The organism is Colwellia sp. BRX8-5, assembly GCF_014077325.1.
In the GTDB taxonomy this organism is placed as follows: domain Bacteria; phylum Pseudomonadota; class Gammaproteobacteria; order Enterobacterales; family Alteromonadaceae; genus Colwellia_A.
Window position 1 is genome coordinate 173,014 of sequence record NZ_JACGVR010000003.1, and the last position, 57,671, is coordinate 230,684.

Sequence of the window (57,671 nt, forward strand, 5' to 3'; positions counted from 1 at the left end):
AGTACGAGTAAATGATAATTAAATAAATATAAAAAGCCAGCTAATAATATAAGCTGGCTTTTTGCTAATCGCTCAAACGTACCGTCAAACTAGAACTGATAACTCACGTTAAAATCCATTGTACGACCTATGATATAACGGCCATTATCCAACAGACCAGAAGTTCCGCGCGGATCTGCTTCTGTTAAACCTTCTTCATCAGTAAGGTTGTTCACCGCTAATTGCATTTTAACTTCGTCAGTAAGGTTTAGAATGACACCAAAATCAATTTTCGTATAACCTTCTAATATTAGCGCATCAGTATTCTCTGGATCACTGAAACGGTCGTCTGCCGAAGAAACTGTACCGTATACTGTGCCGTACATGCCATTGTCAAACTCAAGATCGTAGCTTGGCGTGATACGTACCTGCCAGTTTGGTAATCTTTGTGCTTGATTACCGACATTATCAGGGTTGCTAGACTCTGTAAGCTCAGTTTTTTGAAGCGTCGCACCTACGGCAACAGAGAAGCCATTATCGGTGAAGAAATTAAAATCAATCTCTACTCCATAAGCTTCATTGGTCGTTACTTGTGCTGGTTGGCCTGGAATAGCAACGAAAGAATCACCAGTCACTTCGTTGAAAAAACCTGTAGCATAAAGGCTAAAGTTATCAGCTGAGTGTTTATAACCTAATTCATATTGAGCAACTTCTTGAACTTCAGTTTGACCTTCTCTTAAATTATCAAAGAAAGGCATTTTGCTACCGTCACTGATACGAGCAAAAATTCCTTGTTTCTCTGTAAACATCCAGTTTGCACCAACAGTCCATGAAGTACTTGACTCATCAAAAGAGGCTACCTGATCAATACTACCGTCTAAGCCCGTATCAAGCGTATATTCAATTTCATGATTTTCACGACGTACACCACTATCGATAGTTAAAACATCTGAAATTTCATAAGATGCAGCAGCATAAAATGCGGTAGTTTTGCCATCACCAATGCTATTGATGTCGTAACTCCAACTACAGTGGTCGGCATTGTCATTACAGTCAATACCTGTCAGGTTTTCGCCACCTTGTTCTACCACATGATAAGACTGATTACCTAATGACCACCAATCGGTAGATGAAAATGTAGAATTATAAAAACCACCCGTTACACTGCCTTTATCAAATGTTTTAGTTAAAGCAAAGTCGTTAGTAAATGCTTCTATTTCTTTGAGAACGACCCAACCACCAATCATTTGTACGTCGGTATCACCATTATATTGAGTACCAGTAACCACACCAATGGCCGATTCGCCATTATCAGCAACCGTTGATAACTTAACCGCTCCACCTTGTGGTACTAAGCCATAGGTATCAGCATCACCTTTGGTGTAAGAGAAACGATCAACAAGACCCCAACCATTATCAAGGGTTAAATCAATGCTACCGCCAGATACTGCGCCATTCCAGCCTCGGCCTTTACCAAAATCAAAAACTTTAGATTCTCCATCACCAAACTCAATTTCTTGCAGACGATTATTAGTGCCAATTTGCGTATAGTTATTGTCTACGCCATCAACAGTGATAGGTGCGGGTACATACCAAGTACCATGATCATCAGTTTGACGGGTATAAATATTAATTTTACCGTTGTCTAACTTTTTAGTAATGTTAATAGTAAATTGATTACCTTCTTCAGCATTAAAACCTGCGTCACGAGCGCCAGGTGAGCTTTTAATATAGCCACCAACCATGAAGTATAAATCATCAGCTAAGCGACCACTTATTACGCCATCTACACGTTGTAAGCCGTAATCGGATGTTGAATATTTAATTGAACCTTCAGTATATTCAGAGCCTTCTTTTAATAAAAAGTTAGTGGTTAAGCCTGGCTGACCATTTGATATTACTGGGTTTGTGCCGCCACGAAGTGCTTCCATAAATTCAATAGTATCGTCTAAGCGAAATATGCTTGAATTTTCTAGGAAACTAAGTGTTGGTGGTGGGAAAATAGGAGCGCCTTGCAGCTGAATTGTAAGGTATGGTGCGTCACTTGCACCTGGAAAGCCGCGAACAAATACATTGGCACCGGCAACGCCACCCGAGCTTTCAGCCCAAACACCAGGAATTGCTTTAAAAAGATCAGCGGTACTTTTAGGTGCTATTTTTATCATGTCGTCTTCAGAAAAAGAACTAACAGCAAAGCTTGCTTCTTCCTTAGCAACGCTTTTACCACTGAAAGTACCCGTAACAACAATTTTTTCGATATTAGCATTTTTATTTTTTGTTGATGTTTTCTCTGCCGCAAAGCTTGAACTCACTTGGCAGCTTAATGCGACAACTATCGCAATGGTAGATAGTTTGAAGTTAGTAGTCATGTATTTTTCCCTCTTATACCAATATTAGCAGTGCCATATCAGTTATTAGTTATATTTATTGATATTTCCTTCCCCATAATTAATATAAAGATGAATGCAAACGTTTGCAAGTTGTTTTTGCAAACGTTTGCATTGTTGTGCTTTCAATTGCAATACTAGCTAGATATGTAATACTTCCTCGGCATTTATATTTTATTAATTTTGGAAATAAACGGAATTGGCTAACGCAAACAAACTTACTTTGGCAGGGCTGGCTAAACTAGCAGGTGTATCAACGTCAACGGTATCAAGGGCTTTGAATGATAACCCTTTGATAAAAAAAGAAACACGTGAAAAATTACAAGCATTAGCGAGTGAACATAATTTTAGCTTAAATAGAGCTGCTAGCCGTTTACGCACGCAAAAAACCAATGTTGTCGCGGTAATTTTAAACTTAACTGACAATACCGATCAAAGTATTAGTGACCCTTTTTTACTCAAAGTGGTGGGCGATTTAAACCAAGCACTTAATCAAAGTGGCTATGAATTACTGTTGTCGAATTCTTTTATGGCAACACAAGATTGGGCTAATTACTTCATAGGAAGTAGTCGCGCTGATGGCATTATTGTTATTGGGCAAGGTAAAAGCACGGAAAAAATTGAAAAGGTGGCTGAATCTAATGCACCACTTGTTGTGTGGGGCGATCCAAAAGGGCACGCGAACTATGCCGTTGTCGGCAGTAATAATGAGCTAGGCGGATATTTAGCGACGGAACATTTAATAAATACCGGTTGCAAACGTATTTTGTTTCTTGGAGATCCTGAACATGCAGAAATGAGTGAACGCTATAAGGGCTATGGGCGTGCACTAAAAGAGTATGATATTAATATTAGTGATGAATTAACATTAGCGTGTGATATAACCAGTAAAGTGGCTTACGAAAGAATCGGCGATCTTGTTCTTGAAAAGGGGCTGTTTTTTGATGGCATTGTTGCATCAAGCGATATGGTGGCACTTGGAGCGTTGAAAGCGTTGAAAGAGCGTTATGTCAGTATTCCAAATGATGTTGGTATTGTAGGATTTGATGATATAGCGATGGCTGAGCTTTTTCACCCGTCACTTACCACGATTAAACAAAATACTAAATCGGCGGCTAAAATTATGGTGGAACAGTTATTAGTTCAGTTTAGTGGCGGAAAAGCAAAATCGGTTGTTATGGATATTGAGTTAATTGCACGAAACTCTACCCGCTCTATCTAATAATCGTTAAATCCTCTTATTATTAGCGCACGAATGCAAACGTTTGCATTCGTGCGCTTTTGATTATAGACTAAACTTAATTATCAAATAATGAGTTTATTTATGTCGCGTTTTATTACCATAAGTGCAATTGCTGCAAGCTATTTCGTTTTTGCTATTCTGCTTAATAGCGTAGGTACTGTCATTCTTCAGTCAATAAATAGCTTTGATATAAGCAAACCGCAAGCGAGTACATTAGAAGGTTTTAAAGATTTATCTATCGCGTTTGTTTCTTTTTTTGTGGCATCAGTTATTCCACGAATTGGATATAAAATTGCGCTGGCTGTAGGTTTAGCCATAGTTACCATCGCTTGTTTCTTAACGCCAGTTATTGGTAACTTTCTAGTGATCAAACTCCTATTCGCCTGTATAGGTGTTTCGTTTGCTTTAGTCAAAATATCAGTTTATTCCATTATTGGTCAGTTAACACATTCAGTAAAATCTCACTCTTCACTGCTTAACACCATAGAAGGTATTTTTATGCTCGGCAGTTTATCGGGCTATTGGTTATTCAGTTTTTATATTGATGGCAATTCGGCAGAGTCTACGCAATGGATGAATGTTTATTATGTGCTAGCCGTTATGTCTTTATTAACCTTAGTGTTAGTGAGCTTTTCTTCGATTAGCAAAGCTGAGCAGTCTTCGACATCGACAAGTATATTTAGTGACTTTGTTGAAATGATAAAAATGAGTTATCAGCCTTTGGTGCTTATCTTTGTCATCTCTATATTTCTTTATGTATTAATTGAACAAGGGATCGGCACTTGGCTACCTACGTTCAATAGTGAAGTCTTAGGTTTACCCACCAATATTAGTGTACAGATGACGAGTATCTTTGCCGCTGCATTAGCATTAGGTCGATTATTAGCTGGGCAAATTCTACGTTACCTAAATTGGTATACCTTTTTGAATATTTGTTTAGCAGGGATGGCATTAATTATTCTATTACTACTGCCATTAACACAAGACCCGACAACGGGTTTAGTCACCAGTGTTTTTGATGCTCCAGCCGTCGCTTATCTTCTCCCGTTAATTGGTTTAATGATGGCGCCTATTTATCCTGTACTCAATTCAGTGATGCTAAGTAGTTTAGCGCGTGCAAAGCACTCATCAATGACTGGACTCATTGTGGTATTTTCTGCACTCGGTGGTACTACAGGTTCTATTATTACCGGTTATTCTTTTGAAGCACTCGGTGGTCAACAAGCCTTTTATCTCTCGTTAATACCTATGGGACTTCTCGTCGCTAGTTTGTATTTTTTTAAAGTCGCAACTGCGAAGCATTCTGTTTAAAGAAATAACAACAAGGTTACCCCATGATGAATACCGAATTATTAAATCAACAAACTAAAGAAAGTTTACATTTTTTTGAAAGTGAATTATTCAAAGATGTGCAAATGAGTGGTTTGTTTGCCGACAGCAAAACTTTTACTGATGCTATTCCTAAAACTGCTTTTATGGAAATTTTACAGAAGTATAAAATTGAAAAAAAACATAAGTCTTCATTCAATTTAGAAGCTTTTATCACAGAGTGTTTTGATATTGTTGAGCATAAAGAAATACGTTCAGAAAACGTAAAAACGACTATCGCCGAACACATTGATTCACTATGGACCGCTTTAAAAAAGGAAGCTGATCCCAATGCTGTAGGCTCTTTGTTACCTCTGAAAAATCCTTATATAGTGCCAGGAGGTAGATTTAGAGAGATATATTACTGGGACAGCTACTTTACTGCATTAGGTTTGATTGAGTCAGGAAATATTGCTTTAGCTGAATCTATGTTGAGTAACTTCTTAGAATTACAATCAAACTATGGTTGTATTCCTAATGGTAATAGAAGTTATTATCTATCTCGCTCGCAGCCTCCTATTTTAGGCTTGTTAGTTGAGTTACTTTTGCCTTTTCAACAAAATAAACAGCAATTTATAACAACTCATATTAAAGCCATTGAAACAGAATATAAGTTCTGGATGCAAGGTAAGGCATTGGAGACAGATGAACAATTTGAGTCTAGACGAATCATTAAAATGCCCGACGGAAGTTTCTTGAATCGATATTGGGATGATAATGCTGCTCCTCGTGCCGAATCATATCGTGAAGACATTGAATTATGTCAGGAATTAATGCCTGAAGACCCTGAATCTTTCTATCGTAATATTCGTGCAGCATGCGAATCAGGATGGGATTTTAGCTCACGCTGGTTAGGTGATGAAAATTCATTAGCGTCTATTAGAACCACGCGCATTCTACCAGTTGACTTGAATTGCTTATTGTACAAGCAGGAAGAATTACTCGCTAAGTTCTATGAAATACTGGGGAATGAAGCGTCCAGCCTTGTTTATAAAGATTATGCGGCAACAAGAAAAGCAGCAATACAGCGTTATATGTGGTCAGAAAATGATGGTTTTTACATGGACTATGATCTAGATAAAAAATCTTATAGCTCAGTAAAATCATTAGCCGGAGTATTACCTTTGTTTGTTGAGTTAGCTGATGCGAAACAAGTTGACCAAGTTAGTAAGGTGATTGAAAATGAATTTTTACAGCGAGGCGGTTTAATCACGACTGCTATTGAAACAGGCCAGCAATGGGATTCACCAAATGGTTGGGCGCCATTACATTGGTTTGCTGTTCAAGGCCTAATTAAATATGAAAAACAATGCTTAGCACTAACCATTAAGAACCGTTGGCTTAATACGGTAGAGTCGTATTTTCAGCAAACAGGAAAAATAATGGAAAAATATAATGTATGTCAGCAAAGCCATAAAGCCGAAGGCGGAGAGTATGATGTACAAGAAGGTTTCGGTTGGACAAATGGTGTGCATGTCGCCTTTAGCGCTTTATTTTTAGTGAAAGAGACTAAGCTGTAGCCTAAAAATAGCTAATTATAGTAATTGGTAATAATAAAAGGTTACTTACATCAGTGCTCACAATCATTTTTTTTAGTCGTATTAATAAGCCTTGGCGTTTTTTTGTAATTAAGGTAAAATGCGCGCCGAGTTGACCAGACAATCGCTGCTTTATTCTTGTATCAGATGTGTAAACTGAAGATATAGGTATGAGGGGGAGGAAAGTCCGGGCTCCAATGAGCAGGGTGCCAGGTAACGCCTGGGCGGCGTGAGCCGACGACAAGTGCAGCAGAGAGAAGACCGCCGATGGTTGTTTCTAGGAACTTCACAGGTAAGGCTGAAAGGGTGCGGTAAGAGCGCACCGGATTGCTGGTAACAGTAATTGCAGGGTAAACTCCACCCGGAGCAAGACCAAATAGGGTTTCATATGGCGTGGCTCGCGTTGAAACCGGGTAGGTTGCTTGAGCCTTAGAGCGATTTAAGGCCTAGACGAATGATTGTCACTCTTTTTCGAAAGAGATACAAAACCCGGCTTATGTGGTCAACTCAACTATTCTAGTGACCGCTTGATTATTTTAATAATAATCAAGCGGTTTTCTAAAATCCTTTCATATCAATCTATACAATCCCAAATAATGTTATAGCGTTAGCTATAGGAGACTGAACGGCTTTCTATGCTGTTTAATTGACGCATTATCTTAGTCTTCGAAATACATAAATACCTAAAAATAAGCTAGTAATTGAACGTGTTGAAGTAACCTGTCTTTTTTGATTGTAATGTCATTGGTTGCCGGCTTAATTTTTGTTAATCTTATTCTTGCCTCTCACCGCTTGCTATAAATAGTATGGAGGCTAGAGTAAACAACATTAAGGTAATAGTTAACATGCCCAACCAAGCCATTTTGCGATGACCGACAAACGTAAAGAGCGGAAAGTACCTTCCGGAAGAATTGCTCGTCTCGCTAAGTTGGGCGGTTTGGCCTCAGCGGTTGCCGGTAATATTGTTAAAGGTGCGACAAAACAAATGCTCAGTGGACAACGTCCATCATTAACTGAGTCCTTACGTAATATTGACAACGCTATATCTATCACCAAGCGTTTAGCACATATGCGCGGCGCGGCGATGAAACTTGGTCAACTACTCTCCATGGATGCCGGTGAATTACTGCCTATCGAATGGGAACCTATTCTTTCAAGATTGCGCCAAGAAGCTGACCCTATGCCTAAGGCGCAACTACTGAAAACCTTGGCTGCGTCTTGGTCAAAAGACTGGCATCAACAATTTAGTTATTTTTCATTTACCCCCATCGCATCGGCAAGTATTGGTCAGGTTCATCGGGCAACACTAAAGGATGGTCGTCAGTTGGCGATTAAGGTCCAGTACCCGGGTGTTAGAGAAAGCATTGACAGTGATATTGATAACGTCATGAATTTATTAAAACTCAGTGGCGTTTTACCTAAACATATTGATTTGACTAGCGTGCTCGCTGAAGCAAAAGCACAGCTTAAAGCTGAAGCTAATTATTTGCAGGAGGCGGAATTTCTTAACACTTATCGTGAAAATCTGGGTAACGATCCTCGCTTTATTGTGCCCTTTGTTGTTGACGAGCTAACGGACAAAAATATACTGACGATGGAATATATCGAAGGTTCTCCCATCACTGATATTAGTAACATGAGTGCTGGTATTGTTGATTTAGTCTGTAGCCAATTAATGGATTTAACTTACCAAGAGCTATTTACGCATAAACTTATGCAAAGTGATCCCAACTTTGCTAATTTCTTGTATCAGAGCGATACACAAAAAATAGTGTTACTTGATTTTGGCGCTTGCCGGCAGCTCTCTCAACATACCTCAGTACATTATCTTGCTATGGCTGATGCAATGCAGCGTCAAGATAATAATGACATGCGTTCAGCCTTGTATTCGCTTGGTTTAGTTGACAATAACATGAGTGATACCGCGATAGATATTGTGCTAAAGACGTGTTTTGAAGCTAGTTATTGTTTACAAAGTAATACGGGCTACAACTTAAAAAAACAACAACTGATTAAGCGAATTAGAGAGGTTAGTATGCCATTAATTACCGATAAAACAGCGATAGCATCTCCGATATTTGAAGTTGCATTAGTCAATCGTAAAATTACCGGTATGATACTGCTAGCCAATAAGTTGGGGGCAACACTCGATTTTAAAAGCACACTTGCTCCTTATTTACTGGAAAGCGCAAAGCAATTAAACGATGAAACCTAACACAATCGATTTTCAAAACAGCAACTGCTGTTTTAGTCTTTTAAAAGTAAACTTTAGTAACCGCCTGAGCTATTTTTAAATCACTCAGCGGCTTTCTAAAGTTCTCTATTATTCAATGTTATTGATGATTTTATGGTTTACGACATACCTGCTGTTTGATTTGCCTTTTTGGTTAATAACTCGATCACTTTATTTCGTTCAGATAAAACGATTAACAGTGCTAAATCATTAGCTGACAGTTGATTAACAATCTGTTGCGCACCTTGATAAGGACCCTCTGAAAAATAGATGTTATCGGCAGACATACCACTTTCAATCGCTACTTTAGCTATTAAATTTGATATTTCGCCAAGCTCTCTTCCTCTTAAGTACTCGACAGTTTCGGCCGCAACCAATATATCAGGTTTCATTTTTAAGGCTGATTTTGTCATTTTAATAATATCGTCATTGCTGCGATCACCTGCATGACTAAGCATCAAAAACTTTCGTGATGCTGGTATATTGGCCATGGTCAGTGCCATGGCATTCATACCATGAACATTGTGGGCAAAATCCATAATAACCGAAGCGCCATTGAGTTTAAATTGGTTACCGCGGCCCGGATTATCGTCAACATTACTTGAAAAATTTTGCAAGGCAAGACCAATCACTGCGCTATCTATGTGTAAGCTCTTAGCTAAAGCGGTCGCCCCTAAGGCATTTTGAACATTATGTCGGGCAGCGCCGTTTAATGTCATAGGTATATCGTTAACGGCAACGATCATCGATTCAAGGCGCTCGCCAGTGCTGGTATTTTGCGTACAATAAAAAATTGCGCCGTCACGGATGAAACAAATAGCACCACCAATGGCTTTATGCTGTTGAAGTACTGGATTATTTTCATTTAATGAAAACCAACATTTATTAACGGTTAATGTTGGTGCAAGTGCTGTTAAATACGGATCATCAGCGTTGAGCACTAATACACCGCTAGTTAGCGCTTTTGCTACAACCGCTTTGGTTTGTGCAAGCCCTGCTACGGTATTGATACCATATTGCCCTAAATGGTCTTCAGCTATGTTGGTAATTAATGCAGCATCAACGTGATCTATGGGTAGGCCACGGCGCAATATTCCGCCGCGCGCGACTTCTAGAATGGCTGTTTCGGTTTCTGGATGTCGAAGTAACATTCGTGCACCACCGGGTCCTGAATAATCACCATAATCTATTATTTTTTCGCCAACACGAATAAAGTCAGTCGAGGTGACACCGCAACATTTATTAGACTGCTTAATAATTTCAGACATGATACGCACGGTGGTTGATTTTCCGTTAGTGCCAGTGACCAATGCAATAGGAATTGATTGGTATTGATGCCAATTGAGCTGCGTTGGATCTGGTAATGATGTCACTGGCCAGCGTTGACAGCTTTTACCGTAACCTAACGAAAATTCATCATCATCAACTAAATAATCGACATGATTATTTATGGCTAAATCTATTAAGTTAAGTAGAGCAGGGTTAGCCTCTTCGGCAATCATTTGTTTAAGACGAGTGACGGTTTTATCCATTTCTTGTTGATGAGTGTCACTTATACTGCCGGTTAAAATTTTGCTACACGCAAAATCCCATGCGGCTTCGTTGACATCGCAAGATGCATACAAGGCATCCATTGGCGCACTTATCGCAAGGCTTATGCCGTCTTCAAAAATACGATAACACGTAGATTCATCTTGCCAATCGACTGCTGCCAATAACTGATTAACGTAAATTAACCACTGATCAACGACTGTTTGCTTATCGATGCCTGAGACAAAAGCATCAATAATCGCGCCGGGTTTATTCCATAATAAGCTTTTGCCAGTAAGCCGTCGCTGGTCATCTAATGTTAAGGTTATAAGGTTATTCATGGCATACCAATTTGATTAAATTTATTCCCAACGCAGCGCTGTTAGGAAAGTGAGAAGAAGGTAAAGCTGTATCAATATAATTGTTCACTTTGAGACAGTTTTGTTAGGTCATTATTTGTATGACAAGCTCGATGATGATTTCAAAAACTAATACGCAGCTTTATTGGTTTAACAATAGGCTGCGTTAGTTTATGCCGCTAATTTATGCCGCTAGGTTAAGCTTATTCATCTTAAGTTAATGGCAAATAACTGCATTAACTTGGTTTTAATCACTTTCTTCTTCTATGGTTGAAACAATGCGAACGCCTCGATCATCCTTAACTAACTTCATGCCTGACTCTAGTATAAAGGGATCAGGTTCATCGGTGTTTAACATCGAAACAACGGTATGCACGGGTTTTGTTAATGTTTCTGCTGGATTATCTTCACTACCGTTAAAATTAATGATTTGCTTCCAACAACGGGTAATCGCATCACCAAAGACAATCACTAAATCATCTTTATTTGCCATCGACAAGGCTTTTTCAGTAGCTGTGACCTCGTCAGGTATCATCAAGATATTGTCTTCGCTGATACCTTGTGCTTTTAACGTTGCAGCTAACATTTGCGGCACTTCATCACTACCACGTCCACGAAGATTGTCATCGGCGCGACAGATATATAAATCAAAATGTCCAGCGGCTGCTTTGGCGATGTTTTCAATATCTTCATCACGGCGATCTCCCGGTGCGGCTAATACCGCAATACGCTTACCATTAACGTCTAATTTAGTCGCTAATTCGCTCATATGGCGAACACCATCGGCGTTGTGAGCATAATCTAAAATAACTCTAAAAGGATGTTCATCAAAGACGTTCATTCGCCCCGGTGCTTGATAGAAGGTGGTGTTGAACGTTCTTAATCCTTGTTGAATCGCATCAAGTGGTTTATCTAGAGAATAGGCGAGGGCAGCGGCAAACATCGCATTTTGTACGTTATGAGTGGCTTTACCTTCCAGTGTAGCAGGAATTAAATGTGTCCAAAGTAATGGGATATGCGCACCGTTATCAAAGATGGTGATCATTTCACCATTGATGCCCTTTTCAAGCACCACGGCACGTCCACCCGCGCGAATATGCTCCCTAACTAAACCATGTCCTGAATTCATAGTCACATAACATAAATGTTTTGCTTGAGTATGGTCGGCCATTTTTAAACAAAGTGGGTCGTCGGCATTAAGTATGACCGCGTCTTTGGCTACTTCAACGACAATACGTTTAATTTCAGCAAGTTGTTCTAGGGTATCAACACCTTTTAAGCCTAAATGATCGGGTTGAACATTAATGCAGGCGGCAACATTACTTTCTCTATAACCTAAACCTGAGCGAACGATGCCACCACGGGCAGTTTCAAGAACAGCAATATCAACCGAAGGATCTCTTAAGACAATTTGTGATGCAACGGGTCCGGTCATATCGCCTTTTACTGATAACAGACCATCAACGTACACACCATCAGTTGATGTCATACCTACAACATGTCCTGCTGTTTTTAAAATGTGCGAAAGCATTCGTGAAGTTGTTGTTTTACCGTTGGTACCTGTAATGCCGGCAATAGGGATACAAGTGGGTGTATTAGGTGGAAAGAGCATATCAATAACTTTGCCAGCAACATCACGAGGTTTGCCATGGCTTGGTGCAACATGCATACGAAAACCTGGCGCAGCATTGACTTCAACGATACCGCCGCCGATATCTTTATATGATTGAGTAATGTCAGAGGTCAGAAAATCAACACCGCCAACGTCAAGACCAACGGCTTTTATCGCTCGTTCAGCCATCACTTTATTGTCAGGGTGAACTACATCAGTCATGTCTATCGCGGTGCCGCCCGTTGATAAATTAGCGGTTGAACGTAAATAGAAAATTTCGCCTTCAGGTAATATGGTATCAACGCTATAGCCAGCTTCTTCAACTAAACGGGTTGCTTGTGAGTCCATTTCGAGTTGAGTGAGTACTTTTTCATGGCCAACACCCCGACGTGGGTCTTCATTTACAATATCGATTAATTGCATAATGGTGTGTTTATTGTCACCAACAACATGACCCGGTACGCGTTTTGCGACAGCAACAAGTTCGCCATTAACAACAAGCATTCGATGATCTAAACCGGTTAAAAATGACTCAACTAAAACAGCTCTACTGGTGCCTTGTTCGCGGGCAAAATCAAATGCTGTATTAATTTGCTCATCAGTGGTTAAATCGATAGAGACGCCACGGCCATGGTTAGCATTTAATGGTTTAAGTACAACCGGTAAGCCAATACGTTTTGCTGCTTTTATGGCATCTTTGGCAGAATAAACCATTTGTTGTCTAGGCACAGGTAAACCGAGATCATTTAATAAATTGTGGGTGTCTTCTTTATCACAAGATATTTCAACAGCAATATGATTCGTTTGGCTAGTAATGGTGGCTTGAATGCGCTGTTGGTATTTACCATGGCCAAATTGTACTAAGCTGTACTGATTTAACCGTAGCCATGGGATATGACGTTCTTCGGCTGCCGTTATTAAAGATTGAGTACTTGGACCAAATTCTTTGCGCTGTGCATAACGAATAAAGTTTGATAGCTCTTCTGCAAAATCGAAATCGGCTTCTAATTTTGTTTGTAGTTGTGCTTGAATATTTACTGGCATCACTGAGATAAGCAGGTTTCTGGCAAGTTCAGCAGCAGCTAATCCAACATCTCGTTGTTTGTACTGAAAGACCATGTCATATTGACCAACTTCGCCATTGCCTCTGGTTTTGCCAAAAGTAACTTCAGTACCGGCCATGCATTGCAGTTCTAAGGTTGCATGTTCCCATATGTGAGCTATCCAGGTACCTTCATCTTCTTGCAAGCGCCTAATAAAACCGCCAGATTCGCCGTATGAACAGCCATGCTCTTTTAAACCGGGTAAGGCTTCAATTAAGCCATCAATGAATTCTTTACCTAATTTTACCGAAGGGTATTGCTCTAATATGCCAACATCAACAGCGTGTCGAATAACAGGAAAATGGGCGTAAACATTAGGGCCAACATAAACATTACTTGTTAATATTTTCATTATATGTCCAAAAATCAGGTGATTAGAATTATTATTATGTGTACCTACAAGTTGAACCTTTTGTCGAAAACAGGGTGCAACAAAATATAATATGACAATTATTGGGAGGAATAAATCACGGTGATACTGAACTGACTATGTGCACAGGTTCTATTGATGTGCATATGTTGAGTTACAAACCGAGAAGTTTCAACGCATTACACTTAAGATCTTTATAAGATCGAATAGAAGTAAAAAATTGCCATAAAAAAATAATGGTATAACAAAAAGATACCATGGTTTTACTAATAGACAAGACAATTTTTTTCTAAACTTGCTAATGATAAAATGCGCAAGGAAAGTCAGCCAAAAAGTTATGGTGAATAGCGTCGTAGAAAGGTGTTTTTTAATTCGGGTTCAATGAAAAAGAAGCGGCGTTTGTGAGCCTTTTAAAGAGATTTGCCCATAAATAATGCGTTTATTTATGGGCAAATTTTAGCTTAGCTTATTGGTATCTAAAGAGACTAAACGGCTTTAGGTGATGCGACTCGAGTATTTAAACAATAAGTATCACCGTGACTAAGCATATGAAGTTTTAACCCTATCAAGGTAATGGAATCTCCTGTACGAGCTTCAGCCATTGAACTGTGCTGCAAATCAGAAGGGTCAACTACCGTAATACTTCCGTGTCCAACTACTTCTAGTAACCCGTCTGGCGCAATAAAGGCAGCGGTATTTTCACAAATTCCGAGTCCTGAAGCAAAAGGATTATATGAAACAGCAGAAAGTAGACGTCCTAAACGATTACGTTGACTAAAGTGTTGATCTAAAAGTACTTTACTTATTAAACCTAAGCCAGGAGCAAAAGTTACACCTTGCTCATTAGGTAATGCACCGGTAGAGCCACCTGCAATCATATGCTCAGGCATAATAGCGGCACCTGCAGATGTTCCTGCAACATGCACACCTTCAGAGTTTAATTTTCTTATACTCTGTGCAATCGAAGTACCGCCTAATATAGTCGACAAGCGTAATTGATTACCACCGGTAATAAAAATACCTGTTGCGTTTTCAAGTGCGGCTAAATAATCTTCGCGCTCAGCATCTTCTCTGCTATTTATCGGTAAAGATATCGCATTTTTGACATTAAGATTACGAAAAATAACTTCATAATTTGGCCCAGTCTCAGCAAGCTGTGACGCGGTTGGAATAATCACTATATTGGCATTTTCATCGCCACATAATTCTACAAAACGTTGTAGAATTATTGGGTCATCAACACGCTCTTCTGCCCCCCCGATTGGAATTATAAATCCCCTTTGCTGACCTTCAGCAATTTTTGCTGGACACATACCTACCTCTACTCAAAAGTTCCACTTACTACTGTTGTGTTGTCACGTTTATGCCAACGACCTTTTATCATCACGTCAGTAATTTCAAATTTGTTGTTAAGTACGAGCATATCGGCATCGTTATTACGTACTATTTTTCCTTTACTGTGTAAACGTAGCAACGTAGCCACGTTGCTAGTAAACATCGGTAAAATACTTTCAAGCGCAATATTCTTTCTTAATGTTGCTTGTAATGTTTCCAGTAATGTACTGGCTCGGCCAAAGTCCATGTGTTGTAATTCGCCTTGTTGATCGAAACAAGGTAAACAACCACCACCGTCTGAACTGACGGTTATTTTGTCCAAGGGTAAACCTCTTTGTACGGCAATTTCTATCGCATCGCATGCCTCTAAACCAGGCTCTGCTGTGCCTTCAGGAAAAGCGGTAATATCGATATAACAGCCGTGCGCTAATAATTTGCAACTGTCTTCAAATAATGGCTTATTTCGATTAACGTGCGTCGGATTAAAGACACGGGCAGGAATTTCTGTTTCATTAATCGCTCGCTCAATTAATTCAAGACGCCGTTCACCATCACCGAGATGAAAATGAATAATACCGGCTTTGCCTGTCAATAACCCCGCAACATGTGCTTCACTAGCTAGTTTTATTACTTCTTCAAAAGTTGGTTGGCTTGAACGATGATCGCTAATAGCAAACTCACCAATACCAATAACCGGCTCTAAAAAAGTAATATCTGCTTTTGCGCTACCAATTAACGTTGTTAACGGATAATGATAACCACCGGTCCAACAATATGCCGACATGCCTTCTTCACGGAGTCCGTAAACTTTGCTTATTAGGTTGGCAATACTTCGAGTGGTGTCATCTGTACCTAAAAGTCCAACTACAGTTGTCACACCCACTTGGGTAAATTCTGAAAGAGAAACTGGGGGAACTTGTGTTGAAAAACCTGCTTCACCACCACCACCGGTAATATGAGCATGACTGTCGATAAAACCTGGCACTAGGTATGCGCCATTAAAATCGATAACTTCAACCGGCCAGTTATCAGGGATATTATGGTGGGCATGATCAGATACATCAAAAATATCAGCGATTTTTCCACCAGCAATCAGCACATCTTTAATACCCATAGGAGCAGGGTTATAAAGGTTCACGTTTTTTAATAATGAAATCATAGGTTTACGGTAAGGCTTTATAAATGACGGGCAAGTATAGACTATTCTATACCTAGTCCTAAGGGTTGCAACTATAACATAGCTATAATTTCTCAGCCAACTACATTTGTAAACGAAAGGTTTAAATACTGTTTTACTAAGTATTTAAATCTATAGTGCATTGATAAGGTTCACGAAAGTGATAGTAATTCCGCGCCTAAACTAACGGTAGCTTTAACGTTTTAATCGTTTAATAAATGTATGGGGGATTTACGTGAAAAAGGTCTGAACTTAATATAAATAGCTAGCCCCTAACACTCGGTTAGAGGCACTATTATTGCTAACAAAAAAGTGTTAACTAGGTATAGCTTTAGCTAAAAGTTTGGTACTTTTATGCGTGGTAGTGTTTAACGCAAAAGCGTTTAAGGACGAGTTTGCCCTTGACCGGCAACACGGTATTTAAAAATGGTTAGCTGCTCTAAACCAACGGGTCCACGTGCATGTACTTTACCGGTCGCAATACCAATTTCAGCGCCCATACCAAACTCACCACCATCAGCAAACTGAGTTGAGGCGTTATGCATCACCACGGCAGAATCGACAGAGCGCATAAACGTTTCCGCGATTTCCGCATTTTCAGTGATAATAGCATCGGTATGTTTAGAGGAATGCTCTTCAATAAAATCAAGTGCTTCATCTAATCCAGATACTACTTTAACCGATAAAATCGCATCAAGGTATTCAGTATCCCAATCGGCTTCAGTTGCAACATTAATACGGGGATCGCAGGCTTGAGCCGCAACATCGCCACGAATTTCACAACCCGCTAAGGTGTCTACGAGTTGTGGTAAAAATTCTTTTGCTATTGCTTGGTCTAACACTAAACTTTCAGTTGCACCACAAACACCAGTTCTGCGTAATTTTGCATTTTTAATGATACTGAGTGCTTTGGTCAAGTCAGCGTCTTTATCAACATAAATATGGTTATTGCCATCTAAGTGTAACAAGGTTGGTACTTGAGCTTCGTTTCTGACTAGCTCAACTAAACCTCGGCCACCACGAGGAATAACTAAATCAACATAATCGGCACAGCGCAGTAAAGCGGCAACGGCAGATCGGTCATCGGTGTCAACCAGTTGTATACAGTTAGCCGGTAAGCCAGCCGCACGTAAACCCGTTGCCATACACTCAACAATAATACGTGTGGAATTTAAGCTTTCAGAGCCGCCACGTAAAATTACCGTATTACCTGACTTAAGACATAACGCGCCAGCATCTGCGCCAACATTAGGACGTGATTCATAAATCATCCCAATAACACCAATAGGTGTTGCTACACGGGTTATTTTAAGACCATTGGGACGGTCAAATTCAGCTAATACTCGACCGACAGGATCGGCTAGCTTGGCAATGTCTTCTAGCGCGACAGCCATACCTTCAACTCTTTCAGGGTTAAGCTCTAATCGGTCTACAAAAGAATCGGCTTTACCGGCTTTTTTAACGCTTAAAACATCGAGTGCGTTTGCTTTTAGCAGTGCGTCCATATTTTCACGAAGCGCATTTGCGGCAATAGTTAATGCTTTGTTTTTTTGTTCTGTCGTTGCACAGGCAAGTACTTTGGCCGCGGCTTTTGCTTGCTTACCAAGCGTGGTGATCATTGTTTCTATATCAGTATTCTTAGAGGTATTTGACATTAATTTTTATCCTTTTACTTGTTCATTTAACGCTAAACTGTTTGATCAACTTTTTTACTTGAATGATATTAACTTTTATTTTTATCGCTGATATTAATATCAAAAGCAATAATAAAAGTTCAGTTTAAAGAATTTAGGGTTTTCATCAAAAATGTTTGAGTGCGTCATTGCTGACTAGACTAAAGTTAGCGCAAGGCTACTGCACGTTGATAAGCCGATAAAACAGTTGAGTCAAATAGAGACGCTAACTGTTCATCTTGCATAAGCGCACTTAATCCTGCCGCTGTCGTACCATTTTTACTGGTTACTGAGTTTCGCAAAGTCTCGGCATCTTCTTTACTCGTTAAGGCCAACTCCATCGAACCACTGAGTGTATTCAATACCAACTCTCTTGCAGTTTGCGGTGAAAAGCCGAGTTTAATTGCCGACTCTATCCAACAACGTGCTATTTCAAAGGCATAACCAGGACCACTTCCAGCGACTGCCGTTACTCGGTCTAGCTCGTCTTCGCTGGTTGTTATGTGTGTAAAACCAACGGCATTGGTTAATGCTACAGCGTTTTCAATTTGAGCCGCACTACAACGAGAGTTTGCGAAAAGTCCGCTAACGCCTCTACCAATTTTTGCGGGTAGATTTGGCATAACGCGAACAATAGCTTGTTCGCCAATCAGTTGCTCTATTGAAGAAACCGAGTAGCCAGCAGCGATAGAAATAATGCAACCCGAATCAGCAAGATGACGACGATAGCTTGGTAATATTTTTTCAATAAGCTGTGGTTTAATCGCAATAACAATGATGTCGAAACGTTGATCAGCTAGCTCTTCAATGGCTTGTCTGACGATAACATTCTGCGGTGCTTTAACTAATGAGGGATTAATAATAGTGATGGTGTGATTTGTAGAGGTTGCCCAACGAGTCAATAAAGAACCGCCCATTTTACCACAACCAATCATAAGTAATGACATGAAACTCCTGTTGTTTTTTAGCTTACATTGAATGAAATGCAGATCGTTTTGCAGGTGTTCAGTACGAACTTTTTAAAATCCGATAATATATTTTTCAAAACGTTGAGTTTGAGTTCAATTGAAAAATTATCTTTTTTAGTATATGATATCTGCACTCATTTGTCGATTGCCGTCAAATTCTAACGTTTTTACCAACGTTTCAGCAATTTTTTATCTATTACTTTTAACGCGGTCAACCGCAGATAAATTTATGTTATCAGTAATAAGCAATAATTCTAATACGACAATAAAATATCACGAAAATAGCTGCAATTTGTTGAATCAATTTTGTGAATGATTCAACGCTACTATTTATTTTAATTAACCAGAGCACGGAGTAATTTTGCCCTCATTTGAACAACAAAAAACTGATAAATCTTCTCGAAACAAGCCACGTATCGTTATTAAAGTGGGTTCGAGTCTCTTAGCAAATGTTAAAAATTTAACACCTAGTTTTGCTTTTATGCATGGTCTCCTAAGTGACATATCTTTGTTACGCGAGCAAGGCTACGAAGTTGTACTGACCTCTTCTGGTTCAGTAGCATTAGGTCTAAATACGGTTGGTTGCACTATTGAAAATGCTAGTGTGCAAGATAAGCAAGCGGCTGCCGCTTGTGGACAACCCATCTTAATGCATGCCTACAAGCAAATTGCACTTGAGTATGGTTTTGATATAGCACAGGTTTTAGTTACCTTAGATGATTTAGAAAATAGACGTCGCTTTCTCAATATTAAAAATACCGTTCATCGCCTGATAAAACAAGGCGTAATGCCTATCGTCAACGAAAATGATACGGTGACTACAGAAGAAATTCGTGTCGGAGATAATGACAGACTTGCTGCTAAAGTCGCACAAATGATTGGCGCAGAGTATTTGTTTATTCTTACCTGTATCGATGGCGTGTATGACCGAGACCCTTCAGAAGAAGGCGCAATTTTTGTCGATTCTATCGAAGATGTTAGTAGTTATATGGAAGCGGCAAGCGGCACCAGCTCTTTAGGTACCGGTGGCATGCTAACTAAACTACAAGCGGCCAATATGGCGCAAAATGCTGGTTGTACAACCATTATTTCGAGAGGGACGATGGAAGCGCCTGTTACCGGAATATTGCAAGGTGATCGCAGACACACTAAGTGTATTGCTCACTCATCACCTTCATCTGCATGGAACATCTGGCTAACTGACCGTTTACAAATGGCCGGTAGTTTAGTGATAAAACAAGAAGTTGCTGATGCATTATTTGGCGGTGACGAAGGATTTACCTGTCACGATGTTGTTTCAATACATGGCAACTTCGAGCGCGCAGATGTGCTTCACGTCTACGACGAAAAAGGTGAAGAAATAGCACGTGGTTTGTGTAACTTCTCATCGGATGAAACAGCCATTATTGCTAGTCGTCCAGACGAAACAGTGCAAAATATCCTTGGGTATAGCGCTTCACAACGATTGATCAATAGTGAAAACTTGGTCGTCTTAAGTGAACATCATCTTTCTTGGGATGAACCTGTTCAAGATGATTAATTGATTAAATGACCTCTGCAGCAATGCAGAGGTTTTTTTTTATCACTTAAATACACTCGTCATTCTTACCTATTAAGTATTAGCCTCAGCTAACCGACTCAACTATGATTTTCTGTAAAACCTGCTTTTATCAATTAGTGGGCGATTAACTGCCTGACTACATCGAGTTACACCCGCATATAATAACTTAACGATGTTGATCTAATCGCTAAGTTAATTCGTATATAATTTTTTTGAATCTTCGAATTATATCTATGAAACGTTCCTTATACTGGGTGACTAACGATCTTCGTCTCAATGACAACATTGCACTTAACTTAGCCAGCCAAAGCGAACAATTACTTTGTGTTTATGTCGTTGATAAAAAGTGGTTCGAGCCAAAGAACTATCAATCTAAACCTTTGGGTGATAAACGCTGGCACTTTTTACAGGGGTGTTTGAGTGATTTTAATCAAAGTTTATTAGCATTAGATCAACAACTTTACATTGTTTACGGGGACACATTATCGAGTTTAACCGCGCTCTGTGAAAAATATGATATTACCGATGTTATTACCACACGTCTTCCTGGCACATATGAAAACAGTTTGATCGATGAGCTCGGTCGGCGTTTGCCCGAAGCGGATATTCATCAGGTCGATCAATTTACGTTATTCCCACATCACGTTTTACCCTTTGAACTTGAGCAACTCCCAATAAGTTATTCTAAGTTTAGAAAGGTGATGGCTGATATTAGCATCGCTGATGTTACACCCAGCACTCAATCTTTGCCCAGTATGTTTGCTAATATGCCTTCACCAACAATTTTTAGGCCATCGTGGTTACCTAACACACCTTATCAAAGGGCAAAGTGTGGTTATAATTTTGAGGGCGGTGAAACTGCCGGTTTAAAGCAGCTTAGTCGTTACTTTTCATCGGCTTTACCGGCTGATTATAAACAGGTTAGAAATAATTTAGACGGCTGGGATAATAGCAGTAAGTTATCGGCTTGGTTAAATTATGGTTGTATCTCTGCGCGGCAAGTAAACCGCTCCATTACTGATTTTGAAGAGCAGCAAGGGGAAAATAGTTCAACACAATGTCTATATTTAGAATTATTATGGCGAGAATACTTCCAGTGGTTACATTTTAAAGTAGGTGCAAAAACCTACCAATTTAAAGGTTTGGCTGAACATCCACCCTTAACTTCATTTTATCCTGAGCGTTTTAATAAATGGTGCTTAGGTCAAACTCCTTATCCGCTTGTTAATGCCTGTATGAATGAATTAATGACCACAGGTTATATAAGTAATCGAGCCCGTCAAATTGTAGCCAGTTGTTTGGTTAACGAACTCAGTGTTGATTGGCGATTTGGCGCGGCTTGGTTTGAAGAGCAGCTAATAGATTATGATGCTGGAGTTAATTGGGGTAATTGGCAGTATATTGCGGGTGTCGGCGTTGACCCTAGAGGTGGCAGACATTTCAATATTGAAAAGCAAACAGCACTTTATGACCCTGATGGGGTTTATCAGGCTAAGTGGCTTACCCGAGATGATTATTCGAGTAAGCCACTGGATTCTGTCGACGCTTCTGATTGGCCGGTGCAACCGCTAAATGACTAAGACACTTATTGAAGAAAAACCGATGAATACAGCGGTAAATGTTGTTTGGCTGAAACGTGATTTACGCCTCAGTGATCATCAACCTTTAGTGCAAGCGATTAAATCGGGTCAAACCTTGCTTTACTACGTCTTTGAACCGCTACTTATAAATGATCCTCATTATGATGAGCGGCATTGGCGTTTTGTTTGGCAATCTATTGCTGATATGAATAGTCAGCTAGCCGCTTTTAATTCACGTGTATATTTGTATTTTGGTGATGCAATAGCGGGCTTAATTGAAATCAATAACGTCTTTAAAATAAGCGGGTTGTTTAGCCACGAAGAAGTGGGTTTATTATCGACCTTTGAGAGAGATAAATCGGTACAACAGTGGTGCCAAGCACAAGATATAGTTTGGAGTGAGAGTCAATTTGGTGCAGTAAGTCGTGGCAAAAAAAATAGAATTGATTGGGACAAACACTGGCGCCAAGTGATGAAAGCCCCGCTGGAACAAGCCAAATTATCGGATGATGTTCTAGCGAGTTGCACATTAATAGATAAGCTATTTGTCTGCAGTTTTCCAATATCATGGTCAATAACGGATGACTTTATGCTTAAAGGTGGTGAGCTTTGGGCGCAAAGAACCCTGCAATCCTTCTTAAAGGGTCGTGGTAAGGGGTATCATTTTGATATATCTAAACCGCAAGCAAGTCGTAAAAGTTGCTCTCGGTTGTCACCTTATCTAGCCTGGGGCAATATAAGTTTAAGAGAGTTCTATCAAACTATTTTGATAACAAGATCAGAGCGGGGTTGGAAACGACCAATAGACGCGCTGGCTTCTCGGCTACATTGGCATTGTCACTTTATTCAAAAATTTGAAAGTGAACATCAAATGCAATGGCGACCCGTGAATAAAGCCTATAATGACTTAATGTATCCAGATATTCATTGTGGACTGAGTGTTGAAGAACGACTAGATAAATGGAAAACTGCGCAAACAGGTTATCCATTAATTGACGCTTGTATGCGTTGTTTAGAGCAAACTGGCTATATAAATTTTCGTATGCGGGCGATGCTAGTGAGTTTTTTATGCCATCATTTACTGGTGGATTGGCGATTAGGCGTTACCCATTTAGCACAATTATTTCTTGATTTTGAACCTGGCATTCATTACCCACAATTTCAAATGCAGTCTGGTGTTACTGGTACTAATATCATAAGGGTTTATAACCCGGTTAAGCAATCATTAGAGAAAGATAGTCATGGTGAATTCCTGAGAAAATGGTTACCTGAATTAGTTGAGTTACCCAATGAAGTTATTCATACACCCTGGTTATTGTCACCCATGGAACAACAGCTTTATCAATGCCAATTAGGTGATGATTATCCATCTCCTATGGTTGATATTAACGAAACAGGCAAGATTGCTCGCGATTTACTGTGGGGCTTTCGTCAACGATTTACCACTAAAAAAGAAGGGCAACGTATTGTAGCTAAACATGTTAGAGGTAATAAAAAAATATCCAAAGCTAAAAAACCTCAACAGTTAAAAATTGCAGAAAGTGATTAAGTTATCATGCATAAAAAATTAACGTTACCCGAGAAAAATTGCCAGACTTGTAAAAAGAATTTCTTTTGGCGTAATAAATGGCAAGCGTGTTGGGAAGATGTCCGCTATTGCTCTGAGCGTTGCCGACGTAGTAAAAATGGCAGCATCAGCTAAAATAATTATGTATAGATCAATTCAAAGTTAAATGTAAAGTAAGGTAAATTAATGAAGGCGAAACATCTTAGGCTAATATTAGGCGATCAACTTAATGTTATGCACAGCTGGTTTGAACGGGTCGATAGCGATGTGGTATATGTCATCGCAGAGCTTTATCAAGAAGCTAATTATACTAAGCACCACAGTCAGAAGATAACAGCGTTTTTTGCTGCTATGGATAATTTTGCTCAAACTCTGGAGAGTAAAGGGCATCAGGTTTGCTATTTAACCTTAGATGAAACAGCAAAATATCAAGATTTACCTGCTTTGATCGCCACATTAGTGACCACTTATGCCAGTGAAGATTTTAGTTTTATGCGTCCTGATGAATATCGATTGCGCGCGCAATTAAGCGAGATGTCAGCTCAATTATCGGTACCTGTCTATGAAGTTGACAGTGAACACTTTTTATTACCCTTTGATGAACTCGCTGATCATTTTAAAGCCGCTACCCACGTAAGAATGGAAAATTTTTATCGTTTTATGCGCAAGCGCTTTGCTATTTTAATGAATGGCGCCAAGCCTGAAGGTGATGCTTGGAATTTTGATGCGAATAATCGTCAATCCTTTAAAAAAACCGATCTTAAATTTATTCCTAAACCACTGGTCTTTGACAACCCAGCAAGTGATTATTTACAACGGATAAAACATCATAAGATTGACACGATAGGGCGTGAATCTGAGCATGTTGCTTATCCTATTAATCGCCAACAATCGCTAGAATTATTAACGTTCTTTTGCGAACATCAGTTAGAAAACTTTGGTAATTTTCAAGATGCGATGACTGTAGCCTCACCTTATGCTTGGAGTTTGTACCACTCGCGGCTGAGTTTTTCATTGAACTGTAAAATGCTTAATCCGCTTGAGGTCATTGAAACCGCTCTGGCTGCCTATCAAGCATCAGCAGGTAAGATAACCTTAGCGCAAATCGAAGGTTTTGTTAGGCAAATATTAGGCTGGCGAGAATATGTTAGAGGTATGTATTGGGCTAATATGCCTAATTATGCCGAGCAGAATTTTTTAGAGGCAAAGCGTGATTTACCCGCTTTCTTCTGGAATGCTAATACTAAAATGCAGTGCTTAAGAAGTGCTATCTCGCAATCACTCAAACATGCCTATGCTCATCATATTCAACGATTGATGATCACCGGAAACTTTGCTTTACTGGCTGGCATAACGCCTAGCCAAGTCGATGATTGGTATTTAGGTATCTACATTGACGCGATTGAATGGGTAGAATTACCGAATACCCGCAGCATGGCACTTTTTGCTGACGGTGGTTGGATAGCTACAAAACCTTATGCGGCTAGTGGTAATTATGTCAATAAAATGAGTGATTATTGCAAAGGTTGCCATTACAACGTTAAAGAAAAAGTGGGCGCTAATGCCTGCCCATTAAACAGTTTGTATTGGAATTTTATTGATCAAAATTATGATAAGTTTGCTGGCAATCATAGAATGAGTTTCCCTATTCGTAACTGGGATAAAATGGAGCCTGCGAAAAAAATTGAAATTAGAGAGCACGCAACACAGTTATTGAATAATCTAGATGATTTATAGGCTCATGAGTTAGCGCTGGCTAGATAGGCAGACCTTCAGTTAATGGATAAAAGTTAGGCGCTAATGGTCTTTATTTATCAGTGGCGCGTATAACGATTATGTTTATTTACTACCTTTAGGATCCTTTTATGCAATTTTCTATGGATGAAGAGTCAAGAATTATAGAAATGGCTTGGGAAGATAGAACACCATTTGAAGCAATAGAACATCAGTTTAGTTTGCAAGAGCCTGATGTTATTAAGTTTATGCGTAGTCACTTAAAACCTAGAAGTTTTAGATTATGGCGGGAAAGAGTAAGTGGACGCTCAACCAAGCATGTAAAATTAAGAAGTCCTGACGTATCGAGAGGATACTGCCCAACGCAATATAAACAACGTTGATCACAGCTATATAAAAAAATATCAATAAAAAGGGCATCTTATGATGCCCTTTTTCGTTTGATTTGTAAGTAATGACCCATAACGGGTCATACTTTTTAGACAATCAGTTGTTAATCTTCTTCAACTAAGGTCATCAGCGATGTATTACCACCTGATGCCGTCGTATCAATACTAATCGTTTTCTCGGTTAATAGACGCTGGATCAAATTATCGAAATATTCTGAACTGATCACTGGCAATATCGCCCCTTGACGTTCAGCTAATTTTTCACTGATAAAGTGCTTACGATCACAATGACTGTCGACCACAACACCTGACAAGGCAGGGTGCGCTAACATCGTTGATAAGTGGCGTAAACGTGCAACCTGAAAAACACCTTCATCAGCACCCGTTGAGAGGAACTTGTCTCTAAAGGCGATGGCTTCATCATAATACAAATCAGAAACAACACTAACAACGGTATTACCCGTAGCCAACGCCGTTACAATAGATAGTACCCAGAAGTGAAAGCTCACTGTCGCATCGGCAAAACAAATAATATTACCGCGGTTTTCCAAATACAACACATTAGACTCACCCGTTGGTCCTGGTAAGAATGTTGGCTTTTTCAAACGCTTTTCAATATCAATCAACTGCGAACGAGCGCCTTTTAAGGTCAGATTTAAATCGTCGGCTAAATCATCAACAATATCAATATGCGCAATTTTGGCTAACAGCTGACGAACACAAGAAAGACGGGTATTTAACTCAGTTAAGCGCCAGCCTTTTTCTGCTGCATTTGCTTTGTCCATAAACAAAGTTGAGGCTTTATCTGATTCTGCATCACCGTCTAAGGCTTCTACCTGCGAAGGTAGCAAGTTAAATTGTTCGGCATCTGGCGTAGCTTTTTCAATAACTAAACGTGTTAAGTAATTGGGTCCACCTGCTTTTGGTCCCGTACCTGAAAGACCACGACCACCAAAAGGTTGTACGCCAACAATGGCGCCAATCATATTACGGTTAATATAAACATTACCTGCGCGTGACAGCTTAGCTAAATCTAAGGCACGGTGTTCAATACGCGTATGAATACCCATAGTTAAACCAAAACCTGTACCATTAATTTTATCGATAACCGCTTCTATTTCATTGCCTTTAAAACGTACAATGTGCACACAAGGGCCAAAGACTTCTTTTTTAAGGACGCTAATATCTTTAATTTCATAAAGACGAGGCGCAAAAAAGAAATGCTCGTTACCTGCCACTTCAGCTGATATCTCACACTGATATAACAATTGACCATGGGTTTGCATATAGTCACTGTGTGCATTGAGCGCGCTGAGGGCTTTGTCATCAATTACTGGGCCGATATCTGTGCTTAAATATTCTGGGTTACCGACATGCAATTCTGCTAAGGCACCCTTAAGCATAGTAATGACATTATCAGCGATGTCTTCTTGTAAAAATAATACGCGAAGCGCAGAACAGCGCTGACCTGCCGATTGAAATCCTGAAGAAATAACATCGTCAACAACTTGCTCAGGCAAGGCTGTTGAGTCAACTATCATACAATTTTGTCCACCGGTTTCAGCGATGAAAGGCACCTGATCGCCACCTCTATCAGCCAACGTTTGTGAAATTATTGTGCCGGTTTCAGTGGAACCTGTAAACATAACGGTTTGAATACGAGCGTCAGGCACAATAACACTGCCCACTTCGCTTCCGCGAGCAATAACCGCTTGAACAACACCTTCAGGTAGTCCAACCGACTCCATTAGTTCAATGGTGCGCAAGGCAATTAAACTTGTTTGTTCAGCAGGTTTTGCTAATACGGTATTACCGGTAGCGATTGCCGCAGCAACTTGCCCTAAAAATATCGCTAATGGAAAATTCCATGGGCTGATACACAGTACAACACCACGAGCTTCTAAGCGTTCATCTTCTTCGAGTTCAATCGCTTGGTTAGCATAATAACGACAAAAATCGACGGCTTCTCTGACTTCATCAATACCATCTTGCGCAATTTTACCCGCTTCTTTAATACATAAGGCGATAAGTTCGTCCATATGGCGTTCAAGAATATCGGCAACGCGACATAACAAATCGGCACGTTCAGATACCGGTGTTTTCGACCACGAAGCAAATGTTGCTTGTGCGGTGTCGATCATTGCCAGCATGTCATCTTTAGTGTGGTGTTGATGGAAACCTATGACTTCACTATGGTTGGCGGGGTTTTTAACCGCTACCGAGCCTGAAGGCACATCATTTTCATTGATGTGATGATCGGTAAACCAGTTATCTAATGATAATTTTAACGGCGCTATAGCATTAATATCGGTTAAGTCTAGCCCTTTAGAATTATCACGGCCCAGACCTTTCGCATCATGATACAAGGCGATAGGTTTAACTATTTGGTGGTTATATTTATCTTTTAAACGCTGGGTTTTTTCAACGGGATCGCCCAATAAAGACTCGACTGGCTGAGACTCATCAACGATAGCATTAACAAAAGAAGAGTTAGCGCCGTTTTCTAATAAACGACGCACTAAGTAAGCTAATAACTCTTCATGATGACCAACAGGAGCGTAAATTCGACATTGAATATTTTCACTTGAGACAATTTGGTCATATAAAGAATCGCCCATGCCATGTAAACATTGAAACTCAAAACCTTCTTTATCATCGCCAGCTAGCTCAACAATGGTTGCCGCTGTGTAAGCATTATGCGTAGCAAACTGTGGATAGATACTATCTCTATATTCCAGTAATTTATTAGCACAGGCGTGGTAAGAAACATCGGTAGAAGACTTACGCGTGAAAACAGGGAAATGCTGAAGACCATCTTTTTGAGCATTCTTAATTTCAGTATCCCAATAAGCGCCTTTAACCAAACGGATCATCATTTTTCGGTTAGCACGTAGGGTTAAATCACGTAACCAATCGACGACAAAAAGCGCACGTTTTTGGTAAGCTTGTAAAGCCATGCCAAAACCTGTCCAATCGCCTAACTCGCTATCGCTAAAAACCGCTTCAATAATATCAAGTGATATATCTAAGCGTTCAGACTCTTCGGCATCAACGGTTAAGCCAATGTTATAACTTTTTGCTTGTAAGCAAAGTGCTTTAAGTTTTGGCACAATTTCGGCCATAACGCGGGCTTTGTGGGTAAACTCGTAGCGAGGATGAATGGCTGAAAGCTTAACCGATATACCGGGCACTCGGCGAGGATCATTTTTACCTGAGGCGCGAGCAACAGCGCCGATGGCATCGATTGCAACTTGATAAGATTTAAAGTAACGATCAGCATCCGCCATGGTGCGGGCACCTTCACCGAGCATATCGTAGGAATAGACATAACCTTGCTGTTCTTTAGTGGCAGCACGCGCTGTTGCCGCTTGAATAGTTTCGCCCATTACAAACTGCTTACCCATGATTTTCATGGCGTAGTTCATTGATTTACGAATAACTGGCTCGCCTAAGCGACCAATGACTTTTTTCAATAAACCAAAGCTGTCTTTTTTACGTTTATCGGCATAATTAACCATAGTGCCGGTAATTAATAAGCCCCATGATGAAGCATTAACAAACAGTGAATCACTGCTGCCTAAATGACTGCTCCACTGGCCTTGAGAAATTTTGTCACGAATTAAGGCATCTTGAGTATGTTTGTCTGGCACACGTAATAAGGCTTCTGCCAAACACATCAATACCACACCTTCTTCACTGGAGAGTGAGTACTCTTTTAATAGGGAATCAATTGCGCCATTCCCAGATTGGTCTTCACGAATTTGTAAAACCATTTTGCGAGCTCTTTCCCAAGCTCTACTTCTAGCACTAACATTAACTTCTGCCACAGGTAGAATATGATCTACTGCTATATTTTCATCAATACGATAAAATTCACGGATTTTCTGACGAATTGGGCAGTCTGTGCTAAACGAACCATTAAAAAGCATATACTCTTCCTCAAAATGACTACATAACAGCTTGGTGCTATATAGCGATAGTTACAATAGAATTTGTTTGTTTAATTCTGATTTGCCTAATTATAAATGTCGCTATAGTACAATACCACCATAGAATGTATTTCCTGGTCAAATAAGATATAAAATATACGGTATAATATATATAGTTGCCTAAAAATACTGCTGTTTACGCTAAGTTGCCATGGCATTTACTTAGCATTTACTTGCTATGGTTTAGTCAATATTTAGTGAGTGTTTTGTATTGCTAAGTCATTTCTTAATGCTGAAATTAAACCAACCCCTAGCGCTTACTACCGAGCGGCAAACAGCCTTATATTTGTATCACTTTTATGTAAAAAAAAAGCCCAGACATGCTGGGCTTTATCAATATTAACGCTGAATTTTTAAAGGTTATTCACCTTTTGGGTTATAAATCCACAGGGCGTTGTTAACATGTTTACTGGTGTCTTCACCAATTAAAACACGACCATCATCCATCACCGCTAAATTATCAGGGTTGGATATACCATTAACATCGCATTTGTTGCCATTGGCATCGCCGTCTGAATTATAAGCGCCACCGACAACGACTGGTTCCATGCGGTTAACGTTAAAGTCTGTTTGGACACCAAAGCGATATACCGCGCCACAGTAAGCTGATGAATCAAGCTGAATATCACCTTCATTATCAACCATACCTTTTCCAACTGAAGACATAGCAACATACATGTAAGGTACGGCACCACTGGCAACACCATCATAATTAATCACTACACCTTCCATTTTACGAAATTCAGTGGTCGCGCCTTTGGCTTTAGCTGCTCGTAACGTTTCTAAAAATGCGTAACGGTCGTCGCCAGCTCCATTTATTGCCCAATCATCTATTTCTGTTTGAGTGATATAGCTGGTTTCACCTTCAATATAATCAGCTTCAGTAATACCGTTATATGAATTTATCCAGGTTTTTATTTCGGTATTATTACTGCTACCTAACTCAATCCACTGAATATCAAAGCCGGCTTTTGCTGGCGCACTTGTTGCGTCTTGCGTTAATTTAGCGGCATATAAAGTGCCGGCGCTTAAATCGCCTGCGTTAGTGGCAACAAATTTATAAAAGGCTTTATTTGAACCATCATCAGTGGTGTAAACTGTTTTCCAATCAGGCATTACCACCGAATTTTCATGGGCAACACGACCTAAGGTAAAATGCTTTACTGGCGTTGGGCTCGTTGAAGTTGGGTCTGTAATTTCAACTATATAGCCGTAATCATAGGGGTTGGGTAATGTTGAACTTGCTAAATAGGTTTGTAAGTTTTTAACATCTGGGTAGCTAGGATAGCCATCTAAGTAAGCGGTGTTATTCCATTGCTCGGTATTTTCAGCTTCGTAGTTTTCTTCTGACGTTAAAGGGGTATTCCATGGTGAAAGCGTACCAAAACAATTAATGATTGTGCCTAATACCGCTGAAAAATCAACGTTAATCGCATCACCTATTGTCCAAGTTCCACTGTCTTCTTTAGATAGTTCTATACGGCTCATTGCACCTGGGCGATCTTCCCATGCGGTGAATAAAAAACCTGTGTCACCACTGGCAGAAGTTGGAACGAAGGCATTAAAATCAGGATCTTGAGATTGCTTAATCTTAGTGGCTTGATCAGCACTAGCAATCGCGCCTAAACCATGAGGCAATTGGTTATTCAAGGTATCACCCGCTTGCCCCAAAACTTGGTAGGTTCCGGCAACGACCCGTACTGCCATTTTTTCTGTATCGGTTGTTGGAACCGATAAACTCTCAGTCATAGGGTCAAGCGTACCCCAGTCAAATCCCGTTACTACGCCAACTTTTGCTGGTGTTTCGTTACCTGACAGATCTGAAGGGTGTTGTACATTAAAGAAAAGTTCATCGTTATCCGTTAAAAACATACCCGTAATTTCTGCACCTACTGGCACGGTTGCTAAGCGGGTTAGTTTTGCTGCAGCTGTCAGGTTTTGCCCATTAGCCCCATCACTCCCGTTAGCGCCATCAGTACCATCAGCACCGTTGACACCATCATTGCCATTGCTACCATCTAATCCAATGACCCCATTAGAACCGTTTGTACCATTTTTACCGTCATCACCACCACACGCTGTTAACATTGACGAACCGAGAATCACTGCTATGAGTGTCGCTATTTTTCTTTTTTTTAGATTCAGCATTTTATCTTCCTAGAGTTATGTGTAAAAACGCTATTAAAGTAATATCGGGGTGTGACATTTAGGTGACGTCTTTTTGACTTTATTGTTAAGAAAATATGAAAGTGCGCTTCAAATAACTGTAATAAAAGCCTTGTATAATTTACTGAATATATAAATGAGGGGCTATTAAAGCTTATGAAAAATTACGTATTAATATTTAGTTTACTAGTGACGATTTCCTTTATTGGTTTTTCGAGTTTATCAAAAAGTGAAAAAATGACTCAGGGCTTATTACCCGAAGTAGACATGAGTGAAATAATCACGCCAACAGCTAATGGCAGCATTAATGAAGAAGCACCTATTCCATCGCAGTGTTACACCAAAACTGCAGGGAGTAACAATCCCTGTTACACCTGCCATCAAACCTATAGCCATACTGAAACTGATAGTTACCGCAATAATTTACGTAATGACGGGGTTAATCAGGGTCTTTACAATTTTTCGGATGAAGGTGAAGGTAATAGCTGGAAAAACTTATTTGTTAACCGCGAATCCTGGATAGCAAAAATATCTGATGAACAAATAGCACAATACATAGATCAAGATAACTACAGTCAATTGTCGACGACATTAAAAGATAATAACTGGCAAGGTTTTATTCCCGACTTGGAAAACTATAATTTAGCCGGTGAAGCCTTTAATGATAAAGGTATTGCTAAAGATGGCACAGGTTGGGTGGCGTTTAATTACAAACCCTTTCCGGGAACCTTTTGGCCAACGAATGGCGCCACAGATGATGTATTAATTCGCTTATCAGCAGAGTTTAGGCAACTTAATGGCGAATATAATGAAGATGTCTATTTAATTAATCTTTCGTTAGTTGAAATGAGTATTAAGGCTTTACCACAAATAGATATTTTCCCAGCCGATGAAGTAAAGCTTAATAGCGACTTAAATATAGATGGTCAATTAACCAGACAAGTTGAATTATTGTTAGCTCAAGAATACTTTGTTGGCGATGCCAAGCAGATTAAAGTGCCTCGTCAACAATACCCGGTTAACACCGAAATTATGCATTCAGTTCGTTATGTTGGGATTGATACAAAGGGTGAAACCACTATTCCGCAACGGATGAAAGAGTTGCGCTATATGACTAAAACGCAATTATTAAATGACTCGGCAATAGACAGCGCTTATCGGCGAGAGCGAAAAGAGAAACTTGATGAACAATTACCCAGTTATATCCGTGTTAAAGACCGTGGTTTTAATAATAAATTTGGCTGGCTTATTCAAGGCTTCATAGAAGATTATAATGGTGAGTTACGACCTCAGTCTTATGAAGAAACTTTCTACTGCATGGGGTGTCACTCCGCTATAGGTACCACAATTGATCAAACGTTTGCTTTTCCAAGAAAAGTAACTGGACGAGCAGGTTGGGGCTATATCAATTTAAAAGGTATGAAAGATGCACCATCGAAAGGACAGCAAGAGGGAGAGATTTTACAATATCTGCAAATTAATGGTGGCGGTAATGAGTTTCGAGAAAACATGGAAATGCACAGCAAGTGGTATAAAAAAGATGGCTCTGTTGATAAGGAGAAAGTAAAGCAAGCGGATGTTTATGCGTTAATTACCCCGTCCAAGCAACGTGCTTATGCGATGAATAAAGCCTATACCCAAATTGTCAGAACGCAGAGTTTTATTCATGGCCGCGATGTCAATATTACGCCTGCAATTAACGTTCATAAGACGATCGATGAATCAGTTGCACCATTAGAGCCAGAGCATCGAGTAGAAGGGTGGGATATTCGTTTAGATTGGTCAGATAAAGTTATAAATTAAAAAATAGTCCTATAATTCATTATTGTTTTGTGTCGCTTAAATTGACTTTTAATTAATGGAAACTCAGCTTTGTAAAGGGCTATTTTATTTAACATCTAGCCGTTTTATAAGAGTTAAGCGTAATTTATAGCGGGCTTTTCAATAATTTTTATAATGTTTTTTTTGATCTGTTATCGAATCTCAATGCGTATAAAACTAAAAATAACCAGATAAAATAATTTAGCTTAATGACCACCTTGTTGGTTGAGTAGTGTTCGATATAAGGCTTTTATTTGAGTTATTGTGTTAGCTATTCAAACAGTTGTTTGGAGTTTGAGCTCTAAAATAGTACTTGGAAAATCAGCCTAGCTGATCTATCTTCTCTTTACAAAATGTGTTTTTTTTGGTATTTTTACACCACTTTTTTGATTGGTAAGACCAATTTACCTCTTGGTTTTTTAGAAGATTTACAAAGAAAGTTTAATCACTTTTTAGTTTTATCTAACTCTAGGCCAATAAAACTATAGGTTAAGCTGTTAGTTATGACATTGTCAGGTATCCAAAAGCCAGTTAAGCAAGCAAAATTGTCGGATGTAATTTTACGACAATTAGAAGCCTTGATTCTTGAAGGTAGCTTGCAAGCAGGTGAAAAATTACCACCTGAACGAGAGTTAGCAAAACAATTTGATGTTTCTCGACCCTCATTACGCGAAGCTATTCAAAAGTTAGAAGCTAAAGGCTTAGTAAATCGTCGCCAAGGTGGTGGCACATTTGTTAGTGACCAAATTTTATCAGGCTTGTCTGATCCGTTATTTGAGTTAATGTCGAAAAGTAAAGAGTCGCAATTTGATCTCTTAGAGTTTCGTCATGGTATTGAAGGTATGTCGTCATATTATGCGGCGATGCGAGGCACGGAAAATGATTTTGCTGAAATACAGAAAAAGCATGACGGTATCGGCAATGCCCAGTTAGAAAATGATTTACGTTTAGAGGCTGAAGCTATATTCGACTTTTATCTTGCTATATGTGCGGCGTCACACAATGCGGTCACCCTGCACTTAGCGCGAAGTATGTCGAGTTTGTTGATTGATAATATTGAGCAAAATCTTACTGTTTTAGCTAAGCGCCCAGATATATTTGCGCAAATGGCTGAATTTAGAAAACGCTTGTTAGACGCAATTATTAGTGGTCAGCCACAAAAAGCTTGGGGGGCAAGCCACCGTCACCTCGCTTTTATAGAAGAAGTGCTACTAAAAATGTCACAAGAAGATAGTCGCATGGAAAGATCAATGCGCAGAATGCAACGTAGTGAATATTAATAGCTATTACGTTGCAAAATAAAATTTAGAAAATAACTGTTTAACGTTAATCAAAGCATGTAAATATGCAAAAGTTGACTATCTTTAAACACAGAAATTTAACTTATAGCTATCATAATTTAAGATGTTGAAGTTTAGTGTGAGTGCAAAATTATAGATACAAGGCATTCGTTTGCAGCAATGGTTCGCTATTGCAACAATGAGTAACGCCGTAGTGCTAGTTTTGAAACGCAATAAACCTGCATATAGAGTAATGATGACTATATATACTTACTAACTATTGGAAACTAAGTAATTATGTCTGAGCTCCCAAAAATTGATTTAGATTCATTGGAAACCCAAGAGTGGTTGGAATCTATGGATTCTATTCTGGAAAATGAAGGTCCAGATCGTGCACATTTCATTTTAGAAAAACTTATTGACCGCGCTCGTCGCAGTGGCACACATTTACCTTTTGAAGCAAAAACAGCTTATGTAAATACCATACCTCCTGGGCAAGAGCCTAATATGCCAGGTGATCAAACGATTGAAGCACGCATTCGTGCAGCTATTCGTTGGAACGCTTTAGTGCTGGTACTTCGTGCGTCGAAAAAAGATTTAGACTTAGGTGGACATATAGGCAGTTTTGCTTCTTCTGCGATGTTATACGATGTCGGTTTTAATCACTTCTTCAGAGCGGCTTCTGAAAAAGACGGTGGTGACTTTATTTTCGCACAAGGACATATCTCTCCAGGTATTTATGCGCGTGCCTTCATGGAAGGTCGTTTAACTGAATCTCAAATGGATAACTTTCGTCAAGAATGTGATGGTAAAGGGTTATCTTCTTATCCTCACCCTCATTTGATGAAAGATTTCTGGCAGTTCCCAACTGTTTCTATGGGGCTAGGTCCATTACAAGCAATTTATACTGCGCGTTTCCTTAAATATTTAACCGATCGTGGTATCAAAGATTGTTCAGCACAACGCGTTTACTGTTATTTAGGTGATGGCGAGACCGATGAGCCAGAATCATTAGGTGCTATTGGTTTAGCTTCGCGTGAAGGTTTAGATAACTTAACATTTGTTATTAACTGTAACCTACAGCGTTTAGATGGCCCTGTTCGTGGTAATGGCAAAATTATTCAAGAGCTTGAAGGTACTTTCCGTGGCGCTGGCTGGGAAGTCGTTAAAGTTATTTGGGGTTCTTACTGGGATGCCCTTATTGCCCGTGACACTTCAGGTAAACTTTTACAACTTATGGAAGAAACGGTTGACGGTGAATACCAAAACTGTAAAGCCAAGGGTGGTAAATATACCCGTGAGAACTTTTTCAATAAATACCCTGAGACAGCGGCATTGGTTGCCAATATGTCTGATGAAGATATTTATCGTTTGAATCGTGGTGGCCATGATCCGGTTAAAGTTTACGCCGCTTATAAAAAAGCGATAGAAACTAAAGGTCGTCCAACTGTCATTCTAGCAAAAACAGTAAAAGGTTTTGGTTTAGGTGCCTCAGGCGAAGCATTGAATGTTGCTCATAACGTGAAGAAAATGGATGTTGAGTCTATTAAGCTTTACCGTGATCGTTTCAATATGCCGATCAATGATGATGAAATTGCTGATTTGCCTTTCTATCGATTCCCTGAAGACAGCGAAGAGTTCAAGTACATGAAAGCGCGTCGTGAAGCGTTAGGGGGTTCTTTACCTGCTCGTCGTGTACAAGCAGATGAAACGTTAGAAATCCCATCTCTTAAAGTCTTTGACGCAATATTGAAAGGCTCTGGTGATCGTGAAGTTTCTTCAACAATGACCTTTGTTCGTGTATTGAATGCACTATTAAAAGATAAAAAAATAGGCAAGCGTATCGTGCCTATTATCCCTGATGAAGCGCGTACTTTTGGTATGGAAGGTTTATTCCGCCAAGTGGGTATTTACGCAAACGAAGGGCAAAAATACATTCCTCAAGATGCTGACCAAGTTGCTTATTATCGTGAAGATAAAAAAGGTCAGGTTTTACAAGAAGGTATTAATGAATTAGGTGCTATGGCGTCTTGGGTTGCAGCGGGTACGTCTTACTCTACTTGTAATGCGACAACAATCCCATTTTACATCTACTACTCTATGTTTGGTTTCCAACGTGTTGGTGACTTAGCTTGGGCAGCGGGTGATAGCCAAGCAAAAGGCTTTTTACTAGGCGCTACTGCCGGTCGAACAACCTTGAATGGTGAAGGTTTACAACATCAAGATGGTCACTCACATGTGCAAGCAGGTTTGATCCCTAATTGTGTGACGTACGATCCTACTTATGGTTATGAAATATCGGTTATTGTGCGTGAAGGTTTACGTCGCATGTATGAAGAAAATGAAAATATTTTCTTTTACTTAACCTTGATGAACGAAAACTATAAACATCCGGCGATGCCTGAAAATAAAAATGTTGAAGAGCAAATAATTAAAGGTATTTACAAGCTTGAAACGGTAGCAGCGAAGAAAGCTTCGAAAAAACCAAAAGTTAACGTGCAGTTGATGGGCTCAGGCACTATCTTGGAAAAGGTACGTGAAGCGGCACAAATTTTAAGTGCTGATTACGGTATTTCAAGTGATGTTTACTCAGTAACTTCATTCAATGAATTAGCCCGTGACGGTCAAGATGTTGCACGCTGGAATATGCTTCACCCAGAAAGTAAGCAAAAACAAGCGTACATTTCTAACGTTATTACCAAAGAAAATGGTCCTGCAATTGCAGCAACTGATTATATTAAAAACTATTCAGAGCAAGTGCGTGCCTACATAGACACCGAATACCGCTGTTTAGGTACCGATGGTTTTGGTCGCAGTGACAGTCGCGCTAATTTACGTACTCACTTTGAAGTGAATGCTGCTTATATTGTTGTTGCGGCGTTATTTGAGTTAGCTAACCGTGGTGATGTTGAGCGTTCAGTAGTTACTGAAGCGATTAAACGCTTTGATATCGATACTGAAAAACTTAACCCACTTTACGCATAAGCAGACTAGGAGATTTAATATGTCAGATAGTCAAAAAATTCTAGTCCCTGATGTTGGTGGCGACGAAGTAGAAATTATTGAAATTTGTTTTGCTGTTGGCGATTCAATCGAAGCAGACGAAGGAATTGTTACCGTTGAAACTGATAAAGCATCAATGGATATCCCGGCACCATTTGCTGGAAAGTTATCAGCATTATTGGTCAGTGTTGGCGATAAAATTAAAGAAGGTGATGTGATTGCTGAAATGACATCATCGCAAGCAGCACCTGAAACTACAGACGAAGCGCCAGCAGAAGCTGTAGAAGAAACGGTTGCAGAAGTTGAGTCAACTCCTGCACCTGCTGAGGCTCCTGCTAAGGCGGCGGTATCAGCACAAAGTGAAATTATTGATATTGCAGTTCCTGATATTGGTGAAGACGGTGAAGTTGAAATTATCGACGTTTTAGTGAGTGTTGGTGATGTTATTGAAGTTGAAGATGGTTTAATCACCTTAGAAACAGATAAAGCTACAATGGACGTGCCTTCGTCACATGCGGGTACCGTTAAAGAAGTATTGGTTAGCGTTGGTGGCAAAGTAAAGCAGGGCGCTATTGTAATTAAGCTTGAAACATCAAGTGGCTCACCAGTTGAAGTCGCTGCTCCTGCTCCTGTTGCTGAAGAAGTTGCTGAAGCACCGAAAGCTAAACCCGCACCACAAAAGGCTGCTCCTGTTCCGCATCACCCACAAGCGGGTAAAGTGGCTTCATCGGGCAGTATCTATACTTCGCCATCGATTCGCCGTATTGCACGTGAATATGGTGTTGATTTAACCTTAGTTAAAGGAACGGGCAGAAAAAGTCGTATTTTAAAAGAAGACGTACAGTCTTACGTGAAATACGAACTGTCTCGACCTAAAGCTAACGCGGGTAGCTCGGTTGCTGCGGGTGAGGGTGGATTACAGGTCGTCAGTGCTAAGGCTATCGATTTCTCGAAGTTTGGCGAAATTGAAACGAAAGCACTTACGCGTATTCAAAAAATATCAGGTCCATTTCTTCATCGTAATTGGGTAACTATTCCACATGTTACTCAATTTGATGAAGCTGATATCACTAATGTTGAAGCGTTTCGTAAAGAACAAAATGTTATTTGTGAAAAGAAAAAGCTAGGCTTTAAGATCACGCCATTAGTCTTTATTTTAAAAGCGGTTGCTGATGCTTTACGTGAATTCCCTGCGTTTAACTCAAGTTTGAGTGAAGACGGAGAAAGCTTAATTCTCAAGAAATACATTCACATCGGTGTTGCTGTTGATACGCCTAATGGTTTAGTTGTCCCGGTAGTACGTGATGTCGACCAAAAAGGTATTCATCAACTCTCTCGTGAACTTCTAGAAATTAGCATGAAAGCACGAGATGGCAAATTGAAAGCGACCGATATGCAAGGTGGATGTTTTACTATTTCTAGTCTTGGTGGTATTGGTGGTACAGCATTCACGCCGATTGTTAATGCTCCAGAAGTGGCAATTTTAGGTGTTTCAAAATCAGAAATAAAACCTAAGTGGAATGGTAAGGATTTTGAGCCTAAACTTATGTTGCCATTATCAATGTCGTACGACCATCGTGTTATTGACGGTGCCTTAGCCGCGCGCTTTACGGTACACTTAGCCAGTGTAATGTCTGATATTCGTCAATTGATCTTATAATTGATAGAGTCTTTGACGCTAAGATAAAAGTGAGCAGGCAGAAGTGCCTCTCACTTTTTACTACTTTGGTCAAAGAAGGTGCGATTAAAGATGGTACTTTGGTAGGAGTTTAAGTAAAATTCCGCCCAGTAAAGTATAAATAATATTATATTTGTGGCTTTCCATATTGGCAAAGCGATAAATGACAAAACAACAAGTTAATTGAGGTAAACATGAGTAACGAAATTAAAACTCAAGTAGTAGTATTAGGTTCAGGCCCTGGTGGTTATTCAGCGGCATTCCGTGCTGCAGATTTAGGTTTAGATGTAGTCTTAATTGAAAGCCGAAAAACATTAGGTGGTGTTTGTTTGAATGTGGGTTGTATCCCATCAAAAGCATTACTTCATGTTGCTAAAGTTATTGATGATGCAGCTGCAATGGCTTCACACGGGGTTACTTTTGGTAAGCCTGAAATTAATTTAGATAAAATTCGTGACTGGAAAGATAGCGTAGTCTCTCAACTTACTGGCGGCTTAGGTGGAATGTCTAAAGCGCGTAAAGTGACTACAGTTTATGGTTACGGCAAGTTCACTTCAGATAAAACGATTGAAGTTGAAGGCAATGACGGCGAGAAAACGACGGTTACTTTTGATAATGCTATTATCGCCGCTGGTTCTTCTGTTATTGATTTACCTTTTATTCCAAATGATGACCCACGCGTTATTGATTCAACAGGCGCTTTAGAACTTCATGACATTCCTGATGAAATGTTAGTATTGGGTGGTGGTATTATCGGTCTAGAAATGGGTACGGTATACAGAGCTTTAGGCGCTAATGTTTCAGTGGTTGAATTTGCTGATCAATTAGTACCAGCTGCAGATAAAGACATTGTTAAAATTTATACTAATTTCAACAAGAAAAACTTCAACATTATGTTATCTACTAAAGTGGTTGCAGTTGAAGCTAAAGTTGACGGTTTGTATGTGACTTTTGAAGGTAAAAAAGCACCAGCAGAACCGGTACGTTACGACAAAATTTTAGTGGCTGTTGGCCGTAAGCCAAATGGTCATTTAGTTGCTGCTGACAAAGCAGGTGTTAACGTTGATGAACGTGGTTTTATCAATGTAACGAATGAACTACGTACTAACGTTCCACATATTTTTGCTATTGGTGATGTTGTTGGTCAACCTATGCTTGCACATAAAGCAGTTCATGAAGCGCATTGTGCAGCAGAAGTTATCTCAGGTAAGAAGCATACCTTTGAACCACGTTGTATCCCTTCTGTTGCTTACACTGATCCTGAAATGGCTTGGACTGGCGTAACAGAGACTGAAGCTAAAGAGCAAGGTTTAAACATTGAAGTCGCTAACTTCCCTTGGGCGGCTTCTGGTCGTGCTATCGCTTCTGGCCGTACTGAAGGTAAAACTAAGTTAATCTTTGAAAAAGAAACGGGCCGTATTCTTGGTGGTGCCATTGTTGGTATCAACGCAGGCGAAATGTTGGGCGAAATTTGTTTAGCCGTTGAAATGGGTGCTGATGCAGAAGACATAGGCTTAACCATTCATGCTCATCCAACATTAAATGAATCTATTGGCTTAGCAGCTGAAATTTTTGAAGGTTCAATTACTGATTTACCTAATGCAAAAGCGGTAAAGAAAAAGAAATAATCATTGTTTTTAAGTAAACGATAAACTTGCATTTATGCTGAAATGCCATTCACTATTGATAGTGAATGGCATTTTTTATGGGCTATTGTTTTAGTTAGCGCTTAATCTTTACTGAACTAAGTGCCTAAGCCCCAATTCACCAACGCTATTTAGTGAAATTCAGCGATATACCTTTTTACCTTCCTTTTTTGATCATTATTATCAGTCATCTTTTTTTCAATGACCCACGTCGTTATTAGTTTGGATCGACCTGAATTATAAATATGGCAAGTTTACTGGCAATTTTGTAAATAATTTGTAAAGATATAGGTAAATGATTTTTATCGTATCATCGATAATGACAACTACCGCTAATCAACAAGTCGCTAGGATGCAGTAATGAAAAAAATAATAATCACTATTCTATTGCTCAGCGTGACCTTCTTAAGTCATGCAGAAAAACAAACGTTAACCTACAAGGAGTTTGGTCACTTACCTATAATTCAAGAACCTACCGTATCACCAGATGGTAAACATATTGCTGGAATATTTAACAGTGAAGATGGTCCGTCGGTTGTGATGAGTGACTTTGGCTCAAATAGCATTATAAAACTTGTTAGCCTTAAAAAGTCTAAAGACAGAATAGACTCGGTTATGTGGGCAAATAATGAACGTTTGTTGGTATCATCGAGTTACTCTAAAAAGCAATGGGGTGATAGATTTCGAGTTAATCGATTATTTTCGGTTAACATTGACGGCAGTAAGTTGGTTGAATTAAATCGTGCAGCAAATCTTCGCAGTTTAACGGGTGCAGAAATCGCTATGTATGATTTAAACAGCTCTCAACAAGTTGTTTCGTTATTAAAAGCAGAAAAAGAATTTGTATTATTGCAGATGTACTCTCCTAAAGATAAAGGACAATCTGTCTATAAAGTTAATATTTATGAAAATAAATTTGAAAAGTTATTCGTTAATAAATATGACGTTTATAGTTGGGTTGCCAATAAAGCGGGTGATGTCGTATTGGGTGTAGGGTCTGACGATTATGACAGTACGATTACGAATATATGGTACAGAAAAGACAATAATGATGAGTGGAAGTTATTACACTCTAAAAAGGCGTTCGAAGGTGAAACTTTTTCTCCTATCTTAGTTAGTGATGATAAGGCGATTGTTATCTCTGATCACAAGTTACACAGAGACGCACTTTGGCAATATGATATTAAGTCGGGAGCCTACGATAAGCTATTATATGCTAATGATAACTATGATGTAGAAGGTGCTATTTTTAATGCGGATAGAAATGAAGTTATTGGTGCTATTTATTTCGAGCACTACCGTAAGAATCATTTTTTTACTGATGCTGACACTGAAATCTATAACATTGTAAAAAATAGTTTCAAGCAATACCAAGCCAGTATTTATAGTATGAGCAAAGATAAAAAGAAAATTTTAGTAGCTGCTCAGCGAGATAATTCACCCCCTAAGTTTTTTTGGTTAGATTTAGCTAAAAAATCAGGTGGTTTTTGGATCAGTCAATACCCCTATTTAGAAGGCAAGTCGCTGGCTAGTGTTCAACCGTTTCAATTTGAAGCATCTGATGGTATGTCATTGCACGGGTATTTAACGTTGCCAACAACGCCAATGAGTAATAATAAAAAACCACCCTTGATTATTCACCCTCATGGCGGTCCACAATCAAGAGATTACCAATACTTTAGTCCGTTTGTGCAATACTTTGCCAGTAAAGGTTATGCCGTACTGCAAGTTAACTTTCGTGGCTCCACTGGCTTTAGTAACGCTTATCAAACCGCTGGTTACCAACAGTGGGGAAAACGTATGCAAGATGATATTTATGAGGCGATAGACTGGTTAGCTGAGACCGAACTGGTTGATACTAATAATAGCTGTATTGTTGGTGCTAGCTACGGCGGTTATGTGGCATTAACGGCTGCATTTCAAAGGCCCAAGCAATTTAAATGTATTGCCAGTATCGCTGGGATTGGTGACTTACTTGAGTTAGCAAAAGATGAATACAGATACGAATCTAAACGACCTTTTATTGATAAAACCATTGGTAACCCAACGGACGATAAAATTATTGCCAGTCTTAAAGCGACTTCTGCAATTAACTATCTTAAACAGATCAAAGCACCGATATTATTGATTCATGGTAAACATGATACTCAGGTAAGGTTTAGCCAATCTGACGATTTTTATGATGCGGCTAAAGACGCTGATTTAGATATCGATTTTGTTGAGTTTGCTAATGGTACACATTATCTCGATGAAAATGAAAATCGCATAGAAGCATTTAAGGTGGTGGGTGAATTCTTAGAAAAGCACTTGTAAATGCTTGACTAACTTCATATAAAAACCAGCATTTTTGCTGGTTTTTATGTTTAGGAACCGTGAACTGTCTCAGCACCATCGCCATACCTTGGCAGCTATATTGTCTCAGCATTAGTACATTTTTGGTTGTCGATGGTAGAGTACAGCTGCTTTATACTATAAATTATTATTTGAAAAGGACTTATGATGCGTTTATTTACTTTAGCTATTACTTGTTTTGCTCTATCTGCTTGTACCAACATTGTTTCTGAAAACGGAGCTTCACAATGGGATTTTGATCACAATATTCAGTTTGAACAAACAAAACTCTCTGACAATAAATATCACTTAGTGGTTAACCCTAAGTCTGATACTCATTTTGATAAGCTGGCTACTTTTATGATGAGACAGTCTTACGAGATTTGTGGCACTTATGGTTTTACCATTGAAGTGTTAAAAGGTATTGAAAAGTTTGATGACAGAAAATCGTTTCCAAATTTAATTATGCCTTCGTTATCTGCTAATATTGAATGCGCTAGTCAGTAGAAGCATTTCTGTTCAATGTAAACTTCTCTCACGTGCTCACTTAATTACAGACCCAGTTAAGTGAGGATAGTCCTTGCATGGCTGTGCCATTTTTAATAACTAGAAGATTAAAATAAAAAAGGATTACTTATTTTAGTTGATAGTAAGTTTTACCTCACTCAACCAAAATAAATAACCCTTATATTTCTAAGTCTATTTTAATGTATCGCTTAAAATAGAGTCCCTTATTAAGGACTCTATATCGGTGATTACATTACTGTAATAGGTACTGCTTGAGCAGTATACTTAGTCGTCATTTCATGCGTAGGAGGAGCAAATCGAGTTAAATCGATACCCTCTACTGCTGACTTGTACTCTTCGATTGTTGGGAAACGACCAAGCATCGTTGAAAGTACAACTAACGGTGTAGAGCCAAGTAACGATTCGCCTTTTTTCTCAGCAGTATCTGCTACAACACGACCTTGGAATAAACGTGTTGATGTTGCAATAACCGTGTCACCAGGTTCAGCTTTTTCTTGGTTACCCATACATAAGTTACAGCCTGGGCGTTCAAGGTACATGATGTTTTCGTACTTAGTACGCGCAGCATTTTTAGGTACAGCATCGTCAAATTCGAAGCCTGAATATTTTTGTAAAATCTCCCAATCGCCTTCAGCTTTAAGCTCATCAACAATATTGTAAGTTGGTGGTGCAACAACTAATGGAGCTTTAAATTCTATCTTGTTACCTTGTGCTTCCATATTACGGAACATTTGAGCGATAATTTGCATATCACCTTTGTGAACCATACAAGAACCAACAAAACCTAGGTCAACTGATTTATCAGCGTAGTATGAAACAGGGCGAATAACATCATGAGTGTAACGTTTAGAAGCATCGTCGTTGTTTACATCTGGATCAGCAATCATTGGCTGGTCGATAATATCTAAATCAATGACTACTTCCGCGTAGTATTTAGCATTTTCATCTGGTGCTAATGCTGGCGTAGTGCCTGATTTTATTCCTTCGATACGTTGGTCAGCTAAGGCGATTAAACCGTTAAGTGTTTTCGCTTCGTTTTCCATACCCTTGTTGATCATTATCTGGATACGGCTCTTAGCAAGCTCAAGTGATTGAATTAATGTTTCATCTTCAGAAATACAGATTGAGGCTTTTGCCTTCATTTCTGCAGACCAATCAGTAAAGGTAAATGCTTGGTCAGCTAATAATGTACCGATATGCACTTCAATGATACGACCTTGGAAGACATTTTCGCCATCAAATTGCTTAAGCATTTGCGCTTGAGTAGAATGAACTACATCACGGAAATCCATGTGGCCTTGCATCTTGCCTTTAAAAGTAACTTTTACAGACTCAGGGATTGGCATAGCCGATTCACCTGTGGCAAGTGCGATTGCTACTGTACCCGAGTCAGCACCAAAGGCTACACCTTTAGACATACGAGTATGCGAGTCACCACCAATGATGATTGCGCGATCGTCTACGGTAATATCATTTAATACTTTATGAATAACATCAGTCATTGCATGGTAAACGCCTTTCGGGTCACGTGCAGTAATAAGACCGAACTTGTTCATGAATGCCATTAATTTAGGAATGTTAGCTTTAGCTTTGCTATCCCAAACTGACGCTGTATGACAACCTGATTGGTATGCACCGTCTACTAGTGGAGAAATAGTAGATGCTGCCATCGCTTCAAGCTCTTGACATGTCATAGGACCTGTTGTGTCTTGAGAGCCAACAATGTTAACTTTAACGCGAACATCTGAGCCTGCATGTAATGGTGTGTTCGATGTTACACCAACTGCGTTGTTATTAAAGATTTTTTCAACGGCAGTTAAACCTTGACCTTCATGAGAAATTTCTTTTGAAGAGGCATATACAGGTGGTGTTGCTACGCCAAGTGTTTCAGCTGCGAACGTTTGTAATTTCTTACCAAATGTTACCGCGTAAGAACCGCCAGCTTTCATGAATTCAACTTTCTGTGGTGTAAAGGCTGAAGATATATCCGCAAGCTCTTTGTCACCGTTGTATAATTTTTTCGCTTTGGTATCGATAGTTAATACGGTACCAGTCGCTACAGAATAAGCTTCCTCTAAAACTGCATCACCATTTGCATCAACAACGGCGTTGCCACTTGCATCGACTTTCTTAACCCAGTTTTTAAGGTCAAGACCAATGCCGCCAGTTACATCAACAGTTGTTAAGAAGATTGGAGAAATACCATTAGTACCCGCAACTATAGGCGCAATGTTAATAAACGGTACGTATGGACTTGCTTGTTTACCTGCCAATAGTGCAACGTTGTTAACACCCGACATACGAGATGAACCAACACCCATAGTGCCTTTTTCAGCGATAAGCATGACTTTCGCTTTAGGGTACTTAACTTGTAAAGCTTTAATTTCTGCTTGAGCTTCTGGAGTGCTCATGCATTGGCCATGTAATTCACGGTCAGCACGTGAGTGTGCTTGATGACCTGGAGATAATAAATCAGTTGAGATATCACCTTCACCGGCAATATAAGTGACTATTTCAACTTTTGCTTCAACTTCAGGTAACTTAGTGAAGAATTCAGCTTGAGCGTAGCTTTCTAAAATATCTTTCGCCAGTGCGTTGCCTGCTTTAAATGCAGCTTCAAGACGTGCTGTATCAGCGTCATATAAAAATACTTGAGTTTTTAAAACTTCTGCTGCTGGTTTTGCTACTGCTGCGTCATCAGATAATGCTAAATCAAGAAGTACTTCAATTGAAGGGCCGCCTTTCATATGAGATAACAATTCAAAAGCGAACGTTGGGGTAATTTCTGCGACAACTGACTGAGCTAGAATAATTTCTTTTAAAAATTCAGCTTTTACACCTGCAGCACTGGTTGTGCCTGGTAAAGTGTTATAAATGAAAAAGTTAAGTGAATCTTCGCGATGCTCATTTGCAGAATCTTTAATTTGAGCAATGATTTCTGATAATAGATCAGCAGAATCAATGGGTAGAGGAGCTAATCCTAGCTCATTCTTACGATTTTCAATTTCTTTAATGTACTCTAAATATAGACTCATTTAAAACTCTCTCTAGTTCTAATGGGCTAATAACATTATCATCATTAGCAAGGAAAAATTTTGCTTATAGTTTACCTGATTTTTGAGCTACTACGAATCATTTGATTAAATAAGTACTATTCACCGCAGTGATAACTAATAGAAAGTCTAGTTGTAGTAGTTATGTTGGTATTGTTGTGCGTTGATAATATTGTAAAAGTGAGGTGAATTTCACTCTCAGTCGAAAGGTTTACTTTGCGATATACTCACAACTGCTCATATTATAACCTAAGTATAGATTGGGCATGGTCATTTATCGATGCTTTTTAGCTGCTACGGTTGGTTAATCTTTTATTAATGGCCTAACTTTTTAAGGATATTTTTCATATGACTTTTAAAGTTTTTCTCATCTTTTGATAAACCACAGTTAAATTGTGATGTCGTTTTGCCTTGAAGGCCAATAACTGATAAATCTTCAGTTAACGTACAAGTACCGTTATCACCTTTTTTGACACTAAAGCCATTCCCCACCTGACTAGCTGTTGAGCCAATCTTCTTCTTTTGTGTATCTTCAACAAAAGAGTGCGGAACATAACTCGGTGTACCATGCATTAACGAGCCTGTATTAGGTTTAGCGAAGTTTTGCATGGCTTGGTCGATTATTTGCTGATTAATTTTATCTTTAAGGCGAGATAAATTTTGGGAAGTTGTGTGGTGTTTTATCTCTTCAGGCTGTTGTTTTTTTAGCGGAGCAGTTATCGCTTTTATTAAAGGACTTGATGGTTTAATTTCTATCTTTTGCTGTGCAACGTCTTTAATGGCTAATTTTTTTTGTGCTACTTTTTTCTGTTCACTATCAACGGAAATGACTTTTTCTTGTTTATTTTTAATCGGTTTATAATAGATAAAACTATTAATAGGTACTATTTTTGGTGTTTTGGTGAAATTATCGATCGGTTTGTCTTTCGTATTACTTAACAGTAAAACAACAAAAATATGGAAAATAATAGAGAAAAAAATAGCAAACTTATAACCTTGTATTGTAAACCTCCTTGTAAATACCGTTTTTATATACCTGTTTACGTTATTGATTTTAATAAAAGCACTTATTATTAAACATTCAAGTTAACGACTTATTACTCGGCTAAATAGACCATAGATAAAAAGGTAAGTTCATCTTCTTGATGGTTTTTATAATTAAGTGGAATTTAGCCAGAGTTAAGCTTGTCCATCAACCGAAGTTAATTTATGTTGATTTTCCCTTAAAGCGCACAAGGTTTATTTATATATTGTGCACTTTACATCAATAACAGATTTAACTAAGGATAATGACTACTGAGTTGGGCTGTTAATTAAGCTTACTGTCCTGCCAAAACTTAGTGCCTTTTATTGTTGCCTGCAGGGCTAAGCCATTTTCAGTAAAAGTGTAGACAGTTACATCACCGTAATACATTTCTCCTTCAACTGAACCGCCTTTATCACCCGCTTTTGCAGCGGCATCAACATTACCACCAAAGCTCCAACCTTGATTAACAAAATCATTCATTGCTTGTGCCGTATGAAATACCATAACAATACGGTAATCTTTAACACCAAGACCAAGGCCTATACCACCTTCAGCCATATTCATATAAGTATATTTAGCTGAATTATTACTTTTAACAACACCATAGCCTGTACCAGCTGCCATAAATATTAAATTGATATTAGCATTCGAAAAGACAGCATAACCTGCCGCTGAATTAATTTGGCTACGGGTATCTGGTTTATTAGCAAAAAGTTGGTTAAGCACCGTATCTTTCATCGTTATAATTTCTTGCTGTTGTTCTGCTTTACTACCATCTCCCATTGAAGCACAAGCAACCAAGGTTAAGCTAAGCATTAAAGAGAACAATTTTTTAATTGAGAACATCGTTTTTTTCCTTTTGTAATTGATTATCTACAGTTTAGAGCAGTGTTAACTTTTTTATAAGTCAATTTAATCAATAGTAGCTATTTGTTTTAGTGTCATTGAAAGGTTTGTTACCAACTCGCTTTTTTGTCACTTTCGTATAAGCGCCAAACAAAGCCAATACCGACGCTGTAAGTAATGTCTTCTTCATAAAGAGGACTATTCTGGTTGGCTGCACCTTGATGAAATTGTGCTGAGCCAGTGATAAATGCGCGGATATTTTTTCGTATGGGTAATGACAGACCCATAGAAAGTTCGGCGCCCAAATAGCCTCCTTTGGCATTATATTGTTGGCGATTGCTATTGGCGAATTTGCGATCAACCTGATAAAAGTAATCTTGTAATTTTTCAGTCGCAAAAGTTAAGCTAAAAGCGATATTTAAGCCTACTTCTTTAAAAATTGCACCACGCTGTTGGTATGAAATGGTTGGCTCTATAACAAAACCACGATCGTCGATGCGATCAAAATCAGTAGAAAATACCGCTCTTGCTTGCAAGCGAGCTTTGAGTCTTGCATCTCCACCTTGTGAAAATTTATAGTCTTTAATGCGATAAATTAATTGTGGCCCTATTTCAAATAAGAAGTCTAATTCAGGCATACCAGCTCGAGATGTATTGTCATCACTGTCGGCAGAGAATGCACCGCCAAAGGAGAGGTCTAATTCAAAATCACTTGTTTCAACAACAACTGCACGCATGCCATCACCACCCCCAACCCGAAATACATCGCCCCGATAAACGACATAGGGCGCGGCTAATGCAATAAAATTTCGCTCGCTTGATGCCGGGTAATTAGCGACTTCTATAGCGCCACCACCAAGTCCAAACTCCCATAAAGGCTGACTTTCGTTGATGTTCTCAAAGCCAGTTAGCCCGCGAACAGGGGACTCGTCTTTGTCATTAGCAATAACGGGCGATACGAAGATAACAGCAGTAAAAATCGCTAAAAAATACAGTTTTATAAAAGACATTCAACAACCTTGTTAGTAATAAAAACTTTATATATTAATCGTAAACCATAGTGTGCGGTGATTAAAACTATTTTAATTATTTTAGTGGTAGGTGTTTAATGTCGATACTGAAAAAAAATGTTCGTTCGATAGATAGCGTTTCTGTGGCGACTTAATAAATAATTCAAAATATTTTTTACGGATAAAATTCTTATACTTGCTAGTAATCATAACTCGTTACAATTGAATGTTTAATAACCCTCAAAAGCTATTTGTATCTTACTTGCCGATCCGGATAAAATGACATTAATTATAATTATAAAACAACGGACCGTTATGCACCTCAATTCACTAGCAACTTCATTATTATTATCACTATTCTTAGTCACAGTGTTAAGCGCTTGTAATGAAGAAAAAGTAGCAGACAAAGAAAAGAAAGTTTATCAGGTGCCCGTAGAAACTACTCTTGTTGACAATAGAACGATCACTAATACTTATCGAACAACTGCTGTACTTGAAGCAAAAGCTGAAAGCAAAGTCACCAATAAAGTCACAGGCATGATTAACAAGATATTAGTTGAAGAGGGAATGTCGGTTACCAAAGGACAAATTTTAGCTGAAATTGATTCTGAAAATTATTTATTAGAACTTGAACGTACCACTATAGATGTCGACTCTGCGGTTGCCGAATTTAACCGCAGTAGACCAATAGATGGTGAACAACTGATATCGGTTAAAGATCTAGAGAAGCTTGAGTTTTTAGTGAAAACAAGAAAAAACCAACAAAAAGTGGCGGCGATACAAGTACGTGATTCAAAGGTAAGAGCGCCAATATCAGGTGTTATTGCTTCAAGAATGGTGAAAGAAGGCAATATGACCGCTAATGTTGGTGGTGAAATGTTTACCATTGTTGCGCTCGATACCTTACAAGGGGTTGTTTATTTACCCGAATCTGAAATGAATAATGTTCATGTTGGTCAACAAGCGTATTTAAACTTTCCGGCAAATGCAAAAGAAGTTCCTGCAACGGTTGGCTTAATCTCACCAATCATTGATACCGAGTCGGGGACTTTTAAAGTGACCTTAAAAGTTAATAATGATAACCATGTCTTAAAACCAGGGATGTTTGCCAAAGTGTCACTAACACTTGATGTTCATGATAACGCGCAAATTGTGCCACAAAATGCCTTGCTTGTTACCGACACTGAAACCAGCTTATTCGTTATTCAAGATAATAAAGCTAAGAAAGTTACAGTGGTTACCGGTTTTGAACAAGATGGCTTTGTTGAAATATTAACGCCACTAAATGCCCTTGAACCGGTAGTGATTGTCGGTCAGCAAGGTTTGAAAATTGATAGTGCTGTAAAAATAATAGGTGAAGAAGAAACCCAAAAGAAGAACGTTGAACTAACTACTGATAATAACGCCGTTAAGGAAAATGCTGATAATCAAGCAACACAAGACTAATAAGTTGTGAACTAGCTTTTACCTAATCATTAAATCTAAAGGAATTATTATTCATGAGTATTGTTAGTACTGTGGTTAAACGCCCGGTAACAGTAGCGATGTTTACCCTCGCTGTGATGTTATTTGGCATGGTGGGTTTTTCTCGACTCTCTGTTGCCTTGTTGCCCGATCTTTCTTATCCAACGTTAACCGTAAGAACCGATAACGCCGGCGCCGCACCTGCTGAAATAGAACAATTGATCAGTAAACCCATTGAAGAGTCAGTTGGTGTTGTTAAAGGGATACGCAAGGTTCATTCTATCTCAAAAGCTGGACAGTCCGATGTTGTTATTGAGTTTGAATGGGGCGTGGCGATGAACTTTGCGACGCAGAATGTCCGTGAAAAGCTTGACATAATTGCCTTGCCAAAAGATGTTAATAAACCCATTATTTTACGTTTTAACCCCGCACTAGACCCCATTATACGTTTAGGGCTGTCCACTGAAAATAAGCATCCTCGGGCATTAAAAAAGATACGTACTTTTGCTGAGCAAGAAATAAAACGACAGCTGGAAACTATTTCAGGTGTTGCCGCTGTGCAGCTTGGTGGCGGTTTACAGCAAGAAATACAGGTTGTATTTGATCAAGAAAAAGCTGCGCGCCGAGGTATAACAGCACAAAGTATTGTTGCACGTATCCAAAGTGAAAATATTAATATGTCGGCAGGTCGTGTTTACGATGGTCAGCAAGAGTATTTAGTTCGAACAGTGAACCAATTCGTCTCACTCGAGCAACTTGGCAATATGATTGTTAAGCAAGCCGATGGCAAAACTATTTATCTTAAAGACATAGCACAAGTTATTGATGGCGAAAAAGAACGCACCGATATTACTCGTATCAATAATAATGAAGCGATAGAACTGGCCATTTATAAAGAAGGCGATGCTAATACGGTAACCGTAGCAAAAGCGGTAAATAAAAAATTAGCCGAGCTTGAAGAAACTTTACCCGAAGCACTGACTTTTACGGTTATTTATGACCAATCTGAATTTATTGTCAATGCGGTAGACGAAGTGAAAAGTGCGGCTATTATTGGCGGATTACTTGCCATGTTGATTTTATATTTATTCTTGGGTAACTTTTTCAATACGATTATTATTTCACTAGCGATACCTATTTCAATTATCGCGACCTTTAATTTAATGTTTGCTAATGACATTAGTCTTAATATTATGTCGTTAGGGGGCATTGCCTTAGCGGTTGGCTTATTAGTTGATAATGCGATTGTCGTGCTAGAAAATATTGCGCGCTATCGCGAAAAAGGCGCCAGTATTATTGAAGCGGCAATAAAGGGTACCGATGAAGTCTCGGGCGCTGTTATTGCTTCTACACTGACCACTTTAGCGGTGTTTTTTCCTTTAGCTTTTGTGACCGGTTTTGCCGGGCAATTATTCAGTGACCAAGCGATGACGGTGACTTTTGCGTTACTCGCTTCTTTAATCGTGGCGCTAACCTTAATTCCTATGCTGGCATCACGTCAATTTAGCCAAAATAAAGAAATGCCTACAAATGATAATAATGATGACTCATTAGAAAAACAAACCGATAAAGTGCCGCTAACTAGAAGAAAGAAAGTCGTTAATATCGTCGTGCACATTTTGGCCTTTCCGCTTTTATTGGTTTTTAATTACTTACCTTTATTATTAACCAAAACCTTGTTATTGATTACTAATTTAATCACTAAGGTCGTCAGCTTTATTTTTAAACCGGCACATAAAGCTTTTAGTTATTATTTTGAAAAACTAGCGTCAGCCTACAGTCGGTTATTAAAAGTCGCCTTGCAAAATAGAGCTATTTTAGTGGCACTTAGTTTAGTGTTTGCGCTGGCGGTCAGCAGTTTATTACCAAAAATTGCGGTTGAACTTGTTCCTGAAGTGGCAAAGTCGGAATTTACTATCGAGTTAACCTTGCCACAAGGAACGCCCATAGATGTTACTGATCAACGGCTAAAAGACCTTGCTGCGACTATTGCCGAAGATAAACGAGTCAAGCACAGCTATTCGTTAGCAGGTAGCGGTAGCTTAATGATGAGCTCAGCCAGTAAAGGCGGTGAAAACTGGGGACAACTGTTAGTGGCACTTTACAGCAGTGATGATCTTGAATCAGTTAAAGCTGTGGTTCGCGCGAAAGTTGCTCAAATGGCTGATGTCACCGCTGAAATAGCGCAAACAGAAATGTTTACAACAGAGCGTCCTTTGCAAATTATTTTGTCAGGATACGATCTGGTGGCTTTGAAAAAATACAGCGACCAATTAATGCAAACAATGTCGATGGATAATCAGTTTATTGACCTAAACAATAGTTTACGCGCCGGTCAACCTGAGTTAAAAATCAGCTTTGATAATGAGCGCTTAGCAAGTTTAGGGTTAAAAGCGTCTGATATAGCCGATCAGTTAGTCACTAAAATTGCTGGCTCGGTGGCGAGTAAATACAACTTACAAGACCGACAAGTTGATATCCTAGTGCGCGCCGATGAAAACGCGAGAAATTCAGCACAAGCTATTCGTCAATTAACGGTTAACTCGCAGCAGGCCAAATCATTACCACTAGCCGCCGTTGCCGATATTACCGAAAGTATTGGCCCTAATGAAATCAACCGTATTGACCAAAGTCGTGTTGCTATTATTTCGGCATCACTGGCTTATGGCGACTTATCTGCAGCGGCCGCCAAAGCCGAAAATCTAGTGAAAGAACTCTATTTACCTTTTAATATTAAAGCACGAGTCGCAGGGCAAAATGAAGAAATGGAAAGCTCTTTTTCTTCCTTAATGATGGCGTTAGCGTTAGCGGTATTCCTTGTTTATTTAGTGATGGCTTCACAATTTGAGTCGTTATTAAATCCATTTATTATTTTATTCTCTATTCCATTAGCCGTGTTAGGTTCGGTATTAGGCTTATATGTTACTGGGACCAATATCAGCGTTATCGTACTCATAGGTATTATTATGCTAACGGGTATTGTGGTGAATAATGCCATTGTTTTAGTCGATAGAATTAATCAGTTACGTCATCAAGGTGTTGATAAACTTGCTGCTATTATGGAAGCGAGTCGTTCACGTTTTCGCCCGATTATTATGACATCTTTAACCACTATTTTAGGTTTAGCGCCGTTGGCATTTAGCAGTGGAGAAGGCTCTGAATTAAGAGCACCTCTTGCCATTACGGTAATGAGCGGCTTACTGGTTGCAACAATGCTAACGTTACTTTTAATTCCTGTTTTGTATAGCTTGTTTGACCGAAAAACCTATATTGTCGAAAGCGATGAACTTGACAATGATGGTTTTGAAAGCCAGCAAGCTAATAGCGCATCGTCTAATAATGTAGCCGAGGCGTAAGATGACAAATTCAACGTCTAAAAAGAAAACAGCTAAGCAAAGCATTTTTGACTTACCAGTAACTGTTTGGTTAACCGCTTTAGCGATAAGGCGGCCTGTTACCACGGCTATGTTGATGTTGTCGCTTTTTGTTACTGGGCTTGTCGCCAGTAAATTATTGCCACAAGAAAGCTGGCCATCACTGAATATTCCGATGGCTTTTATTAATGTGCCGTATAACGGCGCCACACCTGAAGAAGTTGAACGCTTAATTACCCGGCCGATAGAAGAAGCCGTTTCGACTTTAGGCGGTATTACTGAAATGCAGTCAAGAAGTCGGGCCAACGGTGCTTCTATTCAGGTAATGATGGATCTTAGTAGTGATCTCGATAGTAAAATATTAGAGGTACGAGAAAAAGTCGATATGGTGCGCCATCTTTTACCTGAAGACGTGCAAAACGTAATGGTACAAAAGTTCTCTACTGAAGATCTACCCATCATGAGCTTGGTGTTATCGGGTAATAAAGATCTCTCCACCGCTTATGACTTTATCGATAAAAAACTGAAAAACCCGCTAGAAAGGCTTCAAGGTGTCGGTAAAGTTGAAATGCGTGGCGTTGTTCAACCCCATATAGAAATTCATTTGGACAGTATTAAGCTCGCGATGAATCGTGTTGATCAAGCAAAGTTATTGCAAGATCTACGTGACAGTAATTTTTTAGTGAAGTCAGGCTCTATTCTCAATGGAGGTAGAAAGTTCAGAGTTTCTCCTGACGGTGAATATCACAGTTTAGACGACATTAAAAACTTTCAAGTTAAAGTGGGTGTTCGGTTAAGTGAAGTAGCGACAGTGAGTTTAACCGCTCCTCCTAAGAATAGCGAAATTAGAACAGATAGAAAGAAGTCAGTTGGCTTAGAAGTCTTTAAAGAGTCTGATGCTAATGTTGTCGAGGTGACAAATAACATTGTTGCTTTAATTGAAGTGCTTCGCCAAGAAGATGACTTTAAAGCGATTACCATTGGAATTAAAGATAACAGCGGTGAAGAAATTCAAGAATCATTAGGTGATTTGTTAAAGGCGGGCGCCTTAGGTATTGTCTTGTCTTTTATTGTTTTATTTATATTTTTGCGCAATAGCCACATTACTTTTATTGTTGTTGCTTCTGTGCCTATTTCGTTAAGTTTTGCCTTAGCTGGCATGTATTTTATGGGCTACACCTTAAACATGCTCTCACTGGCGGGGCTTTTTATTGCCGTTGGTTTACTGATTGATAACTCCGTCGTTATTTGTGAGAGTATCCTTCAACAACAAGATAAAGCCTTAACCTCAATAGACAAAATTCTTCATGGTGTTGATAATGTCAGTATTGCTATTATCAGTGGCACACTCACCACCACCATTGTATTTATGCCTTTGCTGATGGGTGAAAAAAACTTTATTACCATCTTAGTTGAGCAAATAGCCGTGGCGATTTGTTTACCTTTATTGGCATCATTAATTATTTCAAAAACCGCCATTCCATTAATGCTTAGTCGTGTTAACAAAAAGGCCTTGTCGTCAGTTGTTACCCAAGGAAAATTAGATCGCTGGTATCGTCCTAATTTAACAAGAATACTGACTCACCCTAAAACAACCGGGGTTTTCATTTTATTACTTTGCATTAGTGGTGTGTTAACCAAGCAAATGGTCAATATTAATGGCGAAAAGGGTAAAACTGTCAAAGAAATCAATATTGTCTATCATATCCAAGGGCAACAAAAGTTAGCTGATGTCAGTAAATTAGTCGATGAGATGGAGCAGTACTTATACGATAATCAACAAGCCTTCGAGTTTACACAAGTCAATAGCCGGATTTGGTCAGATTTTGCCATGTCTCGCATAAAACTTAACGATGGTTATTCAAAAACACTTTATGATTTAAAAGCAGAGATTAAAAAAGGTTTCCCCGATACGGCCATTGCAGAACCATCATTTGACTGGTCAGAACAAAAAGAAAATTTGGTCAAACTTACTTTAAACGGCAGCTCAACCAAGCGTTTAATACAATTGAGCGAATCTGTGATCAGTCAGTTGAGTAATGTTGAAGGTTTTGCTGAAGTTGGCATCGATAACGAAGATAAAAACATGGAGTTAGTACTGCGTATCGACCGAGAAAAAGTGTCACGTTTAGGTTTAAACACCCAAGATATCGCTAGTCGTATTTCGAGTGCACTGCGTGGGACTAACTTGCGTTCGTTTCGTGATGCTAAGCTAGGTGAAGTTGATATTCGCTTGGTCTATCACGCTGAACAGGCTGTGCCGCTCGAACGTATTAAAGAGTTACCTATTTATGAGAGTAACGGCAGAGTTATTACTTTACAGCAACTCGTTGTTTTTGACACGCAACCGATAATGCAACAAATTACGCGCTCAAACAGAAGAACCACCTTAGGAATTTCTATTAATTTAGCTGACTTAAGCCGTGTTGAAGCCTCGATGAAAATTAAAGAAGTGATGGAGAATATTGTTTTTCCTTCGGGTTATGATTGGAACTTAGGACGCCAATTTGCGCAAGACGAAAAAGCAGCGAAAGACATGATGATGAACATGATGCTTGCTTTAGCGCTTATTTTTATTGTTATGGCAGCGCTGTTTGAATCACTATTAATGCCAATCGCTATCTTGTCTTCGATTGGTTTAGCTTTTATTGGTGTTTACTGGACCTTTGCTATTTTAGGCATGGGGTTGGGTGAAACAGGCCTGATCGGTATGTTGATTTTAATGGGTATAGTGGTGAATAACGGTATT

At 39.2% G+C, this 57,671-nt stretch carries 33 protein-coding genes and 1 other RNA gene (1 of these 34 running past the window's edge); 21 read left to right on the plus strand and 13 right to left on the minus strand.

The window, feature by feature from the left end; translation table 11 throughout:
- Positions 1–89 precede the first annotated feature (89 nt).
- On the minus strand, positions 90–2,348 hold the full coding sequence (locus tag H4J62_RS03595) for a TonB-dependent receptor (RefSeq protein WP_182213679.1): 2,259 nt from the start codon (positions 2,346–2,348) through the stop codon (positions 90–92).
- 217 nt (positions 2,349–2,565) lie between these two features.
- Between H4J62_RS03595 and H4J62_RS03600 the strand changes: the two genes are divergently transcribed.
- The 5 genes from H4J62_RS03600 to H4J62_RS03620 all read left to right on the plus strand — a co-directional run bounded on the left by H4J62_RS03600 (position 2,566) and on the right by H4J62_RS03620 (position 8,730).
- Positions 2,566–3,588 (plus strand): LacI family DNA-binding transcriptional regulator, encoded by a 1,023-nt coding sequence (locus tag H4J62_RS03600; RefSeq protein ID WP_182213678.1) that lies wholly within the window; start codon positions 2,566–2,568, stop codon positions 3,586–3,588.
- A gap of 102 nt (positions 3,589–3,690) precedes the next feature.
- Positions 3,691–4,920 (plus strand): sugar MFS transporter, encoded by a 1,230-nt coding sequence (locus H4J62_RS03605; protein WP_182213677.1) that lies wholly within the window; start codon positions 3,691–3,693, stop codon positions 4,918–4,920.
- Between the two features lie 23 nt (positions 4,921–4,943).
- Positions 4,944–6,497 carry an alpha,alpha-trehalase TreF gene (gene treF / locus H4J62_RS03610; protein WP_259364717.1) on the plus strand — a complete coding sequence of 518 codons (1,554 nt, stop codon included), beginning with the start codon at positions 4,944–4,946 and terminating at the stop codon, positions 6,495–6,497.
- Between the two features lie 126 nt (positions 6,498–6,623).
- Positions 6,624–7,029, plus strand: an RNA gene (gene rnpB, locus H4J62_RS03615) — RNase P RNA component class A.
- Positions 7,030–7,383: 354 nt separating this feature from the next.
- The gene (locus H4J62_RS03620) at positions 7,384–8,730 is read left to right on the plus strand and encodes an AarF/ABC1/UbiB kinase family protein (protein ID WP_182213676.1); all 1,347 of its coding nucleotides are present in this window, start codon (positions 7,384–7,386) and stop codon (positions 8,728–8,730) included.
- Between the two features lie 137 nt (positions 8,731–8,867).
- On the opposite strand, the gene H4J62_RS03625 is transcribed toward H4J62_RS03620, so the two are convergent.
- The 6 genes from H4J62_RS03625 to proC all read right to left on the minus strand — a co-directional run bounded on the left by H4J62_RS03625 (position 8,868) and on the right by proC (position 18,854).
- Positions 8,868–10,619, minus strand: a complete 1,752-nt coding sequence (locus H4J62_RS03625; protein WP_182213674.1) for a Mur ligase family protein — start codon at positions 10,617–10,619, stop codon at positions 8,868–8,870.
- 265 nt (positions 10,620–10,884) lie between these two features.
- On the minus strand, positions 10,885–13,704 hold the full coding sequence (cphA, locus tag H4J62_RS03630; RefSeq protein ID WP_182213673.1) for a cyanophycin synthetase: 2,820 nt from the start codon (positions 13,702–13,704) through the stop codon (positions 10,885–10,887).
- Positions 13,705–14,207: 503 nt separating this feature from the next.
- On the minus strand, positions 14,208–15,035 hold the full coding sequence (locus tag H4J62_RS03635) for a cyanophycinase (RefSeq protein WP_182213672.1): 828 nt from the start codon (positions 15,033–15,035) through the stop codon (positions 14,208–14,210).
- An 8-nt stretch (positions 15,036–15,043) separates the two neighbouring features.
- Positions 15,044–16,216, minus strand: a complete 1,173-nt coding sequence (iadA, locus tag H4J62_RS03640; protein ID WP_182213671.1) for a beta-aspartyl-peptidase — start codon at positions 16,214–16,216, stop codon at positions 15,044–15,046.
- 401 nt (positions 16,217–16,617) lie between these two features.
- Positions 16,618–17,889, minus strand: coding sequence for a glutamate-5-semialdehyde dehydrogenase (locus H4J62_RS03645; RefSeq protein ID WP_182213669.1), 1,272 nt, complete (start codon positions 17,887–17,889; stop codon positions 16,618–16,620).
- Positions 17,890–18,074: 185 nt separating this feature from the next.
- The gene (gene proC, locus H4J62_RS03650; protein ID WP_182213668.1) at positions 18,075–18,854 is read right to left on the minus strand and encodes a pyrroline-5-carboxylate reductase; all 780 of its coding nucleotides are present in this window, start codon (positions 18,852–18,854) and stop codon (positions 18,075–18,077) included.
- Between the two features lie 382 nt (positions 18,855–19,236).
- Here proC and proB point away from each other — a divergent pair, with 382 nt between their 5' ends.
- From proB to H4J62_RS03680, 6 genes are all read left to right on the plus strand, one after another.
- Entirely contained in the window at positions 19,237–20,415 is a 1,179-nt protein-coding gene (proB, locus tag H4J62_RS03655; RefSeq protein WP_182213667.1) for a glutamate 5-kinase, read from the plus strand.
- Between the two features lie 254 nt (positions 20,416–20,669).
- Positions 20,670–22,016 (plus strand): DASH family cryptochrome, encoded by a 1,347-nt coding sequence (locus H4J62_RS03660; protein ID WP_182213665.1) that lies wholly within the window; start codon positions 20,670–20,672, stop codon positions 22,014–22,016.
- Complete coding sequence (locus tag H4J62_RS03665) at positions 22,009–23,565, plus strand: cryptochrome/deoxyribodipyrimidine photo-lyase family protein (protein WP_259364719.1); 1,557 nt, start codon at positions 22,009–22,011, stop codon at positions 23,563–23,565. The genes H4J62_RS03660 and H4J62_RS03665 overlap by 8 nt, the downstream gene beginning before the upstream one ends.
- A gap of 6 nt (positions 23,566–23,571) precedes the next feature.
- Positions 23,572–23,718 (plus strand): DUF2256 domain-containing protein, encoded by a 147-nt coding sequence (locus tag H4J62_RS03670; RefSeq protein ID WP_182213663.1) that lies wholly within the window; start codon positions 23,572–23,574, stop codon positions 23,716–23,718.
- A 51-nt stretch (positions 23,719–23,769) separates the two neighbouring features.
- Positions 23,770–25,320 (plus strand): cryptochrome/photolyase family protein, encoded by a 1,551-nt coding sequence (locus H4J62_RS03675; protein ID WP_182213662.1) that lies wholly within the window; start codon positions 23,770–23,772, stop codon positions 25,318–25,320.
- A 128-nt stretch (positions 25,321–25,448) separates the two neighbouring features.
- Complete coding sequence (locus H4J62_RS03680) at positions 25,449–25,700, plus strand: TIGR03643 family protein (RefSeq protein WP_070375800.1); 252 nt, start codon at positions 25,449–25,451, stop codon at positions 25,698–25,700.
- Between the two features lie 110 nt (positions 25,701–25,810).
- Here the strand turns inward: H4J62_RS03680 and putA are convergent, their stop codons facing one another.
- Both putA and H4J62_RS03690 read right to left on the minus strand, forming a co-directional pair.
- Positions 25,811–29,635 (minus strand): bifunctional proline dehydrogenase/L-glutamate gamma-semialdehyde dehydrogenase PutA, encoded by a 3,825-nt coding sequence (gene putA, locus H4J62_RS03685; protein WP_182213660.1) that lies wholly within the window; start codon positions 29,633–29,635, stop codon positions 25,811–25,813.
- Positions 29,636–30,055: 420 nt separating this feature from the next.
- On the minus strand, positions 30,056–31,843 hold the full coding sequence (locus H4J62_RS03690) for a PhoX family phosphatase (RefSeq protein ID WP_182213658.1): 1,788 nt from the start codon (positions 31,841–31,843) through the stop codon (positions 30,056–30,058).
- 174 nt (positions 31,844–32,017) lie between these two features.
- On the opposite strand from H4J62_RS03690, the gene H4J62_RS03695 reads away from it, so the two are divergent.
- The 7 genes from H4J62_RS03695 to H4J62_RS03725 all read left to right on the plus strand — a co-directional run bounded on the left by H4J62_RS03695 (position 32,018) and on the right by H4J62_RS03725 (position 44,127).
- On the plus strand, positions 32,018–33,664 hold the full coding sequence (locus tag H4J62_RS03695; RefSeq protein WP_182213656.1) for a hypothetical protein: 1,647 nt from the start codon (positions 32,018–32,020) through the stop codon (positions 33,662–33,664).
- A gap of 536 nt (positions 33,665–34,200) precedes the next feature.
- Entirely contained in the window at positions 34,201–34,962 is a 762-nt protein-coding gene (gene pdhR / locus H4J62_RS03700; RefSeq protein WP_157471132.1) for a pyruvate dehydrogenase complex transcriptional repressor PdhR, read from the plus strand.
- 297 nt (positions 34,963–35,259) lie between these two features.
- Positions 35,260–37,947: a pyruvate dehydrogenase (acetyl-transferring), homodimeric type gene (gene aceE / locus H4J62_RS03705; RefSeq protein ID WP_182213654.1), complete on the plus strand. Its 2,688-nt coding sequence runs from the start codon at positions 35,260–35,262 to the stop codon at positions 37,945–37,947.
- Positions 37,948–37,966: 19 nt separating this feature from the next.
- The gene (gene aceF, locus H4J62_RS03710; RefSeq protein ID WP_182213652.1) at positions 37,967–39,625 is read left to right on the plus strand and encodes a dihydrolipoyllysine-residue acetyltransferase; all 1,659 of its coding nucleotides are present in this window, start codon (positions 37,967–37,969) and stop codon (positions 39,623–39,625) included.
- A gap of 212 nt (positions 39,626–39,837) precedes the next feature.
- Positions 39,838–41,271, plus strand: coding sequence for a dihydrolipoyl dehydrogenase (lpdA, locus tag H4J62_RS03715; RefSeq protein WP_070375807.1), 1,434 nt, complete (start codon positions 39,838–39,840; stop codon positions 41,269–41,271).
- A gap of 378 nt (positions 41,272–41,649) precedes the next feature.
- Positions 41,650–43,602: a S9 family peptidase gene (locus H4J62_RS03720; RefSeq protein ID WP_182213651.1), complete on the plus strand. Its 1,953-nt coding sequence runs from the start codon at positions 41,650–41,652 to the stop codon at positions 43,600–43,602.
- Positions 43,603–43,788: 186 nt separating this feature from the next.
- The gene (locus tag H4J62_RS03725; RefSeq protein WP_182213649.1) at positions 43,789–44,127 is read left to right on the plus strand and encodes a hypothetical protein; all 339 of its coding nucleotides are present in this window, start codon (positions 43,789–43,791) and stop codon (positions 44,125–44,127) included.
- A gap of 248 nt (positions 44,128–44,375) precedes the next feature.
- On the opposite strand, the gene H4J62_RS03730 is transcribed toward H4J62_RS03725, so the two are convergent.
- The 4 genes from H4J62_RS03730 to H4J62_RS03745 form a co-directional block, all read right to left on the minus strand.
- Positions 44,376–47,183 (minus strand): bifunctional aconitate hydratase 2/2-methylisocitrate dehydratase, encoded by a 2,808-nt coding sequence (locus H4J62_RS03730; protein ID WP_182213647.1) that lies wholly within the window; start codon positions 47,181–47,183, stop codon positions 44,376–44,378.
- Between the two features lie 333 nt (positions 47,184–47,516).
- Positions 47,517–47,810, minus strand: a complete 294-nt coding sequence (locus H4J62_RS03735; protein WP_182213645.1) for a hypothetical protein — start codon at positions 47,808–47,810, stop codon at positions 47,517–47,519.
- A 700-nt stretch (positions 47,811–48,510) separates the two neighbouring features.
- A complete protein-coding gene (locus tag H4J62_RS03740; protein ID WP_182213643.1) occupies positions 48,511–49,074 on the minus strand; it encodes a YSC84-related protein in 564 nt (187 codons plus the stop codon).
- Between the two features lie 110 nt (positions 49,075–49,184).
- Positions 49,185–50,084: a MipA/OmpV family protein gene (locus tag H4J62_RS03745; RefSeq protein WP_182213641.1), complete on the minus strand. Its 900-nt coding sequence runs from the start codon at positions 50,082–50,084 to the stop codon at positions 49,185–49,187.
- 315 nt (positions 50,085–50,399) lie between these two features.
- On the opposite strand from H4J62_RS03745, the gene H4J62_RS03750 reads away from it, so the two are divergent.
- The 3 genes in view from H4J62_RS03750 to H4J62_RS03760 are tightly spaced (at most 53 nt apart) and all read left to right on the plus strand, a layout consistent with a single transcriptional unit that may run on beyond the window.
- Positions 50,400–51,530 (plus strand): efflux RND transporter periplasmic adaptor subunit, encoded by a 1,131-nt coding sequence (locus H4J62_RS03750; protein WP_182213639.1) that lies wholly within the window; start codon positions 50,400–50,402, stop codon positions 51,528–51,530.
- 53 nt (positions 51,531–51,583) lie between these two features.
- On the plus strand, positions 51,584–54,904 hold the full coding sequence (locus H4J62_RS03755; RefSeq protein ID WP_182213637.1) for an efflux RND transporter permease subunit: 3,321 nt from the start codon (positions 51,584–51,586) through the stop codon (positions 54,902–54,904).
- Between the two features lies 1 nt (position 54,905).
- Positions 54,906–57,671, plus strand: partial view of an efflux RND transporter permease subunit gene (locus tag H4J62_RS03760; RefSeq protein WP_182213635.1) — the 5' portion only. 324 nt of this gene lie beyond the right edge of the window; only the first 2,766 of its 3,090 coding nucleotides appear in the window; the start codon lies at positions 54,906–54,908; the stop codon falls past the right edge of the window.

What these genes read in the sequence shown, in the direction of transcription:
- H4J62_RS03595 (WP_182213679.1), bottom strand. Translation starts at nt 2,348, where the DNA reads ATGACTACTAACTTCAAACTATCTACCATTGCGATAGTTGTCGCATTA.
- H4J62_RS03605 (WP_182213677.1), top strand. Translation starts at nt 3,691, where the DNA reads ATGTCGCGTTTTATTACCATAAGTGCAATTGCTGCAAGCTATTTCGTT.
- treF (WP_259364717.1), top strand. Translation starts at nt 4,944, where the DNA reads ATGATGAATACCGAATTATTAAATCAACAAACTAAAGAAAGTTTACAT.
- H4J62_RS03620 (WP_182213676.1), top strand. Translation starts at nt 7,384, where the DNA reads ATGACCGACAAACGTAAAGAGCGGAAAGTACCTTCCGGAAGAATTGCT.
- H4J62_RS03625 (WP_182213674.1), bottom strand. Translation starts at nt 10,619, where the DNA reads ATGAATAACCTTATAACCTTAACATTAGATGACCAGCGACGGCTTACT.
- cphA (WP_182213673.1), bottom strand. Translation starts at nt 13,704, where the DNA reads ATGAAAATATTAACAAGTAATGTTTATGTTGGCCCTAATGTTTACGCC.
- H4J62_RS03635 (WP_182213672.1), bottom strand. Translation starts at nt 15,035, where the DNA reads ATGTGTCCAGCAAAAATTGCTGAAGGTCAGCAAAGGGGATTTATAATT.
- iadA (WP_182213671.1), bottom strand. Translation starts at nt 16,216, where the DNA reads ATGATTTCATTATTAAAAAACGTGAACCTTTATAACCCTGCTCCTATG.
- H4J62_RS03645 (WP_182213669.1), bottom strand. Translation starts at nt 17,889, where the DNA reads ATGTCAAATACCTCTAAGAATACTGATATAGAAACAATGATCACCACG.
- proC (WP_182213668.1), bottom strand. Translation starts at nt 18,854, where the DNA reads ATGTCATTACTTATGATTGGTTGTGGTAAAATGGGCGGTTCTTTATTG.
- H4J62_RS03660 (WP_182213665.1), top strand. Translation starts at nt 20,670, where the DNA reads ATGAAACGTTCCTTATACTGGGTGACTAACGATCTTCGTCTCAATGAC.
- H4J62_RS03665 (WP_259364719.1), top strand. Translation starts at nt 22,009, where the DNA reads ATGACTAAGACACTTATTGAAGAAAAACCGATGAATACAGCGGTAAAT.
- H4J62_RS03670 (WP_182213663.1), top strand. Translation starts at nt 23,572, where the DNA reads ATGCATAAAAAATTAACGTTACCCGAGAAAAATTGCCAGACTTGTAAA.
- H4J62_RS03675 (WP_182213662.1), top strand. Translation starts at nt 23,770, where the DNA reads ATGAAGGCGAAACATCTTAGGCTAATATTAGGCGATCAACTTAATGTT.
- H4J62_RS03680 (WP_070375800.1), top strand. Translation starts at nt 25,449, where the DNA reads ATGCAATTTTCTATGGATGAAGAGTCAAGAATTATAGAAATGGCTTGG.
- putA (WP_182213660.1), bottom strand. Translation starts at nt 29,635, where the DNA reads ATGCTTTTTAATGGTTCGTTTAGCACAGACTGCCCAATTCGTCAGAAA.
- H4J62_RS03690 (WP_182213658.1), bottom strand. Translation starts at nt 31,843, where the DNA reads ATGCTGAATCTAAAAAAAAGAAAAATAGCGACACTCATAGCAGTGATT.
- H4J62_RS03695 (WP_182213656.1), top strand. Translation starts at nt 32,018, where the DNA reads ATGAAAAATTACGTATTAATATTTAGTTTACTAGTGACGATTTCCTTT.
- aceE (WP_182213654.1), top strand. Translation starts at nt 35,260, where the DNA reads ATGTCTGAGCTCCCAAAAATTGATTTAGATTCATTGGAAACCCAAGAG.
- aceF (WP_182213652.1), top strand. Translation starts at nt 37,967, where the DNA reads ATGTCAGATAGTCAAAAAATTCTAGTCCCTGATGTTGGTGGCGACGAA.
- lpdA (WP_070375807.1), top strand. Translation starts at nt 39,838, where the DNA reads ATGAGTAACGAAATTAAAACTCAAGTAGTAGTATTAGGTTCAGGCCCT.
- H4J62_RS03720 (WP_182213651.1), top strand. Translation starts at nt 41,650, where the DNA reads ATGAAAAAAATAATAATCACTATTCTATTGCTCAGCGTGACCTTCTTA.
- H4J62_RS03725 (WP_182213649.1), top strand. Translation starts at nt 43,789, where the DNA reads ATGCGTTTATTTACTTTAGCTATTACTTGTTTTGCTCTATCTGCTTGT.
- H4J62_RS03730 (WP_182213647.1), bottom strand. Translation starts at nt 47,183, where the DNA reads ATGAGTCTATATTTAGAGTACATTAAAGAAATTGAAAATCGTAAGAAT.
- H4J62_RS03735 (WP_182213645.1), bottom strand. Translation starts at nt 47,810, where the DNA reads ATGCAAAACTTCGCTAAACCTAATACAGGCTCGTTAATGCATGGTACA.
- H4J62_RS03740 (WP_182213643.1), bottom strand. Translation starts at nt 49,074, where the DNA reads ATGTTCTCAATTAAAAAATTGTTCTCTTTAATGCTTAGCTTAACCTTG.
- H4J62_RS03745 (WP_182213641.1), bottom strand. Translation starts at nt 50,084, where the DNA reads ATGTCTTTTATAAAACTGTATTTTTTAGCGATTTTTACTGCTGTTATC.
- H4J62_RS03750 (WP_182213639.1), top strand. Translation starts at nt 50,400, where the DNA reads ATGCACCTCAATTCACTAGCAACTTCATTATTATTATCACTATTCTTA.
- H4J62_RS03755 (WP_182213637.1), top strand. Translation starts at nt 51,584, where the DNA reads ATGAGTATTGTTAGTACTGTGGTTAAACGCCCGGTAACAGTAGCGATG.